38 protein-coding genes are annotated in these 45847 nt (G+C 37.7%); 28 read left to right on the top strand and 10 right to left on the bottom strand.

Translation table 11 applies throughout. The features are described from left to right. Positions 1-104: 104 nt before the first annotated feature. Positions 105-398 (top strand): hypothetical protein, encoded by a 294-nt coding sequence (locus A9479_RS13720; RefSeq protein ID WP_064663709.1) that lies wholly within the window; start codon positions 105-107, stop codon positions 396-398. Here the strand turns inward: A9479_RS13720 and A9479_RS13715 are convergent. From A9479_RS13715 to A9479_RS13685, 7 genes are all read right to left on the bottom strand, one after another. Further along, a complete protein-coding gene (locus A9479_RS13715; RefSeq protein WP_064663708.1) occupies positions 395-1174 on the bottom strand; it encodes a PRTRC system ThiF family protein in 780 nt (259 codons plus the stop codon). The two genes, A9479_RS13720 and A9479_RS13715, sit on opposite strands and share 4 nt — an antisense overlap. 68 nt (positions 1175-1242) lie before the next feature. Further along, positions 1243-1953, bottom strand: a complete 711-nt coding sequence (locus A9479_RS13710) for a hypothetical protein (protein WP_064663707.1) — start codon at positions 1951-1953, stop codon at positions 1243-1245. Between the two features lie 55 nt (positions 1954-2008). Continuing rightward, positions 2009-3298 carry a hypothetical protein gene (locus tag A9479_RS13705; protein WP_064663706.1) on the bottom strand — a complete coding sequence of 430 codons (1290 nt, stop codon included), beginning with the start codon at positions 3296-3298 and terminating at the stop codon, positions 2009-2011. 88 nt (positions 3299-3386) lie between these two features. Then, complete coding sequence (locus A9479_RS13700; RefSeq protein ID WP_064663705.1) at positions 3387-3614, bottom strand: hypothetical protein; 228 nt, start codon at positions 3612-3614, stop codon at positions 3387-3389. 9 nt (positions 3615-3623) lie between these two features. Next, a complete protein-coding gene (locus A9479_RS13695) occupies positions 3624-4079 on the bottom strand; it encodes a hypothetical protein (RefSeq protein ID WP_064663704.1) in 456 nt (151 codons plus the stop codon). A gap of 91 nt (positions 4080-4170) precedes the next feature. Further along, positions 4171-5880, bottom strand: a complete 1710-nt coding sequence (locus tag A9479_RS13690; RefSeq protein ID WP_064663703.1) for a PRTRC system ParB family protein — start codon at positions 5878-5880, stop codon at positions 4171-4173. A gap of 70 nt (positions 5881-5950) precedes the next feature. Then, positions 5951-7054, bottom strand: a complete 1104-nt coding sequence (locus A9479_RS13685; RefSeq protein ID WP_064663702.1) for a DNA polymerase III subunit beta — start codon at positions 7052-7054, stop codon at positions 5951-5953. A gap of 998 nt (positions 7055-8052) precedes the next feature. On the opposite strand from A9479_RS13685, the gene A9479_RS13680 reads away from it, so the two are divergent. Continuing rightward, positions 8053-9189 carry a hypothetical protein gene (locus tag A9479_RS13680; RefSeq protein WP_064663701.1) on the top strand — a complete coding sequence of 379 codons (1137 nt, stop codon included), beginning with the start codon at positions 8053-8055 and terminating at the stop codon, positions 9187-9189. Positions 9190-9229: 40 nt separating this feature from the next. Here the strand turns inward: A9479_RS13680 and A9479_RS13675 are convergent, their stop codons facing one another. Beyond that, positions 9230-9919 (bottom strand): hypothetical protein, encoded by a 690-nt coding sequence (locus tag A9479_RS13675; RefSeq protein WP_064663700.1) that lies wholly within the window; start codon positions 9917-9919, stop codon positions 9230-9232. A gap of 136 nt (positions 9920-10055) precedes the next feature. Here A9479_RS13675 and A9479_RS13670 point away from each other — a divergent pair, with 136 nt between their 5' ends. From A9479_RS13670 to A9479_RS13635, 8 genes are all read left to right on the top strand, one after another. Next, the gene (locus A9479_RS13670) at positions 10056-11954 is read left to right on the top strand and encodes a helicase-related protein (protein ID WP_064663699.1); all 1899 of its coding nucleotides are present in this window, start codon (positions 10056-10058) and stop codon (positions 11952-11954) included. A gap of 146 nt (positions 11955-12100) precedes the next feature. Further along, on the top strand, positions 12101-17707 hold the full coding sequence (locus A9479_RS13665; protein ID WP_064663698.1) for an Ig-like domain-containing protein: 5607 nt from the start codon (positions 12101-12103) through the stop codon (positions 17705-17707). A gap of 226 nt (positions 17708-17933) precedes the next feature. Next, positions 17934-18434: a signal peptidase I gene (lepB, locus tag A9479_RS13660; protein ID WP_064663697.1), complete on the top strand. Its 501-nt coding sequence runs from the start codon at positions 17934-17936 to the stop codon at positions 18432-18434. Then, a complete protein-coding gene (locus A9479_RS13655; RefSeq protein ID WP_064663696.1) occupies positions 18421-19611 on the top strand; it encodes a TrbC family F-type conjugative pilus assembly protein in 1191 nt (396 codons plus the stop codon). The genes lepB and A9479_RS13655 overlap by 14 nt, the downstream gene beginning before the upstream one ends. Before the next feature lie 145 nt (positions 19612-19756). After that, a complete protein-coding gene (locus A9479_RS13650) occupies positions 19757-20806 on the top strand; it encodes a TraU family protein (protein WP_064663695.1) in 1050 nt (349 codons plus the stop codon). Positions 20807-20811: 5 nt separating this feature from the next. Beyond that, entirely contained in the window at positions 20812-21063 is a 252-nt protein-coding gene (locus A9479_RS13645) for a hypothetical protein (RefSeq protein WP_064663694.1), read from the top strand. A gap of 87 nt (positions 21064-21150) precedes the next feature. Next, entirely contained in the window at positions 21151-24360 is a 3210-nt protein-coding gene (gene traN, locus A9479_RS13640; protein WP_064663693.1) for a conjugal transfer protein TraN, read from the top strand. Between the two features lie 72 nt (positions 24361-24432). Then, positions 24433-25317: a hypothetical protein gene (locus A9479_RS13635; RefSeq protein WP_064663692.1), complete on the top strand. Its 885-nt coding sequence runs from the start codon at positions 24433-24435 to the stop codon at positions 25315-25317. Positions 25318-25376: 59 nt separating this feature from the next. Here the strand turns inward: A9479_RS13635 and A9479_RS13630 are convergent, their stop codons facing one another. Continuing rightward, complete coding sequence (locus A9479_RS13630) at positions 25377-25961, bottom strand: hypothetical protein (protein WP_064663691.1); 585 nt, start codon at positions 25959-25961, stop codon at positions 25377-25379. A 195-nt stretch (positions 25962-26156) separates the two neighbouring features. Here A9479_RS13630 and A9479_RS13625 point away from each other — a divergent pair, with 195 nt between their 5' ends. The 18 genes from A9479_RS13625 (at position 26157) to A9479_RS13550 (ending at position 44968) form a co-directional block, all read left to right on the top strand. Further along, positions 26157-27725 carry a hypothetical protein gene (locus A9479_RS13625; RefSeq protein ID WP_064663690.1) on the top strand — a complete coding sequence of 523 codons (1569 nt, stop codon included), beginning with the start codon at positions 26157-26159 and terminating at the stop codon, positions 27723-27725. Between the two features lie 91 nt (positions 27726-27816). Continuing rightward, the gene (locus tag A9479_RS13620; RefSeq protein ID WP_082918338.1) at positions 27817-32229 is read left to right on the top strand and encodes a conjugal transfer protein TraG N-terminal domain-containing protein; all 4413 of its coding nucleotides are present in this window, start codon (positions 27817-27819) and stop codon (positions 32227-32229) included. Positions 32230-32231: 2 nt separating this feature from the next. After that, positions 32232-34055, top strand: a complete 1824-nt coding sequence (locus A9479_RS13615) for a UvrD-helicase domain-containing protein (RefSeq protein WP_064663688.1) — start codon at positions 32232-32234, stop codon at positions 34053-34055. Positions 34056-34602: 547 nt separating this feature from the next. Then, positions 34603-34875, top strand: coding sequence for a hypothetical protein (locus A9479_RS13610; RefSeq protein ID WP_064663687.1), 273 nt, complete (start codon positions 34603-34605; stop codon positions 34873-34875). A gap of 99 nt (positions 34876-34974) precedes the next feature. Beyond that, on the top strand, positions 34975-35160 hold the full coding sequence (locus A9479_RS13605; RefSeq protein ID WP_064663686.1) for a hypothetical protein: 186 nt from the start codon (positions 34975-34977) through the stop codon (positions 35158-35160). 182 nt (positions 35161-35342) lie between these two features. Continuing rightward, complete coding sequence (locus tag A9479_RS13600) at positions 35343-35921, top strand: single-stranded DNA-binding protein (protein ID WP_064663685.1); 579 nt, start codon at positions 35343-35345, stop codon at positions 35919-35921. A gap of 252 nt (positions 35922-36173) precedes the next feature. Continuing rightward, positions 36174-36314: a hypothetical protein gene (locus A9479_RS19870; protein ID WP_156520099.1), complete on the top strand. Its 141-nt coding sequence runs from the start codon at positions 36174-36176 to the stop codon at positions 36312-36314. An 86-nt stretch (positions 36315-36400) separates the two neighbouring features. Beyond that, positions 36401-37012: a hypothetical protein gene (locus A9479_RS13595; RefSeq protein WP_064663684.1), complete on the top strand. Its 612-nt coding sequence runs from the start codon at positions 36401-36403 to the stop codon at positions 37010-37012. Between the two features lie 100 nt (positions 37013-37112). Continuing rightward, entirely contained in the window at positions 37113-37457 is a 345-nt protein-coding gene (locus A9479_RS13590) for a hypothetical protein (protein ID WP_064663683.1), read from the top strand. 85 nt (positions 37458-37542) lie between these two features. Beyond that, positions 37543-38607: an AAA family ATPase gene (locus A9479_RS13585; RefSeq protein WP_064663682.1), complete on the top strand. Its 1065-nt coding sequence runs from the start codon at positions 37543-37545 to the stop codon at positions 38605-38607. A 59-nt stretch (positions 38608-38666) separates the two neighbouring features. Further along, positions 38667-39194, top strand: coding sequence for a hypothetical protein (locus tag A9479_RS13580; RefSeq protein WP_064663681.1), 528 nt, complete (start codon positions 38667-38669; stop codon positions 39192-39194). A 104-nt stretch (positions 39195-39298) separates the two neighbouring features. Then, entirely contained in the window at positions 39299-40354 is a 1056-nt protein-coding gene (locus A9479_RS13575) for a DUF3150 domain-containing protein (RefSeq protein WP_064663680.1), read from the top strand. Between the two features lie 71 nt (positions 40355-40425). Beyond that, positions 40426-42111 carry a hypothetical protein gene (locus A9479_RS13570; RefSeq protein ID WP_064663679.1) on the top strand — a complete coding sequence of 562 codons (1686 nt, stop codon included), beginning with the start codon at positions 40426-40428 and terminating at the stop codon, positions 42109-42111. 347 nt (positions 42112-42458) lie between these two features. Then, entirely contained in the window at positions 42459-42953 is a 495-nt protein-coding gene (gene radC, locus A9479_RS13565; protein WP_064663678.1) for a DNA repair protein RadC, read from the top strand. Between the two features lie 86 nt (positions 42954-43039). Beyond that, complete coding sequence (locus tag A9479_RS19865) at positions 43040-43198, top strand: hypothetical protein (RefSeq protein WP_156520098.1); 159 nt, start codon at positions 43040-43042, stop codon at positions 43196-43198. A gap of 108 nt (positions 43199-43306) precedes the next feature. After that, positions 43307-44431, top strand: a complete 1125-nt coding sequence (locus A9479_RS13560) for a toprim domain-containing protein (RefSeq protein ID WP_064663677.1) — start codon at positions 43307-43309, stop codon at positions 44429-44431. Continuing rightward, a complete protein-coding gene (yfaE, locus tag A9479_RS13555; RefSeq protein ID WP_064663676.1) occupies positions 44428-44670 on the top strand; it encodes a class I ribonucleotide reductase maintenance protein YfaE in 243 nt (80 codons plus the stop codon). Before A9479_RS13560 ends, yfaE begins: the two co-directional genes overlap by 4 nt. Positions 44671-44740: 70 nt before the next feature. After that, positions 44741-44968 (top strand): hypothetical protein, encoded by a 228-nt coding sequence (locus A9479_RS13550; RefSeq protein ID WP_064663675.1) that lies wholly within the window; start codon positions 44741-44743, stop codon positions 44966-44968. 494 nt (positions 44969-45462) lie between these two features. On the opposite strand, the gene A9479_RS13540 is transcribed toward A9479_RS13550, so the two are convergent. Next, on the bottom strand, positions 45463-45765 hold the full coding sequence (locus tag A9479_RS13540) for a hypothetical protein (protein ID WP_064663673.1): 303 nt from the start codon (positions 45763-45765) through the stop codon (positions 45463-45465). Positions 45766-45847: the final 82 nt, after the last annotated feature.

Genomic DNA, 45847 nt, shown 5'->3' with positions numbered 1-45847 from the left:
GTGAGCAATTATAAAAAAAAATAAGAAATTAGATATTTATCTGAAAATAAAGCAACCCTTATTCTTTTATTATCAAATCTGCTATTAAACAATTAGGATTTCGAATGAAAACATTACCAAAATTACTTATTACCCTAAGCGGTAAAAACTCAAAAAGAAACCATAAAGATCAAGTAAATTTAAGCTACCAGTTCTTATTAGCAACGTTATTTTTATCCTTAGGCGCAGCTACATATTTAATGGTGGACTCACTTAGTTTGGCGGGTGCTATAAAGCTTATGATACCAACGTTAATTGCTGGCTACCTTCTTAATGTGGTGGTAACTGTGATTAAAAACGGTAAAGAAGCTAAAGAAGAAGCTATAGCGTTTCTTGGGGAGAGTGAGAGCAAGCTTTAAGCCTGCTCTTTATAACCTAGTATCGCCCAATTTATAGGATCTATTTTCAAAGGTTTGACTGTTGCACAGTTTAGGTCAATGAATGAACCATGATGCGAAATAGATCCCTCCCTCAATAACTTCCAAATCAAACCTGTGGCCTCTAAAGCAGTTTTCTTATTAATACCGTAGCTTTGCTTACGTAAAGCGTCTACGTGACTACAAGAGTCCTCATCAATATCTTCAATACTTTCTAACTGCGGGTACAAATCAAATACATTTGGGAGCTTATTCTCAACATCTAAAGCATGACCAAGAACAACTTGACTTGTGGATGAATCATTTCCAGTATCTAACCACAATAGGTTTTTTCTAACACAAAACGATGATGCATCTTCTTTAAAAAAGCGCCCTATATCAGCTCTTACTTTTGCTTTGTCAACACAGGTTATAATCAAATCCGTACGAGCAACACTAGCGTCAGTTGGAATAAAATTATGTGGAATTGAAGTCCAGTTAGTGCCAGCATACATATTCAACCTAGATACGAGAACATCAGCTTTATTCATACCAAGATCAGACACGTGAAACGCCTGTCTCCCGATATTTGATTGAGTAACAATATCAGCATCATAGACTTCAACATTCAAGCTTACCTGCTGCTCAGTTATTGCAGAAATCATATAATTAATTTGACTCAACTCTGTAAGCAGCGCAGAGCCAGTTCCACCCGCCCCAACAACAATAATATTTATTTCATTTTCAAGCCATGATTCAGGTGTGTAAAAAGTATTCATAAAATGCGCCTCTGCTAATGATGACCGTTCATACATTGTGTATATTTCACAATCAGATTAAAAATGGATTACTTACAACCAATTGATTTTAAATATTCACCCAATCTCATATAACGATTAAGTTCACTCATTTTTATTTTCCCATTGGACTCGGATTTCTTCTGCCAAAACATAAGCTGCTGAGATGTATTCACACCACCCTTAGCTTTTAATGTTGCTGCGTGGTTCACGTGCGTAAAATAAGAATGAAACAATGCTGACTCAACCTCATTTAAATAAAGTTCAGTTGGCACTAGCTGATTTTCTGGAAGAACAGCACTCCCAAGACATAGCAAGCCACCACTGTACACATTCATAACAGGCGCATGATAAAGATGAGTTTTAAGGGTGGGGCGTGAATTAGAGGGTAATGTAAAAACACTCAATGAATTGGAAGATCTTTTATCAAGCACAAACAAAAAAGATGGGTAATTAACGTCAAATCTCAATTTTCTTTTCGCATCTCTGAACCAGAACTCACCTTGATGAGATCGTTTATGCCAAATCAAAAATTCACGAGAGTTTACTAGGATATTTTGTGGCTGAATAACAATACCATTATCGGATATAGTTTTATCTGATAACTGTGACTGCATTAGAGAAATGCAATCTTCAAGTTCGACATATTTCCCGAGCTTTAACCCTGACTCTTTATCTATTTCGTGCCTTGTCACACATGATATACTGCTGGCACTTGAACCATGAAAGACTAATGCAATTTGGGGTTGGGGGATACTCATTGGTTGCTCCAATTAATTAACTTGAAACTAGAGTAACAACATTCTTAAATCGCGCTCACTCGCTAACTAAAACTCCTAAAACCTGATCAACCAACCTATATTGCTTTAGAACTTCAATGGCATTCTTATTAGTTAAATCTATCGTTAACGCTGCATCTTCACACATATCATTGTGGTAATTTGATACACTCTCAATCGCAGATTTATCATTATCAAAATCAAAGGAAATTATTCGCAAATCAGATACTGAGGCATCGGAACAAATATGAAAAGCATTGACTAATCGCGGCTTAAGTTCTTCAAGTATTATAGAGATACACGCTACTATTTTCGTGTGAATAGGGTGAGAAATAATCGGGTTTTGAGTTTCCAGCCAATACTGGAGAACTTGTTGTATATTTAATAATGAAGCTTTCACATCACCATCTACATGCAAATGTTTTAACCTATTATCTTTATTTATATCAAAATTAATATCCAATACATCGCGTAAATTGTAAATTAAATACTCGGTATCACCATACATTTCCTTGCACTCATCAACTAGTTCAGAATGGTTTTCAATAAGATAATCCAATGCAATATCATCATCATAAATAACACCCTTTAGCTTATCTCTTTCCAAGAAACTAAGCTCTTGGCAATGCTCAATCAAATCTACATCATGACTCATTTGATAAAACAAATCTGTTGAACAACAATACCCGCCAATTATTGTAAGCTCCTGTATAAACACAATAGCTAAATCTCTTAACGGCTTAGGACATCTTGCTAAATCAATATCTACTACGGATACACCTGAATTATGAACCAGTGCCAAAGCTGCTCTTTCTGAATGCGCTGTGTCAAAAAACCGCTCATAAAAAGTAGACTCAATAGAAAGCGCCAGATTACTTTCAATATATTGTGAAATACCATCACAAATAACCTGACCTTTATTTCTAAACTTGCTACCTATAGAGGCAGTATAGGAATCCAAAATTGCATTCAGTTTTAATATTGCGTCATCATGACATTTGCGTAGATTAATGGCCTGATCAATAGAACCAAATTCAGATGATAATGTTTTATCTAATAAATCATCACTCAAGCTGTGAAGATCGACACCACTTAAAAAGCCTTTCCAATCTTTCCATTTTGTTTGTAATACCTCCAAACTTCCGTCTGCTTTTAATTCATCCGCTACCAATCTATTTAACGACTGTTCATCTAACTGAGGAATAGCACCATACAGAGCTTGGTGAGGTAACGTTACATTACGGGTGGGAGTACCGCCCCTTTGAGTGGGCAGGGTATTGGTTTGTAAACACTCAACGATAGTGATTTCTTTGCTTGGTATGAACATTCCGAATTTTCGCCCTTTAAACTATTGGTTTTATTTATTTTAAGTTCGAGCGCATTAATGCGCTCATTAAAGTCTTTTAGCATTAGCCTTACCCATTTGTTTTAACGGGAGGGAGCTTTATGTTGTAAGTCATGAATTTACCACAGCCTGACAACACACCATCCGACTCAAATATTCGTGTAAAACGAACCATTGCATATTGAGTTGATAAAAGCTCCGTAACTTCATCCAGAGAGCCATTCGGTAAGGGATCTTCTAACTCAATTGCTCCAATTAGAAATTTTCTTTTTAATGAGTCCAAGCTTATAATATTCATAAATTTCCCCTATAACGACTCAGCATCTTCATTAAAATCTTCTTCCTCAAACTCAGGTATTTTGGAAGACGCTTTAGTTGCAGCTTTGCTAGCACTCTTAACACTGGTTGCATCAAGCGAGTTAGCCGCATCTAATGCCGCTTTATTGTCTGTTAAGTTACAAAAGCTATTTGCAACTGGTATATATGAATCGGTGTACTGAACAACGTAATCAGCAAAGTTTATATCCAACTCAGCAATAGAGCCTTGAGCTACAAGAGGTCTAGATAGCGCTGTGCGAAGATTCAAATTAACCTGCCTATCAGATTCGGTCATTTTATTCAAAGTCGCTGTAAGGTCGTTTGAGGCGTGTGGATGAAGCTTGGTATTAAGTACGACTTGCGCTCCATTATTAGTAAGCTTGATATTCAACTGAACCTGCTCTGCTCCAGCTTTCTTCATCAAATCACATATTGCTTCAATCATATCGGTAGTCTCATTTGTTTAGTTGGTTTTATTTAAACATGAAAAAAAAAGGGGGCAACTTCGAAAACAGTAACCCCAAAGGACGGGAAGTTTACTTAAGATGTTGAAAAACAGTTTCTGGTGCGAACGCAGACCAATCATAATCAAATGCCAATATAGACTTGATAAAATCAGACTTCGATTTTGCTGCAATCTTAGCAAAGGTCACTTTATTGGACTTGTTAGATTCACATTCGTTAAAAGCTTTTTCAAAACCAGAGCTACTACATAAACCTTTAATGCCTTGGCCTGTATAATTTTGTAGCAGGGCTTTAGATGGTTGCCATGCAGAAGTTAATATTTCACTGGCATTGTCTAGGGTTGCTAAAGCGCTAATCATTAGCTTTTGCTGATTATATACAAAGCGATTGTCCACAGTACTTGCTTCAACACTTACGCTCTTTTCAATAGCATGTGTTATTTCTTTTTGTATACGGCCACTATCAATATCTTTGCAGGAAATAACGTTTTCATTAAAGTTATTTGGCGTTTTGAAAAAATCAGGCTTGTGTCCTGTTGTAATAGCAAGTGAAGCTAAAACTATACCGTTGATGTACCATGTTTCAGTTGAGAATATTTTTTGTGCTTCACTATGGATAAGCTTTTTCTCCAACTCCAGAACAGCGCTAGGAGTTTTCTGCTCAATAGGCTTTGCATTTGCCGAAACACTCTTAGCGGCTACAGTACCTTTCTCTTTATCGACCTGTTCCTTATGCTTGGCAAAATCTTTATCAGCTATCTCTATGGTTTTACCTTGCTGATTATGCGCCTTGACGACTCTTGTAAAACATACTTTATTTAAACACTGAGACTCAATTGTTTGACCCTCTTTGCCATATCTATCATCCATGACAACTACGTTTGACTCACAGTTTGCACACCCTTGATTAAATTGCTCCTCACCAACTGTGCTTGCTGATACAGTATTTCTATCACTATCAGAACACTCAACCAATAATATAACTTTACCAAACTTATCCTCTGCAACTTTTTTAGCATCTTGCAGCCAGAGTTCAGTTTTTTTATTCCAACAAGCTAGCTTTGCACAAGCGGCCTTATCGCTAGAATTGAAATCAAACATACCTATTTGGTGTGAGGTATTGTGAGGGCAAGAGCTACACTCGGTGGTATCAAATTTGGCGGTATGTAAGAATTTTTTTGCCTTTCCAGCCCGCTCTTTCAAATATTGAACCGACCAATTTTCACTAATGATTTTATCTAAAGTGCCGCTTTGTAACTTCTCAGAAAAGCTAGATAAAATAACCGCATGGCCAATTTTAATCTTGTCCTGATTTAAGGCATCTAAGATTTGCTCGCTACAACGTAAAAGTTGTACGCGGTCATTTAATTTTTTTTGTGTCCAGCCTAGTCGCTCTGCTGCTGCTGTATAATCACCAGAATACATGGTTATAAATTTTTGAGCTGCTTTAGCCTCGTCAACTATTGTTAAATCATCTCTTACTAAATTTTCAATTAATTGCGCTTCATAGGCTTCACTGTCAGTCATAGATTTGATTAACACTGGCACTTCAAAGCCAAGCTCAATACAAGCTTGCCAACGCCCAAAACCTGCCACAACCTCAAATTTATCTTCGGTAGCGCTAGGTCGAACAAGAATTGGCTGCAAAACTCCACCAGCCTCTTTGATTGAAGCGGTTAAATTGTTGCGTGATTGAGCATTATGTCTTTCTCTTGAGTTCCCTAGTGAGAAAGGAACTAATTGGTTAACGTTTAAAACCGACATGTTATTTTGATTATTCATGATATAAACCCTGAGTTATTTGACTGCATTAAAGGTAACAAGCTATTAAAATCGGGTAGGATTAATTAAATTAACGCATTGCCATAATTACACTGCTTAAATATGGGTTGTTTGGATCAGTAATTTTAAGAAGTGAGTTAGGCGTAAACGACACCGAAACCGATTTTGACTTTACGTTCTTTAGAGCATCAAACAGGTAGCTTGGATTTAAACTAAATGTAAGCTCGGAATCAGCGCTAGCGCTTTCTAAAGTGACAACATCATCAATCACATTAGCTTTATCAGCTTGGGCATTAAGAAATAATTCACCACCACTAACTTGAAGCGTTAGCTTGGCAATTGAAACACCACTCAAGAAAGTTCTTATTCGTTTAACAGACCCTATTAAATCTGATGTCAAAATTGTGGCTGTAGCAATTAAATTAGTATTTAAAATATGTGTAACATCTGTAAATTGAGTTGCGACAAATTTTGAAGCTATGACAGTATTATTGCTTACACAAAAAAAGTGACTTGAATCAAAGAAAAAGCTTACAAGCTCTGACTGTGGTAGTTGCAAAATCATTTCAGCCAATTTCGATGGAATAAGACCTTGCAAGTCATTCGAACTTTCTTCAACGGTTACAGTATTTGATGCCAGCCTATGCCCATCACTTGCATATAAAGCCATTGATTTACCTTGTATATTAAAGCTAACGTGATTCAAAAAAGCTCTTGAGTCATTGTTAGCTTTTGCATACAAAATATTAGAAAGAGCGACTTTCAACTCCTCAGTTTTGCAGTTAAATTGAAATTTATTGGGTATTTTTATTTCTGGTATTGGATAAGCTTCACTATCTATTGTAGCTATTGAGACTTTTGATCTGGCATAACTAATAATGACTTTATCTTGTGAAAACTTAAACTTTAGATTTTTACTGTTATCATTGCAGCCTGTTATCACAGCAAGTAACTTTTTTGACTCTATGCAGATTTCAAGATTTTCATCGACATCCACGTTAGCAGATGTGCGTATAAGAGCCTGAGTGTCTGTGCCAATAACTTCTGCAATACCATTTTCTATTGATAAATGAATGTAATCTAAAGCTGTAATATTTGTCTTTTTTCCACTAGCTACTGAACACGGCTCGTTAAAAAGCTGTATTGCTGTATTTAAAGAGATTTGAAAATTCATGTTTGCGTCCTATTATTAAGATGCATCCATTTTCATTTGATTTGATAAACGTGCTTTTATTAAAAAAATAACTCATTACTAGATTTTCATATCGCTTAAGTTTAAATATAAAGAATAGAATGGTTAAATAGATAGGTTAAGTATTAGGTTAGCGCTGTGGATAGTGGAGGTAAGACTATGAAACATATAAATAATTAGTTTTTATTCAGATCGCAGTTCCTCGTTTATTAGATCGCACTTCCTCCCTTATCAGATCGCAGTTCCTCTTCTTCGGTGAAATATTAATAATTTTATCAACAACTTACTCACTGTTTTGGTGATTTTACCCACACTGAATTTGAATCAGATCGTAGTTCCTCCATTTCTTATCCACAAATAAAATAGGTTCTTGTATGTTATTCAATCAACACCCCCTATCAGATCGTAATTCCTCGTTTATCAGATCATAGTTCCTCTATTTAAATGTTGGTTTTCCACAGGCGTTAATGACTCTTGAGTGAATCTGGTGGAGGATTTTTATTAGAAAATAGATATTTATTTGGCTTTCATAGTTTTTATATATGGTAAAGTGTTGTAAGTAATTGTTACGCTTGGGTTTATTTTTTTTAGATCGTAATTCCTCTCTTATACGTGCATTCTTTTTTGTATAAGAATTGAAAGAGATTATGTTAGTGATACTTCCTACACAACATCGAAAACAGTAGTATTTTCAAAATTAGCTTAAAAAAACTGCTAAATTATTGCTTTCAGATCGCAATTCCTCCTTTATAAGGGCGTCTATTTCAATTTTCAGATCGCATTTCCTCTCTTATAAATCCCAATTTTTATTTTCAGATCGCAGTTCCTCCTTTTTTTTTATGTGGCTTTAAATAATCAGATCGTAGTTCCTCCACTTTAAGTTGTTGAAAATTAAACATTTGAAAAAATATAAGCGTAATTCCTGTTAAATGAATAGCGCTTTGATATATTAGAAGTATATGAGATTGGATAATTGCTTTATGAAGAAGAAAAAATTTACAGTTAATAACTTACCGCCCACTTTAAGCTCAAAAAACTTAGTCGTGCAAGAAGCCGGCGAAGTAGAGCAACTAAAGCTGTTCACGGATACGCATTTTGAAGGCTTAAGTACTAACTCATTATCTAATACGTTTCCTGTATACGATTTATGGTCTCGCTTCGTGCGATTAAAAACCACTAAATACAATATCAAGGATGCCCCTGATAAATTAATTAACACTCGTTCAATACTCGATAAATTTGATGGTTTAGTACATAAAGGCCAGCTCGATATATCACCGGCGGTAATAAAGGGCAAAGAATCTGATTTTGTTGCTTGGCCATCCGATCGGGAGGAGAAGGTTGAAAGGGCTTTAATATCTTTAGCTACAAAAGGCAATATATCTCTTATAAATGCCACCAGCGGTACGAGCTATGCTATTCACTTCACGATGAAGGAGTTGCAAAATGAACTCAAGAGCGTAAAGCAGACTCTTTCAAATGTTGAACTAAAAGAAGCATTACTTATCTTGTCAGGTAGTCAACTTTCTTTTAACTACACATCTACATCTGAGAACGGGGATGTGGTTTCTAATGAAGCAAAAATGCCGTATTTAGGGGCTATCCATTTTAGTAATAAAAAGGGTAGGTCTTCAGAGCGTTGTATCGTTTTTCTAAATGAGTATATGGCACAACAAATAGAAACAGTTTCATACAAAGGCTACTACTTTAACCAGGCACAGCAATTTAAAAGAACGCTCTCAAGCTGGTTAACAACAAGATTATATACGATGTTTCGATTTGCGAGCCCCGAAAAAACGTACCATTTCATGCTAAAGAGAATAATGATTAAATTTGGTTCAATTGAGTCAGAAGACATTCAAAAAAATAGACTTATAGCAATTCGAAGAAATATGACCACAACAATGCAAGATCTGATTGAAGCAGGCATAATTGAAAAGTATGACAATGAGGCTGCAAAAGACTGCAACGGTGAAATTGTTGATTACAAATACACTGTCTATCCAACAGCTGCTTTTTGCGACGAAATTTTATCTTTAAACAAGCACGCAAAAAAAATTAAGATAAAGAGCCAAATAAGTGCAGAAGACGTGGAAAAATTAGAAGTTCAAAAATAAATTACAGTGCTGTATTGGTTTACAGCACTGACTAACAAAACTACCCCTGAAGCGTCTTTGCGAGACGCAGGTGTGTAACCACCATGTCCGCAGTTAAATTATTATAATTCTTTAAATATTGCTCCAATATAAACTGGCCTATTCTAATACCTTCATTGATTGGTACAGGTATCCCATGCATCCCTTTTCCAGCTTGAGTTACTTGTGTAAAGAGCTTATTACCGGACTGAAGCTCAATCTTTATTGATTTATCATTATTAACCCCATAATGCCTTAGCTCAGCTAAAGGTTGTATAAACAAAAATACGTTTAATAAATCTATCATACCGGTATGCGTTAATTGAATAGACACTTTATCATTCCAATTAAATTGTTTATTAGTGCCTTTGGCAGCTTCAATTCTGACTGTGTGAACACCTTTTCGAGTAACATCAGCTTTAAACTCCACTGCAGCAGAGCTACCATGAATTTTAATGCTATAAAACTTACCGCCTGGCGCTAAATCAGGATTTATTTCGGTTGGTGCTTGCATATCACGATCCTCATAATGAGGTTTGTACTGATGATTATTAGCACCATGATTTTGGTTAGGCTGAAATGCTGGCTGAGAGTGATTTTGGGGGTCATAACTATTATTATGAGAGGCTGCATTATGCTTGTTTGTATGGTGAAGTTGCTGACCACTCTGCATATTTTCTTGATGACCCATGACGCTTCTTTGATTATACATAGTATTACTCCTTAGATTTCTATTATCCAATATAACCCGCCATTAAAAACGCGCGTAATTGCAATTAATAACTTGTAAGTTGCACGTTTTAAAAAAAAAGAGATGATGTTCATATTAAAATTTCAGGATTATTTTTATGGATATGCAAGCTTTAAAACAAATAGGAATAGACCACCTATGGCAGGTGCCTTTATGCTGCCCAATCAATATAGAAGACTTCACAATAGTAACAACCGACTTTACTAGGGCATATAGCGAAAGTGGAAATAAGCTACTTATTGGCGGAAAACTCAAAAGCATACCTGAATTTGAATGGATTAAAGGAAAGGGCGTATTGACCATTCAGCTCATTGATGAAAATAACTATTTATTATCAATCAAAATATTCGGTGATTCACGTGAACTTCAACAAACAATAAATCAGATCGGTATGACCTATCACTTTCAAGGTATTTCTTTCGCAAGTGGTAAGTATCTTAATTTACGAGCGGCAAAGTATATAGAAGCCGAGGAAGTCGGGAAGTTGAGTGTCGTATATAAAGGGAAGCGGGGCGTTCTTTCATCGTCGAGATTAAAAAAAATAATTCACAACTTACTACCTCAAACACTTCATCTTGCAGAAGCTGAGCTTAGGAAGTCCATCCAAGGCATAGGAAATATACGTGAGGTCTTGAAAGCAGAGAATATGACGCTCAACGAGTCAATTAATCAACTTCATAATCCGACATCAATAAATTCATGGAAACAAGCAAAGTCTATTATAAAAAGGATAGCTGCCTTACATTGTATCCGTGAGATTAATAGTGTTTTTTCAAAAAAAGAAAATATATTGGCAAGCAAGCTGAATGAGTTTGATGTTGAAAGACTACTCGTAAATATACCGTTTGAGCTTACAGGTGAACAACTAAGCGTTATTGAACAGGTACTTTACCAGTTTCATTCCAGAAAAGTATTAAACGGTACTCTGATAGGAGATGTAGGTACTGGCAAGACGGTGGTATATGGTGTTTGTGCCGCTTCCGTGGTTGCTGGTGGCGGTCGCGTTGCAATTATGCTTCCTAACAACTCACTCGCAATGCAAATACACCAAGAAATATTATCTTATTGGCCTGAGATGAGCGCGCACTTGGTAACCGTAAATACACCAGAGGTAGAATTAAGTGGTTTCTCTTTTTTAATTGGAACAAGTGCATTGCTTCACCGCAAAATAGGGGAGCTTGATTTTGTTATTATCGATGAGCAGCAGAGGTTTGGTGTGGGGCAGCGTGAGCAGCTGATGGGTGAATCCACTCATGTAATGGAGGTTACAGCAACACCAATACCACGAACCCAAGCTCTTTTAACTTTTGGTGATCAGCGCCAGGTATTTAGATTGACGCAGAATCACTGTGAGAAAGTAATCACAACTAAATTAAGACTAAAAAAAGAAAGCACAGAGCTTATGCATGAATGCCTTATGCAAATTAAAGCAGGGAATAAAGTGTTAGTTGTATGTCCTGCAAAGAGTAATAACCCTAAAAAATCTGTTTCGGTTGAGGATGTGTATCTTAAGTGGAATAAATTCGCAAAAGGTAAAGTGCGATTCATGCACTCAGATTGTGACCCAAAGCACAATGAAAAGGCACTTCAAGATATAAAAAGTGGCCGCGCAAATGTACTTATTTCAACAACGATTATAGAGATTGGAATAACTATTCCAAAATTAACAAAAACAGTCATATACAATGCAGAGCGATTTGGAACGATTACATGCCATCAAATTAGGGGGCGGCTAGTACGACATGGTGGTCATGGCCAACTAGATCTGTATTGTCCAGATAATATCAGCGACCACTCACTTCAACGACTAACATTATTAACAAAATTCAACGATGGTTTCGAGCTTGCTACACAGGATATGCTTTTGAGAGGTTTTGGGGATGTGGTTAAGGGAAGCGATCTAGCCCAGAGCGGAACCACAAAATCGATATTGATTGGTGAAAAAGTGGATATTTCTGATGTGGAAGAGATACTGGCGATTAAAAGAGAAAATTAGATTAAATTCATTATTTATAACGCACTACAATTTATGCATGTTAGGTCTATTTTCTCTCGATATTAAATAAAAATACGGCTTTAGATGCAAAAATAATTGTTAAATTTAACCCTGAGTAGAATCGACTAGATTAACAAGGGTTTTAAATGCAATTAATAAAAGCGATAGCGGCATTTACTGTGTTGGCGACAGGCGCAGTAAGCGCAGCAACAGTCATTACCGGGAAGTTCACTGTGACAAAGCCTGAATTTACTATTGTAAATAAATCAGGTGATTTAGTTTCTTCAGTGAAAGAAGTAACGTTTGCTGCAGAACAATCTATAACAGACCAATACTGTAATGTCACAACCGATAAAGATATTGCGCTAGAGGGCGGAACCATCGAGAGTGGCAACTGTTTGTTTGAATGGACAGCACCAAGCAGCTTTATAGCTGATGGGTTTTTATTGAAAGGAACTTACCCCACTGCAGGTGATGTTTCCATCGGGTACACTCTAAGTTACTACTCAGGCAGCGATAAAACTAAAACCCTTATAGATAGTAAATCCATTTCTGCGCGCTTTGTTGATCCAGCAAAACCTATAGTGAGTAATTTTGACTTGAAGCTCGGTGGAAGATGGAAAGAACAAGGTAATCACACTAACTATAACCCAAACGACTACTTGACGGCTGTTCGCGTAAATGTCCAGGTTCGAGATTTATACAACCAAGCTGTTTCAATTGAAGGCTTAGGTTCATGTACAGTTGAAATTGGTACTTCAAGTTGTGAAATCTCATTTCCAGAGATTAAGCTGGGTGATATTCAAAGTAACAAAGTTGGCCAATTAAATTATACGGCATATCTAAACACTGAAGATAAATACTGGAGCGAAGACCAAGCAAGCAGAGTGGATATAGATGTTCCTTGGAGCTACCTACCAAGCAAAATAAATAATTTTTCATATAACTCTATGCCTAGAGGCTACGAACAAGAAAAATCCATTACAGTGAACACTCAATCTATTTCTGTTACAAACAATACAGCTAAACTGGTTATTTCAAAACCCTCAGATGGTATCGATGGTGATTGGTGGGCTCCAGATTACATTGATTTTAAATTCCTCAAAAACGACCAACCGGTCTTATCTGAGGGAGTTGTGCACGATGGGAATGTTTTATACTCGAAAAATTTATCGCTTTCCTCATCTATCCAATCTTTAACAAGTAGGTCAAAGGTTAAGCTTGGCAATCACTATGTTTATACTTTTGATTTAAACCAAATAGAAGACGGTTTCTACGACATAAATACATCATTTACTAATTCAGTCAATGTAACAACAACTGCTAGCTTTAGTGATATTCGTGTAAATAAGATAATGCCTGAAATTGATGTATTTAAAGGTATGAAAAAACTAAGTAATGGCGATAGCTTTACGTTCATACAAGAGCTTGTTGTAAGTACTTTTAATTCCTACGAAAAAAATGTAGATCTTGTCAGTGTTTCAATTAATGGTAATCCGGTTAATTTAAACACTGTAAAAACAGGTGTGGCCGTATTAGAGCCTGCATTAAGCCTTGCCAATGGTAATAATGAGTTTGTAATTACGGTTAAAGACAGCAGAAATAACACTTACAAAAAAACAATAATGCTTAAACATGAGCCCATGAAGATAGCATTTAACATTGAAACAAATCCCTCAGTCTTGGTTTCTAAAATCAGAGAGGTCACTTTAAATGCTGTGCAAAGCGAATTTTCAAATTACTGCTCGGTAACAACAAACGAGCAAGATGCTATCGGGTCATCAGCAGCTCATACAAACCTTTGTTACTTCGAGTGGGTCGGCATGAATGAATTAAGCCGAGACGAATTAACTCTTAAGGGAGTTTTAAGTGAGCCTGGTGCAACACCTGTTGCTTACAAACTATATACATACTTTGGCGGAAAAAAAGAAAAAACAGAAATTGCTAGCAAGGCATTTCTTTTTGATGTTGAAAACCCTAAGCCGCCGGCGCTTAGTTCATACTCGGTTTTGGTTGATGACGAGTGGATTAACGATAACGAAAAGAAAGTACACAATCCAAAAAGTATGGTTTATGGCATCAGAATAAAAACAGAAGAGGTCAACTATGCTCAGAAAGTTACAATGCCTGATTTTGGCGCTTGTGTTATTAATACCGGTGAATCAAGTTGTACAATTGGCGTTACCCCTTTCTATTTAGGTGATTTAGATTTTAGAGAGCATGAAATAGGCGAAAAAGCTTATCCAGTGAAAGTAAATTCAACAAACAATTACTGGGAACTAGAAGAGGTTCAGTCAGACATTAATATTCGCTGGGAATATGTTGATGCAAAAGTTGAATCATTCGCAGTTAATGGTCGCTCTGAAACTTCAACTAATGATCACCTATTCAGCGTTAATGGAAAGGATATTGTCATAGAAAACAACACAGCAATAGTTGTGGTTAATAAACCGATAAACAATGTTCCGGGTACGTGGTGGCTTCCTTCTGGCTTAGAATTAAAGTTTATTACAAGCGGTGGGCAGCAGACTCTTAGTCGCCTTGCACTTGATGAAAATACATTATTTAGAAATAGATTTGCTAATGGCGCAGAGGCAACTCTTATAAATAGATTTACCGGTCCAGAAGTAATAAATGACAAATATGTCTACAAGTTTAATATCGAAAACGTTCCTGACGGTCGTTACAGTGTCGAAGTTAACGCTATTTATAGCTATGGCGCAAACGACGTAACAATTTTTGATAAAGCTGCAGTAATTTCTCGTTTCGAGCCTCAAATTGGTCTGTTCAGAGGTTATACGAAGTTAGAAAATAACGAGGAGTTTTATTTTGATAGTGAATTAGCTGTAGCTGCATTTAATGGATATGTGAATGGTGTCGAAATCACAAGCGTTAAGGCTGGTGGTCAACCACTAATTATGAATGATGTAAGCGACGGTATTGTTCGCGTTAAAGGTTTAAGTGAAAAACTAGAACCTGCCGAGTCCGTTATTATTGATGTTGAGGTTACAGATTCATATGGTGATACTTTTAATTACAACATTCCAATTATTTATGCACCTTTATCTTTTAAGCTCAAGCTAAGAAACGACGAGCACACTCCTTACCGCGCAATTGAAATGATTGAAATTGAAAGTGAGCAAACTGCAGGTGAAGCATGTCGTTTTTATAGTGAAAGAGACATTGCTATAAAATACGCTAGACCTGGCCGTAACAGTTGCTTATTTCTTTGGGAGAATTTGCCAGATTCATTCGAGGTATCATCGCGCTCTAGATCACCTTCCGCTGTAGGCTATTTGAATGAAACCTCATTTGAGGTGAGCAATAAAATTGAAGTTATTAATGAAAATGGCGACTCTGTAATCATTAACGGAGACACCCTCCTTATAACTCCACAAGAGCCAACATCAATTGAAGTTAAGCCTAGCTCTCGCTCAGAGCTTATACAAGGTTATTACCCAATTGAAATTGGTGGTGGTGAAGTAGTTCGCATGGAGACAAAATCAAGCAAAGGTTCTATTGATATGAATTTTGAAATGAATTCAGCTGTAGAAAATATGGTTAGACACCCTTCATCAAGAACGGGAGAAGTATTTAGAACAACTGGCACATTAGATCTTCCTCATGATGTAGGTGTGAATTTATGGGATGTAGTACCGGTTAATTTTTCTGCTAAATATGAAAAGCTACCCAACTTAGAAACAACTAAAACTATTAACGCTGTTGTTATACCTGATAGCTCAATAGGGTTGGATTTAGACTTTCAAGATGATTTGATTTTAACAACAGACCAGGTAACTGCCAAAGTTCAGCTGGGTAAGTACAATAGAATCGATGGCTGGAATTATGATAAATCTTCAATGGGCGAGTGGGAGGTATATATTGGTAGATATAACAGAAGAGAAATCCCTGAACCGATAAGTGAAACAGTGAAGCTTGATGAATTTGGTAGAGCTGTATTAGAAATGCCAATGGAAGAAATAGGTGAAGAGAGCGGAACTTTTGTTGCAGTAGCTAAAACAGTTAACGTTCCAATCCCAAACCATGAGATGCACATACAATCGTCTCGCACACATTTTATTGTTTTCAAAGGCACTAAAATAGAGGGAGACTTGCGAGATGGTCAAATCAGGGGGAGAGTGCCACTACGTGCATCTGCTAATTATGTTCCAGAGGATAGGGCTGACAGCGGTTCTCTTGGTGAAGTAATTTGGGAAAAGTCTGAAGATGGCTTATCTTGGGTTGAAGATGAAGAGTTTAGAAATACCCTGCGTTGGAGAAAAACTTTAGATACTGAGCAAGTTAAATATTTACGTGTCAAAGTAGAAAACAAATTTACTAATGAATGGGCAACTACAGAACCGCTTAAGATTGTAGCTTATACTCAACCAGATTTAAGGGTAGAGCAAACGACTGAGGTGCTGTTCAATGAGGCTGCCACTTTCGCAGTTTATGATTATGAAACTAAAGTTAATAGCGGTGATGGTGTTATTGAGTGGTCAACCGATAATCGTAAAACGTGGTTTTCAGGCAGTGCTGAAGAGTCTTTTTATAAGGATGACTTTAGTGGCCGCGATTTAAATGTTCGCATGAAATACCATGGCATAGCTAGTGATGAATCTCTTGGAGATGAAGCGTTTAGAGAAGCACGAACTCGATATACTTATTTACGGTCACCGAGGTTTTATTTTGACATTGAAGCGCCTGAGCTGGTTGAGGTAGGTACGACTCATACACTTAAGGCGACAGTTACTACAAGAATAGAATCACTTAATAGTCGCGTAGAAAGTGAATGGGTTCTTCCTAACGGAGAGGTAATTAGCGATGCTGAAATGGAGCTTACTTTTGATCAGTCTATGCTTGATGGTAGATATTACATCATTACACATCAAGCATGGGTGGAAGGTTCTAAAGAGGAAACCATACAATCCACACGTTTCAGAATAGAAAGCTGGGAATATGAATTCCCTGAGTTAGAACTGAATATGCCCGCTACCGTTAATTATATGCCATCGAAAATGAGAGCCAATGTTGAAGTGGCGAGGCATTTTGCCCCCGGTGTAAAATATACATTTGATATTGTTGATAAGACAGGCATTAATATATTAGAGCAAACGGACGGTAATTTTGTTTTACAATTTGATGAAGTAGGCATGAAAAACATTACATTCAATGTGAGTAATGATCGGGGCCAATCAAAAACGATAAGTCAGATTGTAGAAGTGCTACCGCGCACTCCACTCGAAATTGAGATTGTTAAAACATTCAGTAATGACTTTTTGCGGTACCCGCTGGATGTTTCACTCAGAACTCGTGTTCGGTTGTCACACCCTGACGATAGAGTGATCAACTATAAGTGGTTCCTAGATGGTGAGTTTTATTTAGAAACGCGCAGATATAGAGAGAGTATTGCTGATATGGCTGTTGGTGGCCACAATGTAAAAGTTGAAGTTGAAACCGAGTTTGGTCAAACCGGTACGCAGGATTTTGACGTAACCGTTATACCAAACACGAAACCTACCGGCACTATCAAGATGCTTGAAACTGACCTGTACTATGAGCTACACCTTAACTGTGAAGACTCAGATGGTCGAATTTTGGCAACTACTTGGGAGATTAATGGTGAAACTTTAACGCATTCCCATAATGTAATTCAGTTTAATAAAAGCAAACTAACGGGTACAAGTTTTGTGATTGGGCGCTGTTATGATGATAGTTATGATTATACGGAAGTGCCACAGACGTTAAATTAGTAGAGGTATAAATTGAAACAAAAAAAAAGCAAGCCCAACCCGAGCTTGCTTTTTTGTTTCATACTTAAAGTTCTTTGGAGGAGACTTTCAGTATCCTTATAAATTAACACAATATACTTTTTAAAAAGAGAATAAAAATCGATTTTTGAAATAAAATTAAGCCCCTCCCCGAATTTAAATCTTTAAAATTTTTAAAACATGACGATTTAAAATTCAGACTAATCATATGAACCCTGAGAGAAAAAAAGCTGCCGCTATTGTTCTGCTGTTATTCCCATGCTTGTACTTTGTTGCCGATCTATTTATTTCACGTTTTACGCTTTCAATACCTTCTTCAGATAGCCAGTGTTTAGAAGCAAAAATGTTCTTGGTCGATAAAAGCGATAAAAACATTAAGCGGGGGGACTTGGTTGCCTTTAAATTTGAAAAGGAAGATCAGTATTTTGAAAAGGGTATGAGTTTCATAAAAATCGCAGCTGGCTTAGGAGATGACCGTATTGAATTTACCCCAGAAACTATCAAGGTCAATAACTCAAAGTTAACTATTAAAGGTATGAATCACGTTATTAACGCTTTAGAGCTTAATTCAGCGAATTACAATCAGAAAATCAGAGTGAAACAAAACGAAATATTCGTGGTTGGAGAAACAATTTACAGCTATGACAGTCGTTATTGGGGCTCAATTAATAAAGACTCAATTATAGGGAAAGCATATGCAATATTTTAAATGGCTTACAGTGTTTCTTGTTCTTTCAACGAACGCTTATGGTGACAATACGAATGAGTTTGACTTAACTCAATTTCAAAACGCAGCTATAAAAGCTGTGGAGCAAGCTCAAAAAAAAGGGTGGCTCAGAGATATTGACGACCCTGAGTTGGACGCAAAAGACATAGCTTTAGCTAAGCAGGTAGCAGATCAAGCAATATTGATTGCACAATCAACTCAGAAAAGAGCTATTGACTCCCTGCCGGGTGAAAAGGAAAGATTGGATTTACTTCAAGGGTCGGATGGCGCGCTTTTTATTAGTTTTTCAATGCCTAGAAGGGCGCTCATTGACTCTTTTAAAATGGCAGAAGAGCACAACCTTACCATCTTATTGCGAGGCTTAGAAAAGGGTGCAACTCATATTTCCTCAACAATGAAGCTAATACAAACGCTTAGTGCCGCAGCCAAAGTGGAGCCAAACGTAGGTATAAATCCACTTCGCTTTACTGAGTTTAATATAACAAGTGTGCCGACAATCGTTTTAAAGGATTTAAATAATTCAATTGTGGCCCCGGGCACACTTAATATTGACTATGTTAAGGAGCAATTCAAATCGACACAGGGTAGCTCCCGTTTGGAGCCTTTAGGCCAGTTATTTGAAATTGATGAGCCCGATATGATTGAACAAATGAAAGCTGCTGCTGAAAAAATTGACTGGAAGAAAAAGCAAATTGCTGCCAAACAGCGATTCTGGAAAAAATACAAAATGCATGAACTTCCTACCTCTTTAGAAAACAAACAGTGGCTTATTGATCCATCATTACGAGTAACTAAGGATATAAAAAATGCGGAAGGTGAAGTTTTAGCTCGGGCAGGTGAAACAACTAACCCTTTAAAGCGGTTTCCTATGCAATTGAGCATTTTCGTCATAAATCCATATATTGAAAGCCAATTGGAATGGCTCAAGGAGCAACTTAGTAATGTTTCTGGCCAGTTTCAAGTACACCTAACGCATATGGATAAAGACAATGGCTGGGAGGATCTAGCTAAGTTTAGAGGGCAGTTCGGGGCTCCAATGTTTATCCTACCAAAACAAGCCATTGATAAATTCAAACTACAAGCAACCCCAAGTAAAGTTCAAACACAAACGAACGGCTTCCTACTTATTCAACAATTTGATTGGAGTAAAAAAATATGAAAATAATTCTGATGTTTATAGGTGTGCTAGGAGGTATTTATTTAAGCTACGAATACCCTGAGATAGCTTTAAAAATTTGGAATTTTGCTTGGGATTGGTTCGTGATGGGTTTTAACTGGATTCAAGAAAAGATAAGTGCCTTATAATGAAATATTTATACATAATTTTAATGTGTCTCTTTACTCTAACAATGGCGGGTACCGTAAGGGCAGAAAGTAACGCATGCAATGATGCAAATATATTTAGCAATATTGTAAATGAAGTATGCTGGTCGTGTTTTTTACCAGTGCGATTAATGGGTGTTGGTCCTAAGCCAGAAGGAGCTGCACCTGATAAGCCACTGTGTGCTTGCAAAGATGGTTTGGGTGTTCCAGAATTTGGTTATCAATTAGGCTATTGGCAACCAAAGAGACTTATAGAGCATGTTCGTGTTCCGTGGTGCGCACCATCATTAGGCGGTATTAGATTGCAGGATGATATGTTCTCACTATCAAAAGGAGTTAGTAAAGGCAGAGATGGAGACCCTACACTAGCAAGCTTTCAGTACCATTACTATGCGTACCCGTTATTTTCAATGCTGGAAATTTTATATTTACCGGGTTGTAGTGATGATTATATGGACTTTGATTTAATGTATTTGAGTGAAATAGATCCAACATGGAATAACGATTTATTATCAATATTGCTTTCACCAGAAGCCTTTATTTTCGCCAATCCTATAGCTAAAGCATGGTGTACGTCAGATTGCGTTGCTGTAACCGCAGGAAAAGCTCCAGAGGCAACGTATGGCTGTGCCGGCTGTGATGGTAGCTTATATCCTTTTACAGGCAATGTGATTGGTGGAGAATCAGGCCCTCGTGTTACCTCTCTATTGTCACAACGTGTATTAGCCAGCCTGCATAGGAAAGGGCTGGCCAAGAAAACCATTGGTAAGGAGGCTATGTGTAAGCCTGAATTTTGGCCGATGATTCCCCGCTCACAATATAAACTCTCTATGCTGCACCCTGTCCCTGAGGCTGATAGAACATCACCGAACGGCAAGTGCTGTCATCCGCTAGGCCAATCCGAACATAGTTGGTCAACAGCTGCTGGTGGTAGAACTATCCCGGGTAAAGAAGATTACGTTTATATGCTTTGGGGCTACAGTGATTGCTGTGTAAAAAGTACAGGCATTAATGCACCAGGTGCGGGGTAATAAAGATGGAAAAAAACGATCTTATTAATTTCATCCGTAAATATAGATTGCACTATAAGCAGTCTATGCACATTTTTGGTGTTAAACGCTCAACAATATTCGCTATGACAAACTCTAAATCTGAGTTTAAAATTAATTCTATGGTTGCAAGAACTTATCAATCCATAGAATTCATGGGTGATGCGAAAGCTAAAAAGTTTATAAGGCACATACTTGAGTCTCACCCAGAGAAAGAACACCGTAAATTAAAAAAGTAATTTTTTATGTAAAATTAAATAAAAATATGACTTTAAGGAGTCGGCAAACTTTTAATATAGCTTCAAGGTTTAAGTTGGATTATTACTATGAAGCTATTTAAGAAACAAATTATTGGTTGCACCATTATAAGCAGCATTGTTGGGCAAATGGTCACGTTGTCTGCAATGGGTGTTTGGATAGGGATTATCAGTGTAGCAACACCATTTGAAAGAGCTGTTGCTGCAACCAATAGATTTGAAAATATAAAAAATAAGTACCAGACAGACGATCCAAATAATAACCGTGGTGATGATGCCAAATTAAATCAAACCATGACAAAGTACAGAAACCAGCAAAACTCTCAACCAAACCTAGAAAACAAAGTTATCCAGAAGTACTACATAAACAACTCTCAAAATTCTGACGAAGTTGACTTGAGCGCGTACTCAGACAATTCAGCTGATGCAAAACAAAGAATTGAAGACAGCATTTCCCTAGCTAGGCAAATCTCTCAAGGAGCTACAGCCCCTTCAACTGATGCTAATGGTGCAATTAATACTCAATACAATACTAAAGGTGTTGAGCTAAGCAAAAGTGAAAGTGAAGGTTATAAAGCAAAGCTTGATGAAAATGGCGTTTCATCAAACTCAATAAACCAAGATGAATACACATCAGCTGAAATAAATCATTCACAAACAACGTTCGAAGGTGATCAGCATTATGGTGATGAAGCTAAGTTCTACGAATCAGGTAGGGCTAAGTTATCAGGTTTAAAATCCGGCTCAGCTAGCGATGCTACAGCCTACCAAACTATTCAAGGGATTAAAGAGTTTAACGAACCGCCAGAGTTAAATCCTAGGGATAATATGTTTGATTATGGCTTTGGTGAAGTTAACGATGCAGTTAACGGTTCGGGTAACTGGATGGCATCATGTTCAGATTCAGCAACCGATGTGACTAGGGAGTTTACAACCACCCAATCAACCAACCATCTGTGTATGAAACCATTAACATCAAATGACTTTTTCTGCGAAGTTGAAAGATCAGCTCCTGTTATTTTGGATGCAATTGTGTATGTGGCAGGTCAAGGTAAAAACTTTCTAACAGTTGAATATGATTTAACGAATCAATCTCTAAAAACTATATCCCCAACTGACTCAGCCTCTACGGAACTAAATATCGAAGGGTCTAGTTTGGAAGGATTTTGCGAGGGCGAATCAAGCAGAATTAGCCGAGTTAGTATAGGTACATGGTCTGGGACAAGCCTAGCAGGTAAAATTGATGAATCAACTAAAATTACTGAACTTCAAACTCCTAGTTGTTCAAATGGTTTAAAGGGGATAATACAGGTAGAAGATACTAGGAAAGATGAAGGTGATACAGAATGGATACTGAATGCGCAAGTTAGATATAGATTTACGGGGCAAGTAGGGGAAGATAAACAGTATCCAGAAGGCTGCTATGATGCTGTAGACCCTGCCATAAAGGAAGTCAACGGTCTATCAGATCTAGGTACTCCATCAAATAATGGCTCAGTAGGTGGCGCTGTAAATGATGGTGAGGTAATTGATGAAGATGGAAACAAGTCAGCTTATCCATATAGCCTTTGTAGATTTGACTCCTACACAAACATGATTGTTAATGACGCCGGATTACCTCAAGAAGTATTAGATACTGTACCACCTTGGTATGAGGGTGACACAGGTAATAAAACATGGCGCGTTAATCTCAACGGCTTTACGTGCGACCCTACAGGCGGTTACGACTATTGTGTAGTAACAAAAAGAGCCACTGATGAAGAACTAGCTCAAGGAATGACAGATGAAACTGAATGCTATTCTTGGGATGAAATTAAGTCACAACCTAATCAGTGTGCTGATTATGAAGCTGATAATCAATGCAAAATAGTTAGCGAGACGTGCGCTGAAGGGTGGGGGTGGGATAGACCCGATGGACAAAGCGACTTATGTTTTGCTCAAACAGTTGAATACCAATGTGACGAAGACACCACATCTACAGTTACATCAAAAGTAACTAGCAACTCTTGCGCAGCAACACTTCCTTGTATTGGTGGTGATTGCGAAACAGCAAACAGTGAAGTTAATGACCAATTTGCAGATGCTTTAGCTATGGCCTCTGTTATTCAGCACATGGAAGATGGAATGAATTGTACTGACCCATCCGATCCTTCGACATGTACTATTTTTGAGGGAGAGGGGAAGTTCTGCTCTTGGGAGCCGACAGGACTTGGTAACGATTGCTGCGAAGCACCAGATGGAATAAATATCTATGATTACGCACAAGCTGCATATGGCATGCTGCAAGGTGATGCTTTCATAGCTGGTCTAGATGGAACAAGCAACGCTTTTGTAGGTAGCTATCAATCCCTAAGGCAACCTATTGCTGACGCGGCTAGTACAGCTGGCCAGGCAGCATCAGATGCATGGGGTGCAGCTTCGTCAGCTTTTACAGATGTAGCAAGCTCTGCTGCGGGTACTACGGCAGGCCAAGTGACGGACACAACCGGCGCAGCAGTCGATATTTTTTCAGACCAAGCAATTGACCAGCTTCAGCAACAAGCAATGAATTATGTTCGTGATTCACTGCCTGACGCGTTATCCGATGCTTTATTTGAAACCTTAGCAGAAGATACTGCAACAAATGCAGCCGGCGATGCTGTTTTATCTGAAGGAGCAAGTCAGGCTATATCAATTCTCGGCTATGCCTATGGTGCATACATGGTGTATCAATATATAAAGCTTGCTCTAAACTTATTGACGGCCTGCCATGAATACGAGATGGATATGGGGGTTCGCATCGCAACCAAACAATGTATAAAAGTAGACAATAAATATTGCGCAAAAGATGGGCTGGGTATCTGTTATAGCAGAAGGCAGGACTACTGCTGCTATGACTCAATATTATCTCGGATAATCATGGAGCAGGCTTCGCCTATGCTCGGGCACGACTTAAAAGCATATTCAGATGAAAAAATAGACGGTTCAAAATTAAGAAGCTGCCCAGGTTTGACTCCTGACCAACTTTCAAATCTTGATTGGAACAAAATAGATTTGAGTGAGTGGATTAGTATTATGATCGAGTCTGGAATAGCCGACTTTGAGCAGGATGTTGATAAGCTGACAGGCTCAGGAAGAATGCTCAATAACACAGGGCGAGAGTCAGCAATAGAAAGAACTAAAAATAGAGCAAATGAAGCCTCGCTTGCTGATCGGGCTGTAGAATCAAGAAAATTATTAGATGATGATGAAATAGATTGCTCTATTGTTCCTCGTCCATTAGCCTGTTATTACAAGTAAATATTTAGAAATAAGCGCGATTGTTTAACTTCGATAGAATAGATAGCAATTAAACAGAATAGAGATATAACAATGAAACGTATATTTAAAATTTTTTCATTAGCGGCTGTAACTTTAACTATGACTGCGTGTTCGTCTACCAACGGACCAATGATTTACAAAGATTTTCAAACTAACAAACATGATTCATTCGCCAAAACAACCATGCGACTTGCAGGTAGTAATAAATTTGTCGATAGTGAGAGTGGTGATGACGTCACTCGAAATGTAACAGGCTCTACAGCTATGAAAGTTGGGCAATTGTTAATGCTAGATTTTGTTGGCGCTGCACAATCAGCAATTAGCCAGAATATGATTGAAGATGAGCCATTATCTAAAGACACTCATTTTATTGTAAAAGTGAATAACGTTGACACTTCTCAAGTGCAAACCCCAGAGTTAGTGATAAGCAAAGCTGTTTCAAAACTCAAAAATTTAGCAGCAAGTGCGGGCTTTACCGTGTTAGAGCAGAAAAAAATTAGCAAATGGACTACGATTTACTTAGATGATATTTCGAATTGCAATAATTTAAAACAAGTTCGCGATAAATGCGGTATCACCTACACAAAAGAGCATATTGCTTCATACAATAGCGCTGAGAGAGAAGCTTATGTAGTCTTTCAAACATCATCTAGAATTTTAGGGGCTCACCTTTTATCAACATATTTTAAAGAAGATATAATGATGTTTCATCCGCAGCACATGCAAGCAGGTACAAGCGCTAGAGCTTGGGGTGCTAACATAGGTCAAGCTGCTGTTTTTGCCAACGGAAAAGTAAATGGGTTTATAAAGGGTGCTACAGTTAATTCGGCTCTTCCGATCAGCGACCTAAAATACTATTACATGCGCACTAAAGATGGGGAAAAGAAAATATACCAAGTTAACATTTCAGATATGAGCTTTACACAAACACGATAATAATAGAAATACCATAACAATAGCCCAGCAATTAGCTGGGTTTTTTTATAGTGCAATTCTTAAATGGAGAAATTAGCACCGAACGACTTACCGCAACCTAAGTTTTTCATCAAAGCGCTAAGGTTGCCGCTCTCAAGCAGGTGCAAGTTTTCCTCACCCCCAACCAAACTAATTCGAGTATCGTTATTCAACTCAGTAGATAGGATGTAAGTTTCAAGAATGTTTATGTAAATGGTTTTACATGAAGCGTTAAAAACATTCTTATTGTTCTTTTCTGTTCGCGCAACAGCTTTCAGATGCTCTTTATAATTATCAATTGTTTCACTTAATGCTGAGTAACCCAATTTCACCACGGTATTTACAGTTGTGCCAGTAACATCATAATTTATAATAGTCACTTCTAATGGGCGCTTGATTTTAATTCTTTCATTATAGCCACCGTTATATGATTCAGAATTTCGCACTAGGAAATAAGCGCCGTAATTCTCGGCAGCCTGACGATGTATAGCACTAGCAATTTTTAAAGGCGACGATACATCCTTTGCTATTTCGAATGAAAATTCTTTTATCATGTTTTGATCTGCGTAAACTGAGGCGGAACCTAAAGCTATTAAATACAGGGCAGTACGTAAAATAAATCTCATAAAATAGAACTCAATGTATAACATATACAAAGTATAAATCAGAAAAATTTAGGTTTGTAAAAAAAATATAAATTAAATAGCAATCACCGTACTGTGAATTATTTTTCACTATTAAGCGCGTTATTAGAATTATGAGATTATACAATCAACACCGTTTAACAATAATCTCGACCCCATCTGTAAAAAGGAGAGAAAATGCTGGCTAAATATATTGGTGCTATTCTACTAATAGCCGCAACTATACAGGTTGCACATGCAGAAAAAGACATGGAACTCATCACGGTTACAATAAGTGAGCCACTATCGAAAAAAACTAATTTAATTAAAGTGCAGTCAGAATTACTTGAAAAAGCACTTACAAAACTAAAAGTAACCGTAGATGGGAATTATTCAGATGCAGAGTTAAGCATTCAAGATAAAGAGGCGCTGGTATTAAAGTCTTTTAATTTTGAGCTAAAAGGTTCTGAACGGTTGGCGCACGCAACTTACATTGTTAAAAGCATGGGTTACAACTCTCCTCAAGACGCTATTATAATTAATGATAAACAGTTCGAGATAGAAGCTAACGTTAGAAGCTCAACCAAACTAAATGAAGAGGCAAAATACAAGCTAAATCAATTACAATACAGCAGATTAATAACTAACAAGTCTCCAAACTTAGTTAAAGTGCAAAGCTATTCATTAGGTGGGGTTGAGGTTGTTAATGGGTTGAAAGAGTACCAGGGCTTCAAGGCGAGTGATTTACTTAAAAATACCTATATAAGAGAAAATACTCTCAATGAGTGCAGTGATAGTAAAGGTATTTATGACACTAAAATTATAATGCCTGGTTTTTACAGTGTTTCATCAGAATCAACTAGGTATGCCTTGGCTCTAATCGCAAGCCAGTTAAATTATGGTACTAAATTAACTGGCTTGGATTTGTCTGAGAACTATAAAAATATTTTCTCTGAACTTTATTATGGCCATGGAGGTGCTAAATATAAATCGGATGAAGAAGAGATGGAGAAAATCTGGCTTGGGTTCAATAATGCACTAGAATTAACAACTCAAGTGATGGATGGAAACTACAATAAGTACCCTTTCAATGATACCAAACATGCAATTGTAAATGTAAGCTATGAAAAGCCATTAAGCGATTTACCACTAAAGCTGGCTACTAAAGCCTTTTCAGCTCAATGGAAAACAACCAAAGAAGAAGCGTACAAAAAAGGCATCAAAAATTATATTAAGGGAAATAAATTATCGCCGCTTTATTGGCTTGTTGTCGAAGTAGATGGTGTAAAGTTTTATCGTGCATTTATTGATTTATCCCCGAAAACTGGGGCTATGTATTTATTAGATGTTTATCCATTTTTACCAGGGTCTATTTATAATATTGAGACAGTCAATTACCCTGAAACTCGACAGTTCCTACGAAACAAAGGGGTTGAGTTCTCGCAAAAAAATGCAAAAGCCATTAAAGGCACTGGCTTTAATTACAATAGCAATGCCGTAGAGGAGTACAATAATTGCCTCCAAACACAGTATGCATTTTATAAATCGCTAGAGGAGATTCAAAGTTTTCGAGACGGCTTAACTCCAACACTTGATAAAGGCTTTAATAAGCAAACCCATCTTTTTGGTTTTATGGGTGGGAAAGGAATGCTACCTGCCGCTTTTCCATATCATGTTACATTTAATGGCCAGCAAGCTAAGATTTCTTTCCATAAAGATCTAAAAGTTAAAAACATAAGCGTTTACCTAGAAAAAGTTAATATCTGATATTTTTTAATTGATATTAGAAAAAAATTTCCATTCCTGACCTTTATTAATCCTTAATATAACAGCCAGTATTTCAAAACTGGCTGTTTTTATGGATTTCACAATCTACTCTATTGGTAACACAGAATTTCTTTATGAAGTCATAATGGGGCTTAGGCGCATGTTTGACTTTGGGTTTAGTTCGCTTCACATACTTGTTGGAGCAACGGCCTTATTGTCACTTATGGCGCTTGTGGTAAAAAGCTGGATTAATCCAAATTCTAACCCTGTTCAATCATGGTTTATTGGGTTATTCATGTTCATGCTTTTATGCGGACCAATGTCAAAAGTGGATGTAACCATTGAGTCAATCAGAACTGGTCAAGTGTATTATGTTGACGATGCACCAGGAATTGTAGCAATAGCCGCTATGATGACATCAGGAATGTATGGTCTATCAAGAGATTATGAAGATTCATTTGCATCCACCGACGGTTATTTAGCTGGTCAGTTTCTTGATCCAATGCGTGCTTTAATATCATTAGACAACTTCGGATACCTAAGCGCTGAGGAAACCGAGTCAGGTTTAGATTTACAAAAATACAGTATACAAGCATCAATGAATAACTACTTAATTGATTGTGCGATTTGGGATATGCAACTGGGGGGCAGTGACGCAGAGATAAAAGCTGAAGATTTAAAAAACGCCAACATTGATGAGTTGTTAGATGCAATAAAAGTTAATTCCCCCTCAAGAAGTACCTACATTCACATAAATTCACCTTCTTTTGAATATTTAACCTGCCCTAACGCATACAATAAAATAAGAGGTTATTTATATAGTAATGACTTTAATGATGTAGTTGATCACTTTCTCCAAAAGCAAAATTTAAACCCTCTCAGCGTACCTGATGGAATTAATACCATAACAGCCGGTATGAGCAGTATGTCTGCTTATGAAGTTGCGCGTGGACGATATTTATCAAGTAAAATCGCTCAAGCATCACAAGCTGTAGGCGATAAATTTGCTTTACGTGGTGAGATTACACTAATTGAAACAAAATCACAGCGACACTACCAGATGGCCAGCGACAGAAATCTTACACTAGAATTGTCTATTGGTTTTGTAACCTTCCTAGAAGCATTTGTATTCTTCCTCATTCCGGTTATGGCGATTATGCTTGTAATGGGGGCTGATGCAATGAAAGGTGTGGCTATGTTCTTTGGAGTAACGATATGGGTGAACTTATGGCCAGTCACTATGAGCGCCATTAATTTGTTCACTTTATTAGCACTTCAAGGCCGCTTTACTGATGGTGGAAGTGGTGGAGGCTCTATAAGCGCTACAACTTTTGGCATGTGGGGCAATACTATTGCAACTATTGAGTCATACATTGCGGTCGCAAGCGCACTAGCTGCAGCCGTACCTATGATCACGTTATATATTTTACATAGAGGCGTGCATACTATGATGGGTGTATCTAGTAAAACCACACCAGATACAAATATTGACAGCAAAAAAATGTCCCCAGACATTACGACAGCGGCAAACGCTGGCTCTACAAAAGAAGCAGATATGCAGATGACTGCAAGCACTACTGCAACCAATTTAGATCAACATAGAGCTAGTATTGGTCAAAATGACGTTAGTATTAACCCTAGCGCAGGTAAAGAGTCGGGGTATCTAAAAACTATGGGGGCTGAAAGTTCAAGAGTCGGCTCATCAGCAGCCCAGCAGCAAGATGTTGAAAAATCCAGCTCTGCTTTCCAAGCTAGTGTAAATAACAGCAGTTCAGCTACATTGGGTGCTATTAAAGACTACAAACAAGGTCAATCTACTGACAGCGTTGATTTGTCAAGCTTGAGTGAAGATGAAGCTTACATGGCAGGGCAAACAATGGCGCTTATGAATAAGCATGGCTTAAGCAAATCAGATGCTTACGAGCAAGCTCTACAAATTGAGGCAGGTGCTGGTGGGGCAGCAGGCAGTGGATCACCTTTAAGTGCTAAAGCTTCAGCTGCAATTAGGGCAAAAGCGGCCGCATCAAGTCAAACTTCCTCAGGAGAGGAGCTTAGCGATGACCAAAGAGCTTCATTATCCGAAACATTGAAGCAATCAAGATCAAATTCAGTCAAAGCTGCAACGTCGGCATCTGCAACGACAGGTGAGTCAAATACACAAGCACTTGCACGAACTGCCGCTGTAAATCAGTCATATGCAAATCTAAACGAGCTACAAGCCTCTAAAGCCGAAGGTGAAACAGCAAGCATTGCTGCTAAGGTTTCAGGTACAGCACATGCGGGTGAAATACAAAACTCTCAAGCGGGGGCGGGCAAGCACTCAATCCCAGAGATAGTAGACTCATTAAGTGATAAGTCAGTACATCAAGCGCTTGGCTCTCTTGTTGGTACCGAAGGCATGGAAGGTCTTTCTAAAGATCAAAAACGAGAAAAGCTAGCTGGCATTATGTCAGGAGACGAGCAAGGTAACTTTGATAAAGGAAATTTCCAACATCATATGAGCAGGCTAAACACCGGTGACAACGCAAGATTACCTCAAGCTCAAAAAGATAATATAGCTCTTGCTAGCACTGTTCAGTCACTGGCAACACAAATGAGCAGCAATAGCGAAATATTAGGTGTAGATGAAAATGGTAAGAACCTTCCAATGTCATCAAAAGTTACAGCTATAAATCAAGCTAATGCTGAACGGATGGCTGCAGGAGAAGCGGTCAATGGCTTAGCTGGAGTGTTAGAGTCATCAAGCTTATATTCAGTTGGAGATGAGTTAATGAAATCCTCTGGCACACCAAGAAACGAATTTAATGCCCCTGAAAATAAAACAGGCATCAATCCTGATAAGCTCTCACGCAATGTAACTGATGCTATTGCTAAAGATCCAACAAAACAGTATAGCCACAATGACAGCGAAAATAGTGTTGCCTCTCATTCAAATGCCGGTGACAAAAAGGTTGCTAGTACAGGCAGCGCTGGTTTAGCTGATGTAGAAAACTCAGGCCAACCAATTAAAGCAGCTACAGATGGTATGAACGCTAACAAAATGGGCGGAGCGTTTGAGGGAATGAAGTTACTTTCAGAGAAAACAGGCGATATAGGACAAAGTGCAATTAGTGCGGTAGGTTCCATGTTCTCATCACCAATTGGCCAAAACGTTGCCGACAAAATGAAGGAAAATGGCACCGGTGCGTTGGCAAATGAAGACCTATTAAATAAAGGCTTTGGAATACTTGCAAACAACACACCACAAGCAATCAGCGGGTTACTCAATGACGCAGCGGCAGGTAAAGGCTCTACGATTAATGGAAGCCATATTTCACCTACTGAAACTCAGTTATATGCAGGAGCAGTTGCGGCTGCAATGCAACCTGAAGCGCAAGCTGCATTTAACGAAACTCTCAATTCTCAAGATGCTAAATTGGCAGCTCAACAACCTAACAACCCTTATAGGAACGCTCAAGATAACATAGCAGCGGTTAACGGTATGATGGGCAACGAACGAGTAGGTGACGCATTAGCTCAAGGTCAACTTTTAGCAACTTATGCTGCACTGGGTAATCTAGACCAGTCAGATGTAAGTAATGCCGTAAGCGCTATAAATGGCGAAAGCTCTTTCTTGGGCCTAAATGACCAAAATTACGCAAGGCATTTGGGTAACTTAAATGCATTGTCAGAGAAAATGGGTAGCGGTTCACCTTATGACCCAAGCCAATATAGTAATAGCCAGAAAATCAATAGTGGAGACCTAGAGAGCCACATCGTTAATGGTAACTTCGACCAAAGTGCGAGTGCGATAGCAAGAATGGCTGTAGGAAACTTTAATGAAACAGGCTCTACTGTAGGTGTTGATTATAATAACTTAGAGGCTAGTAATAGAGAGCAATTAGCAATGCAAGGCGGTAACCCTGCAAATCTCAACTTTACAGATTTAAACGAACAGTCATTGTCAGACTTAAATCAAATAGCCGATAGTTTGGACGCAATTGGTATGACTGGGCAAGCTGAAGCAATCAGAAACTCAATGGGCACAATATCTGGACAAGAACAAACGCGAGTAGGTTACGATAACAGTGGTACCAAGACATTTGAAAGCTCCGTGGTATCAGGTGCTCTTAATGCAGATGGCCTATCCCAGTCAAGCAAAGATTTTGCATCAAATGCTATATATGGCACCGGGGATTCGTCTCCATTAAGCAGTTCAGACCTAGGAGACGTTAACAAAATAATTAGCGGGTTGAGTGGGGCACCTGACGCTCAGTATAAACTTTCTACTGCAACACTTAGTGAATTCCCGAGCAATTCTAGTTTACAAGATTCATTTAATAAAGCAGATATAAGTGCAGACGTTGCAAGGCAAGCTAGCGATATACTCACATACGGTGCAGGAAGCAGTTCAGGTAACTATTCTGAAGTAGAAAGGCAAGAGTTAACGGACCTTGCTGATACACTAGAAGCAAACAACTTACTTGGTGAGTCTGTTGAAATACGCAATGCGTTAGGGCGTTAATTATGGGGTTAACGCCTGACCAAGATCTAGCAGCGAACGACATAGATAACCATTCACTTATACTTGCCACTGCTGGTAGCGGCAAAACTAAAGTACTTATTGATAAAGTAAGAAATGTTTTACGTAACAACTATCACAGCACAGTATTAATGGTTACTTTTACAAATGCAGCTGTAAACGAAATGAAAGAGAGATTAGAAATCGCTTTATCAAGTTCAGAAATAGCGCGTGTCTCAGTGACTACTTTTCATAAAGCATTTTTAGATCAATCTAGAAATTTATTAAAAGGCAAGCTTTTAATTGGGCCTACATACTACAACTTTATAGATAGATTAAGAGCCTATTTAGATAAAGAAGCATTAATACCTGATGTGAAGCTTACAAATTCAGATGTGGGAAATATATTAAGCGGTCAAGAGCCGAAAAAAGATTATACTGATGATGATATAAAGTTGGTGAAAGAGACATATAGGGAGTTGAAAGAAAAAAATAACTTTTATGACTTAGATGATGCTGCGAAAAGAGCCGTTGATGGTATTGCTAATAACGAAATCCCGCTCATGAATTACACCCATATGCTAATTGATGAGTTCCAAGATACTGACTTGGTGCAGTATGATTGGATCTCATTACATGGGCATGAAGGCGTTAAGCTGACACCTGTAGGCGATGATGACCAAAGCATATACTCTTGGCGAGGAGCACGCAGTTACGAGACAATGCTAAAGTTCAAAAAAGAATTTTCCCCTAATATTCATATGCTCACGAAATGCTTTCGATGTAGGCCCGAAATTATTAGTGCAGCCAAAAATATGATTGAATTTAATGCTGATCGTATTCCCAAGGAAATGGTTTCAGGTAAAGGAGATGGTGGAAGTGTTACTACCTATATTCATAAATACAAGAAAAGCCAGTACTCTACTTTTTTAGAGAATTATAATAAATATGGAGGAGAGTGGGCAGTAATAACTCGAACAAACAAAATGCTAGAAAGTGCTGAAGAATTCATGAAAAGCAATGATATTCCCTATACACGAAGCAATGATGAGAGCATATTCAAAACCACTGCCGGTGATTTTATAATCAAGCTATCAGCTGTGTTATTAAATAAAAATGAATACTCTTATCTCGCTGAGGTTTTAGGTTATTTACGTGAAGATGAAAATGTGACCCATATAATAACGAATGCCATCAAAGATGATGGCAACATTGAGGCTTCATTAAATAATGAAGGTTTTGATGTAACCGGTACAGTTTTTGAGTTTTTTTATAGAAACAATAAGCTATTTGAAAATTGCTATAACGACAATGAAATTGCCGGGTACATTGAGCTGTTAACTGACTTAATTCTATCGAAAAGGAGGTTAGGCAACCCCAACGTAACGTGTGCAGCTGAATTGACACTTTTAGAAGGCCTGAAAACAAGGCCCGGTTCATGGTTTGATAAGCTTTCACAATATGCAGATAAATTAAAGGATTTAGATACGAAAAAGGAAATTGATAAATCCGTTGTTTCGTTAATTACATACCATGGCTCCAAGGGGCTAGAATGGCAGAACGTTGCTATATTTGATGCTGTCGAAGAAATAATGCCTTATGCATTATCTGAGGTAAACGAAGAGAGAAGATTAATGCTGGTGGGTATGACCCGAGCAGAAGAGCGTTTATTTATACATAGCTATTTAGATGTTTATGATATTGATGACTTAGATGATGTTGGGAAGCCAGCCTTATTTGATCCTAGTAAAGAATACGAACCACAAGACTTTAAGGACGGGTTTTATCCTAGCAGTTTTATCTATGAAATTTATTTTAAAGAAGAATAGAAAACCGGACTAAATTCCATTGAATTGCTATTGACTCTAAAAAATTAAGTAGCTATAGTTTATGAACTAAATCAATTTGGCTACGCCTTTTTGATTACCAAAATCCCCCTTTTATAATTCAGTCTTTATTGGAAACTCAATTCCAATAAAGATTTTCTCAATCCACTCTACCTTTTCGGTTTTAATTCAATCAATGCTTTTTTTGCATTATTTTTTTAATTCCTTTTTGGTTTTCGTGGCTTCCAGCTGTTGAAGTAAATAATAGCGTTAGTACCAACTTGGTATTAAGACGATTAATGTGTATCACTCACATCAATCTAAACAACCCATTCCTATACGGAATTCTTCTGTATAGGAATCGAATCAACTTCGATGCGACCGCTATACAGATCTATTTATTTTACGTTCTGCGTTTTCGGTCTAATGCATTGGAGGAGATATCATGGATATCACATTAATCTTGTTAGCTTGCACTTATGCTGCCATCAAAATAAACCACCTTATTGTCAAGCCAATCCTTACCTACAAAAAATTAAGAGGTTAATTCATGACGACCTTAATTAATTGTAACCAAGGAAGAAGCTCTTCAATAGCAGTTAAAGTTCAACGCATTCTTTGCGTAGTTTACGATGAAGTTTCATTAAAAATCCTAGAAATTACAGGAACACATAACGAAGCGTCACAAAAAGCAACAGAGCTTTACGGTCAAAAAAATATAATTGCAAACTTCGGTGAGGTAAGGTTTGACGATGATTGTCTTAAAGTTAAAGACGTTATTGGCATGAAGCTTACTCAGTTCGAATGGTTTTCAAATTACTAAGTTAATAGGTGCCATCTGGCACCTATTCTTTTCTTTTGTTGGTTATACCAATACATCCTTTACAAAGGGTTTACCGGTATAACCAACAAGGAGAAACCTATGCAGAACTTGTCTATTCATATTTATGAAAAGTCACTATCAATTCTTACACTCTTTTCTGGCGAAACAGTTAGATTAGATGTCGATCATTTATCTAACCCGAATTACCTGCAAGAAGTAAAGAAACAAGCTTTAATTAATGGCCTAATAAAAGAGCCAGACTTTGTAGTTGAATGGGATATATAACAGAAGTAAAGGATATCTTTACTCTCTGAAAAAGCTCTTATAAAGAGTTTTTCCAAAGAGTAATGTTTAATATTGCCGTTAATTTTCAGTAAATAGCGCGATATTTTCTTTGTGTAAATATAAGGCTATCTAAGTAACTTTGATTGCTTGATGTTTATACTTTTAATTTATAGGAGCTATTTATGCGCACACCTAAACTAAATCGGTCAGAGCTTGGCGGAAGAATTTCAGCACTTGATATAAAACCAGGTAATAATGGTTTCTTTGGAACCATCACAATTGCTGCTGATGACGGCTACTTTAAAAAAAATGATACCGGTCCAAAAGAATGGGTAGATAGAGTCCACTTTATAGACGTTAAGGTTGAACATACATTTTTAGGTTTATTCAAAGAGCCTCTTGCGGTTGGTGATGAACTAACTCTTGTTGGCAAGCTGGTTCGCGACGTGTGGAAAGATAAGCAAACCAATGAAAATAGGTACGCTACACGCATTCAGGCAGAATATGCAGTTCAACACATAAGAAAAGTTGAAGTTGAGTGCTTAAAACAAAATGGCCTTATAGGTGGGGGTAACCAAAATAACCAAGGCGGCTACGCACCACAGCAAAATAATGCACCACAGCCAAATAACCAAGGCGGCTACGCACCACAGCAAAATAATGCACCACAGCCAAATAACCAAGGCGGCTTTGCTCCACGGCAAAACAGTCACGTAGCGGGGGGATATGGTAAGCAAAATACTGGTAGGTACAGTAGTTAAACATAAAAATCGGTTAGCATAAGTTAACCTCTATAGTTTCTTTCTAACTTTCATAATAACTTGTCGCAACCCGCGCCTAACTCTACTTAAAGTAGTTAAAAATGAAAGTTAGTTAACGCACTCTCAACACCCGTTGAAAAGCAAAATTCTATTTTGTGAGTGCACTAAAGCAACTTTGTTGCTTAATTTAACCTCTGAGGGTTTAACCTTCTTTGGTTATTCCTTCAGGTTTATTTTTACTTTGGAGGACTTATGAATAACAAATCAACAGGCGCTTACTTACGTCGTAGACAAGTCAAGCTTACAAAAAAGGGATTGAGAAACGGCAAAGATAAGTTAATTATTCGCGCACAACGCTCATACAAAGAATCAAACCGCATTTTTAACGGTTAATTCTTAATAACCCAAGCTAACCAACCCACAAAGGGAAACCCCTTTGCTGGGAGTTTTCCTTTAAATTTTCTTTGGAGGAAAACATCATGGCTAGACCAAAAAAAGCCATTACACAGGCTCAAATCAAAGCGGAACTCATAAAACGTAAACAGTTTAAGCGTAAGCTTAATACTGAGCACTTTTTAGCGAGTAACGCAGAATATGTATGCCATCAATTAGACGAAGATATTATCAACGCTCATCGTGCAGGAAAAGTCGCACCCGGGCAGGATGTATTTTTCGGCTTAATGGATGATTGTTTAGATGCATCAAAAGGTGAGTATTACATTCACTGGACTGATGACAACATTAAATCTCTCTGGGAAGGTGTTCTCTACCGTTCGTTGGGCCTACTTCGGTATGCCAAGGCAGATAGTGAAATACTTGATGAAGAGTTAGAGTGGATTTGCTCTGATAATTTTGACTTTGTTTGTAATTGCCTCGAATTAGATGCAAGTATGATCAGAATTGAAGTCCCACAAATCCTAAAAAAATACGCTGGCTTAAATGAAGTATTAAATACTAACAAATATGCGAAAGCACTTTGCTGGTATAAAAGCTTTCTTTTTAACGGCGGCATTAGTAAATCATCTAATTCTCACTTATATTCGGAGCTAGAAGGGCATGAAATACCCCTTTGGCACGATGTAAAATACTGAGAAGTAGCATACTTTTAATAAATATTAACAACCCAACAAGCGGGCACAACCCCCTTGCTGGGGAATAGTGCCCTCTAAAACTAGATTTGGAGGATGCACAATGAATTTAACTCGCATATTCGCTGAAACTTTAGTTTCAATTGATGTAGCGATTGCCACAAAACAAGAGCTTAAATTTGATTTCTTTATGAATGATGTTGATCAATTTTGCTGGATTGCCCTCGAAAAAGGAGACGCAGTTCCAGCGTTGTATATAAAAATGATTGATCAGGCTCTCACTGACTTATCTTTTGAACTAAAAGGAAAGTATTTACTGGCATATAACACAGCTATTGAGGTTTATAAAACTGAATGGCGTATAAGTGAAGCTATTGAACTTTACTGCTCACCTGAATACCAAGGTATTTTAAGTGAGAAAGAATACTTAATAGCAAACGAAGAATAATCTTACTAACAACTAACCCTACAAGGGACACAATTCCCTTGCAGGGTAATTGTGTCCTCTAAAATCTCTTTGGAGGAGACATAATATGAATACTCAAAATCAAGCACAAGATAACAAAGTAGCTAACTTAGCCTCAGTAAATACAATTGATTACAACGAAAAAATTCAAGTTGATGCTCATGAGCGTTTTCCTGAAATTTTTGAGCCAAATCAATTTAAAATTTCTATTCGTAAACACCGCCACCCTAACTGTCAAAAGCCAGATAAACACTACACGCCTGATGCGGATATACTTCGTAAAGCGCTAGCTTGGTGGCTTGCACCCGCTCAACCAAAACCTTTGGGTTTAGTTGGTGAAACAGGTACTGGTAAAACAGAGATGTTGCTTTTTATTGCTGATAGGTTCAATGAGCCTGTTTACATTGAAAAAGTAACCGTAGGTATGAGTGGAGAGCGTTTGGAAGGGTCTACTGAGCTGGTTACTGATGATAGTGGAAACACAGTTACTCGTCAGCGCTTAAGTCAAGCAGCTACCGGTTACAAATACGGTGGACTTGTTATTTTAGATGAAGTTGATAAAGCCAATGAGGATTTATCAACATCACTTCACTTGTTTGTTGAGGGTAAACCTTGGACGTTAAGCGTTTTTGGTCAAACTATTAATAAACATCCTGATTGTCGCATTAGTGCTACTGCTAATACGACTGGTGGAGGTGACAGTGATCGTTATATAACTTCTCAGCGCCTGGACCAAGCTTTGCGTTCGCGCTTCGGTTGGTTGAAAACCAAATACCCAAGCAAAGCGGTTGAAATGGAAATTCTTGTTAAGAACTTTCCTAAATTGCCAATATCACTTCGAAAGAAGATGGTTCAAACTGGTGATGCATTACGTACTGCTGCTTTAGGGGTTAATCATGATGGTAAAATCGACAATCCACTTGGTTGCGTGTTCTCTACTCGCACCTTAGTACATTGGGGGTTTTATATGATGACGTTTGGCCTTAATCGAGCACCTTATGAATCCTTCGAATTTTCATTTTTGGGCTCTATTGATAATGATGAGCTTGAAGAGGTTGAAGCGATTGTTCAACGAGTGTGGGCGGATGATATAAATAAACCTCTAAAAGAGTTGCTTAATGAAAAAAAGTAACTAGCTCAAACACAAAAAAATCAAGTGTAACTAGCAACACAGTTGCACCTGATGATGCTGTGTTTGAGTGTTTTGAGGTTACAAATAATCGGTTTGTGGGCTTTAGTTGTCAACCTAAGCAAGATAAGTTTTATCGTGTTGAAGGTACAATTGAACCGCTAGAAATTGACAAAACTAAACTAATAGATGCTGATAAAATGAGTACGCCTGAGCTTTTAGAAGCAACAGACAAAACTGATTTAATTAACCAGGGTAATAGTTATTTTATGATTCACTCTGATAGGCACTTTCAGTCATGTAGTTACGTTCAATGCAAACCGCAATATATGCTCAATTCAAATGGTGATTTTAAAGTCACCAGCGTTTTTGATGTCTATTTTCACGCAGGAGAAAATAAATATTGGGCTGTAACATCATTTCAAAACTCTACTTATGTATTGTTTAAAAATGACATTACAAAGCAAAAATGGGTTTTTATGACAGTTAACGGCCTAAAGCAAGATTTGATTCAATCGAAAGAATCAAATGGTTATAAGCTTTTTGGCTTTGGTCATTTTGACTCAAACAAATATGATTTCGACATGTAATGTTTATGTAGATATCACCTAAACAACCCAACCCTAATGGGGAGCACTCTCCCCTTTAGGGAAGTCTCCCCTTTTTTTTACTTAAAAATCTGGAGGAGACAACAATGTCTTTATCAAACGAAGCAATTGCAAACGGAAAAGAGTTAGCCGAACAAAATACATCACTTAAAACTGGTGCTTGCTTACTTGGCTGGCAACTACGCTCACCTTGCGGTGAATCAACTTTACCGAATGCAAAAATTGAACTAGATGGCGCTCAAATTTCATCAAATCAAATTAAAGGGAGTAAGATTCAGTGGTTTCCTAGAAACAAACTAAAGCTTACAACGAAGTATAATAACCGACTGACCCGTACGTTTAATTCGTATGGTGTTAAGTACGGCGATTTTACGGTTGTCCCAACAGCCAGATTAGATGAATTAAAAACAGAACTTGATAGCATTAAGCGCGATTGGGAAGATGAAGTGTCATGTTTAATTAATGACTACGATGTATCTGTCAATCAGCATATGAATGAGAATGCTGAGATAGCAGCTCTCATTCAAAAATATGCATTGTCTTGCAACGAATTTGAAGCCAAATTTAAACTATCTTTCACCAAGCCTTTGGCAATGAAAGCACTGTTTGAAGAAGATGAAGATCTTATCAATGACGATGTGGCCGATACGCTTTGGCAAGAGATTGCTAAAGAGGCCTCTGGCGTTTATAAAACAAACTGGTTCAAAGACAAAACACCTGTCAATAGAGTAAGTCAAAAAGTACGTTCACCTTTTAGGCGTATGATGAATAAGTTAGTTGACTTATCTTTTATTGATAATGGTATTGAAAATGTAGTTGATACAATTCAGGAGGTCCTAAACAACTTACCTAATTCAGGTTATATCGAAGGTCATCAATTCACTGAGCTAACAAACTGGTTACTAGTGATGGCTAATGAAGATACCTTAAAGCTTCACGCGCAAGGTAAACCGCAATTTACATTCCAACCAGAACAGGAGGTTCATTTAGATGATGAGCCTGCAAAACCAACCCCTACTAATGATACGTCTAATGTTGAGCAACAGCTTATACATAAAGACGCACCGCAAGTAGTACCAGAAAATAATGAAGAAAAAGTTGAGAGAACAAGCTCAGTTAATGACTTCGGATTTGACTGGTAACAACCAACCCATGAGGGAAATACATCCCTTATGGGTGTATTTCCCCAAATAATTTTCTTTGGAGGAAAAAAATGAATAAATCAAATTTGCTAAAGAAGTTCAGCACGCTGACACGCGTAATGAGCAATCGAGGTGACATTAAAGTCAGAATATTTGGCGGAAGTGCATACACGGATTTTTCGAGTATTACTTTGCCGGTTGGTGACTTTAATGACAAAGATTATTTAGAGTTGCTAGAGGGAGCGATAGACCATGAAGTAGGCCATATACAATGGACTTGCGCTGAATGGACTAAACGCTCCCATCAGCAAGGGGAGTTTTTTAATGGCGTTAGAAATGCTATTGAAGACGTTAGAATGGAAAGAAAAGTATGTGGAGAGTGGCCAGGAGCTTTTATTAACTTAAAACGCTTAGTTACTCAAGCAATGAACCGACAATGGTTTTGTGACCCTATTTCCATAACTAACCCTGCAATGATTATTCAAGCTGTAATTTTATATTACGGAAGGTGTGTATTTTGTGAGCAAAGTCAACTTAAAGAATTTAGTGACTCTGCCGTGAAAATACTGTCTTCAATAATTGGTGATAAGTCTACCAATGAATTAATCAGACTTCTAAATACAATTCCTGATCTAGACTCAAATAAGGATAGCTTTAATTTAACTGTAAAAATTATTGATTGGTTAAAAAAACTGAACTTAGATGACTCAGATGACAGCCAAGATGGTGACTCAAGTGACAGCCAAGACGGTGACTCAGATGACAGCCAAGACGGTGACTCAGGTGACAGCCAAGACGGTGACTCAGGTGACAGCCAAGACGGTGACTCAGATGACAGCCAAGACGGTGACTCAAGTGGCCATGATGAGCAGGAAATAAAAGACTTTATTAATGCAAGCTTAAATGCGAGTTCATCTGATTTAATGGATGATTTGCATGAGCGCGTTAATAAAGAGTTGGAAAAAAAATCTATTGATCACCAAAATGATTCAAATGCTAGTGACATTGACTTTTATGTACCAAGTATTTTGAATAAAGGCGAGTACCAAACAACCGGCCCGCTTGATATAGATTTTGCAAAAAAGCTATCAACACCTATTAGTAGAGAGCTACATAAAGTGATTTATGGTTTGGATAACCGCTCGATAAGTTATGCAAAGCATGGTCACAACATTGATTGCAATAGACTGGCAGGTATAAAAGCTGGAAATTATAATGTTTTTAAAACAGAACGTGTAACAAAAGCACCTACCATGGCTATATCTTTACTTGTTGACCGCTCTAGCTCAATGGATAAAACGATGATGATGCACGCTAATAATTCAGCATTAGCAATTAATCTAGCGATTGATAAGCTAAAAGGAGTTAGTAGTGAGTGTTTATATTATTCAGCAGGAGATATGCTGTCTGTAAAGCCTTTTGAAGCCACAGCCAGAGCTTCTATCTCTAATTTCAGAGTTAGTTCATCTGGTGGTACTTTAACAGGCATAGCAATGCATACTTCTTTGCGTCGATTAGCGTTAAGGAAAGAGCAAAAAAAGCTTTTGATTATAATATCTGATGGTGATACCAGTGACTTTAAGTTTGTTCAAGAGTCACTTGAGATTGCTGAGACACTCGACATTAATGTTGTTTGTTTAGGTATATGTGCATCAAAGCTAATCGGTTTTGAGGAACAAGAATTTATTAGCATTAAAGATGCAATGGATTTACCCAAAACTTTAAAACTAGCAGTTAAATCGAAACTAATTGCTTGATAACCAACCTAATGCGCCCTTCTGGACGCATTTTAAAGCAATATAAATGTTTTAAAATGCGGCTATATGCCTTAAAGATTTTCTGTCACTCACTCTACTAACTGCTAGCATCTTGCTATCAACTTCACCTTTTGGTGTTGAGTAAAGCGTGACATTAAAGCTACTCATTTCCTTGTATTTGAGTAGAGCAAGTAACAATCTCTAGTTGTTACTTTGGGTTTACCCTAAAACTAATGTTTAAAAGCTTTGCTTTTTCACATTCACTTATCAATAAATCAACCAACCCACTGGGGATAATTCACCCTTTGGGTAATTGTCTCCGAAATCGTTTCTTTGGAGGAGACACAATGAATATTTCAAACTTGCAACTAAATGAAGCAACCGGCAAATACATAATAACTTCTGAGCTTTCGTCAGATGAGATTATTCAAGCTGCCAAAAAGATTTTAAATTATAGATTCAAACGAGGTGCTGTTTTTACAAGCCCTCAGGCGGTTTATGATTATCTTGATGTTTATTTAAAGGGCTTAGATCACGAAGTGTTTTATATACTTTACCTAGACTCTCAAAATAGATTAATAGATAAAGAAATACTTTTTACTGGGACAATTAATTGTGCCAGCGTTTACCCAAGAGAGATTGTAAAAAGTGCACTAGGAAAAAACGCTAAAGCGGTTATTCTTGCTCACAATCACCCTTCCGGTATCGCTGAACCATCACAAGCTGATAAGGCTATAACCAATGAAATTAAAAACTCATTATCGTTAATCGATGTTGACGTTTTAGATCATATAATTGTTGGCGAACGAACCATATCATTTGCTGAGCGCGGATTAATTTAACTTTAAAAAATCAACCAACCCTTATGGGGGATACTCCCATAAGGGATGTATCCCTCTAAATTTTGTACTCTTTGGAGGAGATACACATGAATACATTAACCAAAAAGGCAATCATGCCAATACCATCTTCACTACCTAACTCAACACTGAGAGAGGTACATAAAGATGGAAAATCGATTCTTTCATTACGTGCTAAGTGGGGTCCTTTATTTGAAGGACAACAAACCGCTCAAGCCCAAGGCTAAAGTATAAGTTAGCCTTTGGGCTAACTTTTCTTTTTATTCGAGGCGACCATCTAAAGCGCCTTGCATTCAGGACGCTTTAGGGTCGTCTTGATGAATAGGAGAGTTGTAATGTTAGAGTCAAAATTAGATAGAGTTCTTGCTTTGGTAAGCGCACAAGGCGGGTGGTCTACAGTCTACTCTGCCTACCCAGGACTTAATGAAGCCGTTTCTAGATCAAATAATCATGGTGGATCACCACAAGTACCATGCCCGAAAACTGGAGATGGCAGAACTAAGTTTCGCCTTTTCCGTGATTGGTCACAGTCAGGTGGAGGCTATCACAATGATGTAGGTGCATTACCCGGTGGTATCGATGTAATCGCATTTGTAGAAGGTTGCTCTAAAGGGCAAGCCTTAGACAAGATTATCGATATATGTGGTGGTGATTTATCTACTGTTTCTCGTGAATATGTTCAAGCAGTTAAAAGCACTCAGCCTAAAGGCCTGAATGAAGATGAGAAACAAAAAAGAGTAGCTAAGCTAGAAAAGTTATTCAATAACGCAATACCTGCAGCACATGATGTAACAGGTCGCGTCCAAGCTTATCTATCTAGTCGCGGCCTTAAAACGGACGCAAAAACGTTACCTTTTACTCTCGGTTACGCTGATGAGCTTTGGTGGGGGGATGGTCAATCTAAACCAGTTAAACTTCATGGTTTACTTGGTTCTATGACTGACGTTAATGGTAATCGCATTACGATTCACCGCACCTTTTTAGATAGTAATGGGCACAAAGCTAATGTGGAAAAACCTAAAAAGCTTATGCCACCACCAAGCTATATAGGTGGCTGTTCAATAAAAATTGATGAACCTATCACCGGAAGCAAAGAAACGTATATTGGTCTTTGCGAAGGTATTGAAACAGCGTTAGCAATCAGAGAAGCAACAGGTATGCCTATGTGGTCATGTTATTCAGACTCCTTACTAGAAATGGTAAAGATCCCTGAGAACGTAACTACAGTGATTATCTTTGCTGACAAAGACAGATCTGGTGCAGGGCTTGAGAAAGCGCAAGCGCTAGCATCTCGTTTACGTAGGGAAGGTAAAGTTGTTGATATTTATGAGCCACAGCAGGACATTCCTGCAGGTTCAAAAAGCATTGACTGGCTTGATGTTTATGTATCATTAGGTAAGCAAGGGTTTCCCTTTACTTTGCCACAGAGCGTTTCTGTTTATACAGGAGCGAGCGAATGATAAAAATAGCTGGCAAATCAATTAAAGACACTGGAAAAACATTGTTGTGCACTCTTGAGCTCAACAATGTAGCACCCGCATCACACTGTAAATCAGGGTTTTGCGGTCAGTGTCGAACTACGCTTTTAAAAGGGCGTGTTGATTATATTGAAGATCCAATTGGGTTTATAAACGAAGGTGAGATATTGCCATGTGTTTGTAAGCCGGTTGGTGATATTGAGATCGACGTTCGCTTTTAATAGTAACAAATAACCCATTGGGAGATAACTCCCAATGGGGGTTACTCCCTCTAATTTCTTTGGAGGAGTCATGAGTAAACATCATATCGCCATGGCAAAAGCGGGAGGTTCTAACCTTTCTCATTTTGCTGCTTATCGAAACAGTTTTTACGCTGGAGTGGTAATCAGGCATTTTGTGGCCAAGACAACGCATTTTCTGTTAATTGAAAAAAATAGAAAGTGCGTTGATCTGGTGCAACTAAACAACGCTACACTTAGCCAGGCCTCGCAAGCGGCTGAACTGCTTTTTGAAGTGTAAATTTTAACCCATAGAGGGAGCTATCTCCCTCTATGGGCAGCTCCCTTTATTTTGTGGAGTTGATATGAAAAAAATCAATAAACACTCTTGGAGTGATTATGCATAAAAAGCTATCGAGAATAATGATCGAGTTAATCTTGTTAGCTACAATTGTTGGATTTATCCCTGAACTTACAGTTTCAGGATTCACTGATTTATTTGGACCGTGTGGATTCGATGGTAAAACATGTAGTGGAATTCAAATTCAAGGTGCAATTAAGATTGTATTTGCATTAATTTGTGTCGTCGTGTCGGTTGTGATAGGTTTATATATAAGCTTTTGCAATCCACCCGAGGAGTGAAAGATGAATGAAATTCAGATTTTTGGGTTAATAACGGGGCTAGTTAGTTTCGTTATTTTCTTTGGTAGCTTCATTTGGATGCACCACCAGCTAGGTAAACAGCAATAAAATAGAAAAGACTGCTTTTAAGCAGTCTTTTTTTTTGGTTTCAATTTAGTGATTTACATTACTTTTGGGAGAGAGGTTTTGTGAGTTAAAGGTGTTATTAACAATTAACTGCTCAAAAATAAGAATGAGGCCTTCACGCGTTTTAGCTAGATCAATCAGCATCTGAATAAAATTATTATCATCAGATACTACTGCTGTATTGTAGATAACATAAATTACCGTATACCTAATATGATGAATTGAGCTGCGGTCACTACTTGCTACTTTATAAATCGCTTTTGATATTCCGATAAATAAAGGATCTTCGTTAATACCGGCATTACTGAATGCACTTTTATGTGTTGCCATAATATTTTCTCTTCTAATTTAATTGATTGGGCAACAAACTATTATTGTGATCTAAAACTTTAAAGATATATAAAAGTGATTA

The organism is Pseudoalteromonas sp. MQS005 (genome assembly GCF_001661605.1).
In the GTDB taxonomy this organism is placed as follows: Bacteria; Pseudomonadota; Gammaproteobacteria; order Enterobacterales; family Alteromonadaceae; genus Pseudoalteromonas; species Pseudoalteromonas tetraodonis.
Note: the sequence above shows the minus strand (reverse complement) of the source record. Positions and strands in the feature narration are given on the sequence as shown.

Coding starts and splice junctions, on each gene's coding strand:
- A9479_RS13635 (WP_064663692.1), top strand. CDS start 24,433: ATGAAACGTATATTTAAAATTTTTTCATTAGCGGCTGTAACTTTAACT.
- A9479_RS13720 (WP_064663709.1), top strand. CDS start 105: ATGAAAACATTACCAAAATTACTTATTACCCTAAGCGGTAAAAACTCA.
- A9479_RS13610 (WP_064663687.1), top strand. CDS start 34,603: ATGACGACCTTAATTAATTGTAACCAAGGAAGAAGCTCTTCAATAGCA.
- A9479_RS13560 (WP_064663677.1), top strand. CDS start 43,307: ATGTTAGAGTCAAAATTAGATAGAGTTCTTGCTTTGGTAAGCGCACAA.
- A9479_RS13590 (WP_064663683.1), top strand. CDS start 37,113: ATGAATTTAACTCGCATATTCGCTGAAACTTTAGTTTCAATTGATGTA.
- A9479_RS13585 (WP_064663682.1), top strand. CDS start 37,543: ATGAATACTCAAAATCAAGCACAAGATAACAAAGTAGCTAACTTAGCC.
- radC (WP_064663678.1), top strand. CDS start 42,459: ATGAATATTTCAAACTTGCAACTAAATGAAGCAACCGGCAAATACATA.
- A9479_RS13670 (WP_064663699.1), top strand. CDS start 10,056: ATGGATATGCAAGCTTTAAAACAAATAGGAATAGACCACCTATGGCAG.
- A9479_RS13570 (WP_064663679.1), top strand. CDS start 40,426: ATGAATAAATCAAATTTGCTAAAGAAGTTCAGCACGCTGACACGCGTA.
- A9479_RS13705 (WP_064663706.1), bottom strand. CDS start 3,298: ATGTTCATACCAAGCAAAGAAATCACTATCGTTGAGTGTTTACAAACC.
- A9479_RS13550 (WP_064663675.1), top strand. CDS start 44,741: ATGAGTAAACATCATATCGCCATGGCAAAAGCGGGAGGTTCTAACCTT.
- A9479_RS13715 (WP_064663708.1), bottom strand. CDS start 1,174: ATGAATACTTTTTACACACCTGAATCATGGCTTGAAAATGAAATAAAT.
- A9479_RS13605 (WP_064663686.1), top strand. CDS start 34,975: ATGCAGAACTTGTCTATTCATATTTATGAAAAGTCACTATCAATTCTT.
- traN (WP_064663693.1), top strand. CDS start 21,151: ATGAAGCTATTTAAGAAACAAATTATTGGTTGCACCATTATAAGCAGC.
- A9479_RS13675 (WP_064663700.1), bottom strand. CDS start 9,919: ATGTATAATCAAAGAAGCGTCATGGGTCATCAAGAAAATATGCAGAGT.
- yfaE (WP_064663676.1), top strand. CDS start 44,428: ATGATAAAAATAGCTGGCAAATCAATTAAAGACACTGGAAAAACATTG.
- A9479_RS13700 (WP_064663705.1), bottom strand. CDS start 3,614: ATGAATATTATAAGCTTGGACTCATTAAAAAGAAAATTTCTAATTGGA.
- A9479_RS13665 (WP_064663698.1), top strand. CDS start 12,101: ATGCAATTAATAAAAGCGATAGCGGCATTTACTGTGTTGGCGACAGGC.
- A9479_RS13595 (WP_064663684.1), top strand. CDS start 36,401: ATGGCTAGACCAAAAAAAGCCATTACACAGGCTCAAATCAAAGCGGAA.
- A9479_RS13620 (WP_082918338.1), top strand. CDS start 27,817: ATGGATTTCACAATCTACTCTATTGGTAACACAGAATTTCTTTATGAA.
- A9479_RS13690 (WP_064663703.1), bottom strand. CDS start 5,880: ATGAATAATCAAAATAACATGTCGGTTTTAAACGTTAACCAATTAGTT.
- A9479_RS13540 (WP_064663673.1), bottom strand. CDS start 45,765: ATGGCAACACATAAAAGTGCATTCAGTAATGCCGGTATTAACGAAGAT.
- A9479_RS19865 (WP_156520098.1), top strand. CDS start 43,040: ATGAATACATTAACCAAAAAGGCAATCATGCCAATACCATCTTCACTA.
- A9479_RS13695 (WP_064663704.1), bottom strand. CDS start 4,079: ATGATTGAAGCAATATGTGATTTGATGAAGAAAGCTGGAGCAGAGCAG.
- lepB (WP_064663697.1), top strand. CDS start 17,934: ATGAACCCTGAGAGAAAAAAAGCTGCCGCTATTGTTCTGCTGTTATTC.
- A9479_RS19870 (WP_156520099.1), top strand. CDS start 36,174: ATGAATAACAAATCAACAGGCGCTTACTTACGTCGTAGACAAGTCAAG.
- A9479_RS13575 (WP_064663680.1), top strand. CDS start 39,299: ATGTCTTTATCAAACGAAGCAATTGCAAACGGAAAAGAGTTAGCCGAA.
- A9479_RS13685 (WP_064663702.1), bottom strand. CDS start 7,054: ATGAATTTTCAAATCTCTTTAAATACAGCAATACAGCTTTTTAACGAG.
- A9479_RS13710 (WP_064663707.1), bottom strand. CDS start 1,953: ATGAGTATCCCCCAACCCCAAATTGCATTAGTCTTTCATGGTTCAAGT.
- A9479_RS13655 (WP_064663696.1), top strand. CDS start 18,421: ATGCAATATTTTAAATGGCTTACAGTGTTTCTTGTTCTTTCAACGAAC.
- A9479_RS13625 (WP_064663690.1), top strand. CDS start 26,157: ATGCTGGCTAAATATATTGGTGCTATTCTACTAATAGCCGCAACTATA.
- A9479_RS13650 (WP_064663695.1), top strand. CDS start 19,757: ATGAAATATTTATACATAATTTTAATGTGTCTCTTTACTCTAACAATG.
- A9479_RS13615 (WP_064663688.1), top strand. CDS start 32,232: ATGGGGTTAACGCCTGACCAAGATCTAGCAGCGAACGACATAGATAAC.
- A9479_RS13680 (WP_064663701.1), top strand. CDS start 8,053: ATGAAGAAGAAAAAATTTACAGTTAATAACTTACCGCCCACTTTAAGC.
- A9479_RS13630 (WP_064663691.1), bottom strand. CDS start 25,961: ATGAGATTTATTTTACGTACTGCCCTGTATTTAATAGCTTTAGGTTCC.
- A9479_RS13645 (WP_064663694.1), top strand. CDS start 20,812: ATGGAAAAAAACGATCTTATTAATTTCATCCGTAAATATAGATTGCAC.
- A9479_RS13600 (WP_064663685.1), top strand. CDS start 35,343: ATGCGCACACCTAAACTAAATCGGTCAGAGCTTGGCGGAAGAATTTCA.